Origin of the sequence: Ruminococcus sp. AF20-12LB (genome assembly GCF_003478985.1) — a bacterium.
In the GTDB taxonomy this organism is placed as follows: domain Bacteria; phylum Bacillota; class Clostridia; order Lachnospirales; family Lachnospiraceae; genus Blautia_A.
In genome coordinates, this window is the sequence record NZ_QUGH01000004.1 from 1 (window position 1) to 56489 (window position 56489).

The 56489-nt window shown below is 43.0% G+C and carries 60 protein-coding genes, 5 tRNA genes and 2 pseudogenes (1 of these 67 running past the window's edge); 51 read left to right on the plus strand and 16 right to left on the minus strand.

The window, feature by feature from the left end:
- Nucleotides 1-282: 282 nt before the first annotated feature.
- The 3 genes from DWX61_RS06040 to DWX61_RS06050 form a co-directional block, all read right to left on the minus strand.
- Nucleotides 283-795: a DUF5605 domain-containing protein gene (locus DWX61_RS06040; RefSeq protein ID WP_118624290.1), complete on the minus strand. Its 513-nt coding sequence runs from the start codon at nt 793-795 to the stop codon at nt 283-285.
- Nucleotides 764-1315 (minus strand): apiosidase-like domain-containing protein, encoded by a 552-nt coding sequence (locus DWX61_RS06045; protein WP_118624292.1) that lies wholly within the window; start codon nt 1313-1315, stop codon nt 764-766. Before DWX61_RS06045 ends, DWX61_RS06040 begins: the two co-directional genes overlap by 32 nt.
- 63 nt (nt 1316-1378) lie before the next feature.
- On the minus strand, nt 1379-1564 hold the full coding sequence (locus DWX61_RS06050; RefSeq protein WP_118624294.1) for a DUF5060 domain-containing protein: 186 nt from the start codon (nt 1562-1564) through the stop codon (nt 1379-1381).
- Between the two features lie 336 nt (nt 1565-1900).
- On the opposite strand from DWX61_RS06050, the gene DWX61_RS06055 reads away from it, so the two are divergent.
- The 10 genes from DWX61_RS06055 to DWX61_RS06100 all read left to right on the plus strand — a co-directional run bounded on the left by DWX61_RS06055 (nt 1901) and on the right by DWX61_RS06100 (nt 15779).
- On the plus strand, nt 1901-2512 hold the full coding sequence (locus tag DWX61_RS06055) for an ECF transporter S component (RefSeq protein WP_118514791.1): 612 nt from the start codon (nt 1901-1903) through the stop codon (nt 2510-2512).
- 379 nt (nt 2513-2891) lie between these two features.
- Nucleotides 2892-3311 (plus strand): MarR family winged helix-turn-helix transcriptional regulator, encoded by a 420-nt coding sequence (locus tag DWX61_RS06060; RefSeq protein ID WP_118514789.1) that lies wholly within the window; start codon nt 2892-2894, stop codon nt 3309-3311.
- Nucleotides 3312-3339: 28 nt separating this feature from the next.
- Nucleotides 3340-4638: a cytidylate kinase family protein gene (locus DWX61_RS06065; RefSeq protein WP_118624296.1), complete on the plus strand. Its 1299-nt coding sequence runs from the start codon at nt 3340-3342 to the stop codon at nt 4636-4638.
- 143 nt (nt 4639-4781) lie between these two features.
- Complete coding sequence (locus DWX61_RS06070) at nt 4782-5969, plus strand: helix-turn-helix transcriptional regulator (RefSeq protein WP_147419610.1); 1188 nt, start codon at nt 4782-4784, stop codon at nt 5967-5969.
- Between the two features lie 137 nt (nt 5970-6106).
- Nucleotides 6107-7528, plus strand: a complete 1422-nt coding sequence (locus DWX61_RS06075) for an MFS transporter (protein WP_118624300.1) — start codon at nt 6107-6109, stop codon at nt 7526-7528.
- Between the two features lie 259 nt (nt 7529-7787).
- The gene (locus DWX61_RS06080) at nt 7788-10553 is read left to right on the plus strand and encodes an alpha-L-rhamnosidase (protein WP_118624302.1); all 2766 of its coding nucleotides are present in this window, start codon (nt 7788-7790) and stop codon (nt 10551-10553) included.
- 1 nt (nt 10554) lies between these two features.
- Entirely contained in the window at nt 10555-11409 is an 855-nt protein-coding gene (locus tag DWX61_RS06085) for an MBL fold metallo-hydrolase (protein ID WP_118624304.1), read from the plus strand.
- Nucleotides 11406-12395 carry an ROK family protein gene (locus DWX61_RS06090; protein WP_118624306.1) on the plus strand — a complete coding sequence of 330 codons (990 nt, stop codon included), beginning with the start codon at nt 11406-11408 and terminating at the stop codon, nt 12393-12395. Before DWX61_RS06085 ends, DWX61_RS06090 begins: the two co-directional genes overlap by 4 nt.
- A 12-nt stretch (nt 12396-12407) precedes the next feature.
- The gene (locus DWX61_RS06095; protein WP_118624308.1) at nt 12408-14354 is read left to right on the plus strand and encodes an oxidoreductase; all 1947 of its coding nucleotides are present in this window, start codon (nt 12408-12410) and stop codon (nt 14352-14354) included.
- Between the two features lie 24 nt (nt 14355-14378).
- Nucleotides 14379-15779, plus strand: coding sequence for a glycoside hydrolase family 1 protein (locus DWX61_RS06100; protein ID WP_118624310.1), 1401 nt, complete (start codon nt 14379-14381; stop codon nt 15777-15779).
- Between the two features lie 103 nt (nt 15780-15882).
- Here DWX61_RS06100 and DWX61_RS06105 read toward each other — a convergent pair whose 3' ends face one another.
- A complete protein-coding gene (locus DWX61_RS06105; protein ID WP_118624312.1) occupies nt 15883-16740 on the minus strand; it encodes an AraC family transcriptional regulator in 858 nt (285 codons plus the stop codon).
- A gap of 150 nt (nt 16741-16890) precedes the next feature.
- Between DWX61_RS06105 and DWX61_RS06110 the strand changes: the two genes are divergently transcribed.
- From DWX61_RS06110 to DWX61_RS06125, 4 genes are all read left to right on the plus strand, one after another.
- Nucleotides 16891-18261 carry an MFS transporter gene (locus tag DWX61_RS06110; protein ID WP_118624314.1) on the plus strand — a complete coding sequence of 457 codons (1371 nt, stop codon included), beginning with the start codon at nt 16891-16893 and terminating at the stop codon, nt 18259-18261.
- A 16-nt stretch (nt 18262-18277) separates the two neighbouring features.
- Nucleotides 18278-19456 carry a glycoside hydrolase family 5 protein gene (locus DWX61_RS06115; protein WP_118624316.1) on the plus strand — a complete coding sequence of 393 codons (1179 nt, stop codon included), beginning with the start codon at nt 18278-18280 and terminating at the stop codon, nt 19454-19456.
- A gap of 1 nt (nt 19457) precedes the next feature.
- Nucleotides 19458-21104 (plus strand): glycoside hydrolase family 43 protein, encoded by a 1647-nt coding sequence (locus DWX61_RS06120; RefSeq protein ID WP_118624318.1) that lies wholly within the window; start codon nt 19458-19460, stop codon nt 21102-21104.
- Nucleotides 21105-21277: 173 nt separating this feature from the next.
- Nucleotides 21278-22684 (plus strand): MATE family efflux transporter, encoded by a 1407-nt coding sequence (locus tag DWX61_RS06125; RefSeq protein ID WP_118514777.1) that lies wholly within the window; start codon nt 21278-21280, stop codon nt 22682-22684.
- On the opposite strand, the gene DWX61_RS06130 is transcribed toward DWX61_RS06125, so the two are convergent.
- From DWX61_RS06130 to DWX61_RS06140, 3 genes are all read right to left on the minus strand, one after another.
- Nucleotides 22666-23784 (minus strand): RluA family pseudouridine synthase, encoded by a 1119-nt coding sequence (locus DWX61_RS06130; protein ID WP_118624320.1) that lies wholly within the window; start codon nt 23782-23784, stop codon nt 22666-22668. The genes DWX61_RS06125 and DWX61_RS06130 overlap by 19 nt on opposite strands.
- Before the next feature lie 103 nt (nt 23785-23887).
- Nucleotides 23888-24508: a response regulator gene (locus tag DWX61_RS06135; RefSeq protein ID WP_118514773.1), complete on the minus strand. Its 621-nt coding sequence runs from the start codon at nt 24506-24508 to the stop codon at nt 23888-23890.
- Nucleotides 24509-24641: 133 nt separating this feature from the next.
- Nucleotides 24642-25820, minus strand: a complete 1179-nt coding sequence (locus DWX61_RS06140) for a sensor histidine kinase (protein ID WP_118624322.1) — start codon at nt 25818-25820, stop codon at nt 24642-24644.
- A gap of 333 nt (nt 25821-26153) precedes the next feature.
- Here DWX61_RS06140 and DWX61_RS06145 point away from each other — a divergent pair, with 333 nt between their 5' ends.
- From DWX61_RS06145 to DWX61_RS06155, 3 genes are read left to right on the plus strand one after another with little or no spacing between them, the layout of a single operon-like run.
- Nucleotides 26154-27095, plus strand: a complete 942-nt coding sequence (locus tag DWX61_RS06145) for an ABC transporter ATP-binding protein (protein ID WP_330674904.1) — start codon at nt 26154-26156, stop codon at nt 27093-27095.
- A gap of 12 nt (nt 27096-27107) precedes the next feature.
- Nucleotides 27108-28232 (plus strand): ABC transporter permease, encoded by a 1125-nt coding sequence (locus DWX61_RS06150; RefSeq protein WP_118624324.1) that lies wholly within the window; start codon nt 27108-27110, stop codon nt 28230-28232.
- Nucleotides 28219-29364, plus strand: a complete 1146-nt coding sequence (locus tag DWX61_RS06155) for an ABC transporter permease (protein WP_118624326.1) — start codon at nt 28219-28221, stop codon at nt 29362-29364. Before DWX61_RS06150 ends, DWX61_RS06155 begins: the two co-directional genes overlap by 14 nt.
- Before the next feature lie 20 nt (nt 29365-29384).
- Here the strand turns inward: DWX61_RS06155 and DWX61_RS06160 are convergent, their stop codons facing one another.
- Entirely contained in the window at nt 29385-30050 is a 666-nt protein-coding gene (locus DWX61_RS06160) for a Gfo/Idh/MocA family protein (protein WP_207664985.1), read from the minus strand.
- 331 nt (nt 30051-30381) lie between these two features.
- Between DWX61_RS06160 and DWX61_RS06170 the strand changes: the two genes are divergently transcribed.
- The 10 genes and pseudogenes from DWX61_RS06170 to DWX61_RS06215 all read left to right on the plus strand — a co-directional run.
- Complete coding sequence (locus tag DWX61_RS06170; protein WP_118624330.1) at nt 30382-31527, plus strand: aldo/keto reductase; 1146 nt, start codon at nt 30382-30384, stop codon at nt 31525-31527.
- 24 nt (nt 31528-31551) lie between these two features.
- Nucleotides 31552-31785 carry a DUF3791 domain-containing protein gene (locus DWX61_RS06175; RefSeq protein ID WP_118624332.1) on the plus strand — a complete coding sequence of 78 codons (234 nt, stop codon included), beginning with the start codon at nt 31552-31554 and terminating at the stop codon, nt 31783-31785.
- Complete coding sequence (locus DWX61_RS06180; RefSeq protein ID WP_118514761.1) at nt 31763-31942, plus strand: hypothetical protein; 180 nt, start codon at nt 31763-31765, stop codon at nt 31940-31942. Before DWX61_RS06175 ends, DWX61_RS06180 begins: the two co-directional genes overlap by 23 nt.
- 73 nt (nt 31943-32015) lie before the next feature.
- Nucleotides 32016-32492 (plus strand): pyridoxamine 5'-phosphate oxidase family protein, encoded by a 477-nt coding sequence (locus tag DWX61_RS06185; protein WP_118624334.1) that lies wholly within the window; start codon nt 32016-32018, stop codon nt 32490-32492.
- 25 nt (nt 32493-32517) lie between these two features.
- The gene (locus tag DWX61_RS06190; protein WP_173754409.1) at nt 32518-33501 is read left to right on the plus strand and encodes a D-2-hydroxyacid dehydrogenase; all 984 of its coding nucleotides are present in this window, start codon (nt 32518-32520) and stop codon (nt 33499-33501) included.
- 21 nt (nt 33502-33522) lie between these two features.
- A complete protein-coding gene (locus DWX61_RS06195) occupies nt 33523-34707 on the plus strand; it encodes an MFS transporter (protein WP_118624336.1) in 1185 nt (394 codons plus the stop codon).
- A pseudogene (locus DWX61_RS06200) lies at nt 34706-34927 on the plus strand (GNAT family N-acetyltransferase); the annotation flags it as partial. The gene DWX61_RS06195 and the pseudogene DWX61_RS06200, both read left to right, overlap by 2 nt.
- Nucleotides 34928-35023: 96 nt before the next feature.
- The gene (locus tag DWX61_RS06205; protein WP_118514751.1) at nt 35024-35608 is read left to right on the plus strand and encodes an NUDIX hydrolase; all 585 of its coding nucleotides are present in this window, start codon (nt 35024-35026) and stop codon (nt 35606-35608) included.
- Complete coding sequence (locus DWX61_RS06210; protein ID WP_118514749.1) at nt 35605-35853, plus strand: nitrilase-related carbon-nitrogen hydrolase; 249 nt, start codon at nt 35605-35607, stop codon at nt 35851-35853. Before DWX61_RS06205 ends, DWX61_RS06210 begins: the two co-directional genes overlap by 4 nt.
- A 147-nt stretch (nt 35854-36000) precedes the next feature.
- Nucleotides 36001-36129, plus strand: a pseudogene (locus tag DWX61_RS06215) (thymidine kinase); the annotation flags it as partial.
- A 49-nt stretch (nt 36130-36178) separates the two neighbouring features.
- On the opposite strand, the gene DWX61_RS06220 reads toward DWX61_RS06215, so the two are convergent.
- Nucleotides 36179-36808 (minus strand): MATE family efflux transporter, encoded by a 630-nt coding sequence (locus DWX61_RS06220; protein ID WP_118624338.1) that lies wholly within the window; start codon nt 36806-36808, stop codon nt 36179-36181.
- A 94-nt stretch (nt 36809-36902) separates the two neighbouring features.
- On the opposite strand from DWX61_RS06220, the gene DWX61_RS06225 reads away from it, so the two are divergent.
- The 4 genes from DWX61_RS06225 to DWX61_RS06240 all read left to right on the plus strand — a co-directional run bounded on the left by DWX61_RS06225 (nt 36903) and on the right by DWX61_RS06240 (nt 38966).
- The gene (locus tag DWX61_RS06225; RefSeq protein ID WP_118514745.1) at nt 36903-37391 is read left to right on the plus strand and encodes a hypothetical protein; all 489 of its coding nucleotides are present in this window, start codon (nt 36903-36905) and stop codon (nt 37389-37391) included.
- 31 nt (nt 37392-37422) lie between these two features.
- Nucleotides 37423-37782 carry a DUF2500 domain-containing protein gene (locus DWX61_RS06230; protein ID WP_118624340.1) on the plus strand — a complete coding sequence of 120 codons (360 nt, stop codon included), beginning with the start codon at nt 37423-37425 and terminating at the stop codon, nt 37780-37782.
- A 4-nt stretch (nt 37783-37786) separates the two neighbouring features.
- A complete protein-coding gene (locus DWX61_RS19195) occupies nt 37787-37975 on the plus strand; it encodes a hypothetical protein (RefSeq protein ID WP_244790007.1) in 189 nt (62 codons plus the stop codon).
- 142 nt (nt 37976-38117) lie between these two features.
- Nucleotides 38118-38966, plus strand: a complete 849-nt coding sequence (locus tag DWX61_RS06240; RefSeq protein WP_118624342.1) for an alpha/beta fold hydrolase — start codon at nt 38118-38120, stop codon at nt 38964-38966.
- Nucleotide 38967: 1 nt separating this feature from the next.
- Here DWX61_RS06240 and DWX61_RS06245 read toward each other — a convergent pair whose 3' ends face one another.
- Entirely contained in the window at nt 38968-39603 is a 636-nt protein-coding gene (locus DWX61_RS06245) for a class I SAM-dependent methyltransferase (protein ID WP_118514739.1), read from the minus strand.
- Between the two features lie 192 nt (nt 39604-39795).
- On the opposite strand from DWX61_RS06245, the gene DWX61_RS06250 reads away from it, so the two are divergent.
- The 11 genes from DWX61_RS06250 (at nt 39796) to DWX61_RS06300 (ending at nt 46626) form a co-directional block, all read left to right on the plus strand.
- Nucleotides 39796-40413, plus strand: a complete 618-nt coding sequence (locus DWX61_RS06250; protein WP_118624344.1) for a helix-turn-helix domain-containing protein — start codon at nt 39796-39798, stop codon at nt 40411-40413.
- Nucleotides 40414-40418: 5 nt separating this feature from the next.
- Nucleotides 40419-41240: a HipA domain-containing protein gene (locus DWX61_RS06255; RefSeq protein WP_118624573.1), complete on the plus strand. Its 822-nt coding sequence runs from the start codon at nt 40419-40421 to the stop codon at nt 41238-41240.
- Between the two features lie 34 nt (nt 41241-41274).
- Nucleotides 41275-42009, plus strand: coding sequence for a sensor histidine kinase (locus tag DWX61_RS18905; protein ID WP_182433956.1), 735 nt, complete (start codon nt 41275-41277; stop codon nt 42007-42009).
- A 290-nt stretch (nt 42010-42299) separates the two neighbouring features.
- The gene (locus DWX61_RS06265; protein WP_243119095.1) at nt 42300-42956 is read left to right on the plus strand and encodes a DUF8462 domain-containing protein; all 657 of its coding nucleotides are present in this window, start codon (nt 42300-42302) and stop codon (nt 42954-42956) included.
- A complete protein-coding gene (locus DWX61_RS06270; protein WP_182433964.1) occupies nt 42946-43191 on the plus strand; it encodes a hypothetical protein in 246 nt (81 codons plus the stop codon). The genes DWX61_RS06265 and DWX61_RS06270 overlap by 11 nt, the downstream gene beginning before the upstream one ends.
- A gap of 222 nt (nt 43192-43413) precedes the next feature.
- Complete coding sequence (locus DWX61_RS06275; RefSeq protein WP_243101169.1) at nt 43414-43677, plus strand: hypothetical protein; 264 nt, start codon at nt 43414-43416, stop codon at nt 43675-43677.
- A gap of 197 nt (nt 43678-43874) precedes the next feature.
- On the plus strand, nt 43875-44381 hold the full coding sequence (locus DWX61_RS06280; RefSeq protein ID WP_118624348.1) for a PF20097 family protein: 507 nt from the start codon (nt 43875-43877) through the stop codon (nt 44379-44381).
- Nucleotides 44382-44411: 30 nt separating this feature from the next.
- Complete coding sequence (locus tag DWX61_RS06285; protein ID WP_118624350.1) at nt 44412-44774, plus strand: hypothetical protein; 363 nt, start codon at nt 44412-44414, stop codon at nt 44772-44774.
- 25 nt (nt 44775-44799) lie between these two features.
- Nucleotides 44800-45267, plus strand: a complete 468-nt coding sequence (locus DWX61_RS06290; protein WP_118514727.1) for a YbaK/EbsC family protein — start codon at nt 44800-44802, stop codon at nt 45265-45267.
- Between the two features lie 105 nt (nt 45268-45372).
- A complete protein-coding gene (udp, locus tag DWX61_RS06295) occupies nt 45373-46161 on the plus strand; it encodes a uridine phosphorylase (RefSeq protein WP_118514725.1) in 789 nt (262 codons plus the stop codon).
- Nucleotides 46162-46203: 42 nt separating this feature from the next.
- Entirely contained in the window at nt 46204-46626 is a 423-nt protein-coding gene (locus DWX61_RS06300; RefSeq protein ID WP_118514723.1) for a cytidine deaminase, read from the plus strand.
- A 168-nt stretch (nt 46627-46794) separates the two neighbouring features.
- On the opposite strand, the gene DWX61_RS06305 is transcribed toward DWX61_RS06300, so the two are convergent.
- Together DWX61_RS06305 and DWX61_RS06310 are read right to left on the minus strand one after the other, a co-directional pair.
- A tRNA-Trp gene (locus tag DWX61_RS06305) sits at nt 46795-46865 on the minus strand.
- Nucleotides 46866-46994: 129 nt separating this feature from the next.
- Nucleotides 46995-47082: transfer RNA gene (locus DWX61_RS06310), tRNA-Ser, on the minus strand.
- Between the two features lie 184 nt (nt 47083-47266).
- Here DWX61_RS06310 and epsC point away from each other — a divergent pair.
- From epsC to DWX61_RS06335, 4 genes are all read left to right on the plus strand, one after another.
- A complete protein-coding gene (gene epsC, locus DWX61_RS06315; protein ID WP_118624352.1) occupies nt 47267-48187 on the plus strand; it encodes a serine O-acetyltransferase EpsC in 921 nt (306 codons plus the stop codon).
- Between the two features lie 125 nt (nt 48188-48312).
- Nucleotides 48313-48383: transfer RNA gene (locus DWX61_RS06320), tRNA-Gly, on the plus strand.
- A 3-nt stretch (nt 48384-48386) separates the two neighbouring features.
- A tRNA-Gly gene (locus DWX61_RS06325) sits at nt 48387-48459 on the plus strand.
- A gap of 109 nt (nt 48460-48568) precedes the next feature.
- Nucleotides 48569-48641 (plus strand) — tRNA-Gly (locus DWX61_RS06335).
- Nucleotides 48642-48746: 105 nt separating this feature from the next.
- On the opposite strand, the gene DWX61_RS06340 is transcribed toward DWX61_RS06335, so the two are convergent.
- Nucleotides 48747-48962: a DUF378 domain-containing protein gene (locus DWX61_RS06340; protein WP_015524323.1), complete on the minus strand. Its 216-nt coding sequence runs from the start codon at nt 48960-48962 to the stop codon at nt 48747-48749.
- 212 nt (nt 48963-49174) lie between these two features.
- Nucleotides 49175-50338: a DUF5067 domain-containing protein gene (locus DWX61_RS06345; RefSeq protein ID WP_243101168.1), complete on the minus strand. Its 1164-nt coding sequence runs from the start codon at nt 50336-50338 to the stop codon at nt 49175-49177.
- A 290-nt stretch (nt 50339-50628) separates the two neighbouring features.
- On the opposite strand from DWX61_RS06345, the gene DWX61_RS06350 reads away from it, so the two are divergent.
- The 3 genes from DWX61_RS06350 (at nt 50629) to DWX61_RS06360 (ending at nt 53675) form a co-directional block, all read left to right on the plus strand.
- The gene (locus tag DWX61_RS06350; RefSeq protein ID WP_118514721.1) at nt 50629-51567 is read left to right on the plus strand and encodes an alpha/beta fold hydrolase; all 939 of its coding nucleotides are present in this window, start codon (nt 50629-50631) and stop codon (nt 51565-51567) included.
- A 97-nt stretch (nt 51568-51664) separates the two neighbouring features.
- The gene (malQ, locus tag DWX61_RS06355) at nt 51665-53209 is read left to right on the plus strand and encodes a 4-alpha-glucanotransferase (RefSeq protein WP_118624354.1); all 1545 of its coding nucleotides are present in this window, start codon (nt 51665-51667) and stop codon (nt 53207-53209) included.
- 37 nt (nt 53210-53246) lie between these two features.
- The gene (locus tag DWX61_RS06360) at nt 53247-53675 is read left to right on the plus strand and encodes a hypothetical protein (RefSeq protein WP_118624356.1); all 429 of its coding nucleotides are present in this window, start codon (nt 53247-53249) and stop codon (nt 53673-53675) included.
- A 129-nt stretch (nt 53676-53804) separates the two neighbouring features.
- On the opposite strand, the gene DWX61_RS06365 is transcribed toward DWX61_RS06360, so the two are convergent.
- A complete protein-coding gene (locus DWX61_RS06365; RefSeq protein ID WP_118624358.1) occupies nt 53805-54335 on the minus strand; it encodes a VanZ family protein in 531 nt (176 codons plus the stop codon).
- A 226-nt stretch (nt 54336-54561) separates the two neighbouring features.
- Between DWX61_RS06365 and thyA the strand changes: the two genes are divergently transcribed.
- Together thyA and DWX61_RS06375 are read left to right on the plus strand one after the other, a co-directional pair.
- Complete coding sequence (gene thyA / locus DWX61_RS06370) at nt 54562-55410, plus strand: thymidylate synthase (RefSeq protein ID WP_015524333.1); 849 nt, start codon at nt 54562-54564, stop codon at nt 55408-55410.
- A gap of 23 nt (nt 55411-55433) precedes the next feature.
- Nucleotides 55434-55928 carry a dihydrofolate reductase gene (locus DWX61_RS06375; RefSeq protein ID WP_118624360.1) on the plus strand — a complete coding sequence of 165 codons (495 nt, stop codon included), beginning with the start codon at nt 55434-55436 and terminating at the stop codon, nt 55926-55928.
- A 114-nt stretch (nt 55929-56042) separates the two neighbouring features.
- Here DWX61_RS06375 and DWX61_RS06380 read toward each other — a convergent pair whose 3' ends face one another.
- A protein-coding gene (locus tag DWX61_RS06380; protein WP_021651824.1) for a branched-chain amino acid aminotransferase crosses the window boundary here: on the minus strand, nt 56043-56489 show its 3' portion. Its footprint extends 579 nt past the window's final position; the window shows 447 of its 1026 coding nt (coding positions 580-1026); its start codon lies beyond the right edge, outside the window — the gene reads right to left on this strand; it ends in the stop codon at nt 56043-56045.

Here is a 56489-nt window from a genome sequence, read left to right on the forward strand (position 1 = left end):
GGTGGAAGTGTGGTAACACATGGAGCTGACTGTTACTAATCGGGTGAGGGCTTGACCAAAAAGCAGGTCGTAATTGATTCAAGTGATTAACCATCAACAAAGCATGTATGTAGTTTTGAGAGTATAAAAATTAAGCAATATTTAAACTGTTTGGTTTAGATATTGCTTTTTTTGATGTAATTAAAAACAAATATTATGCATGGCAATTAAAAAATAAAAACGGAAAGTTCATTTCTCAAAATAAACAGAGAAGAACTTTCCGTCTTTTATTTTATCACGATATTATTCTTCCACAGCAAGAAGTGCAATACCTTCTTTTGCTTCGCCAAGATCAAGCCATGTGATTCCGCTGGCGCCAGTCATGATGGTTTTTCTTGTCATGTTCCAGGTGTCAATGACATCAATTTTGTATTTATGGTCTTCTGGAAGGATGAAGAAAGGGTTTCTTGGGCAGTGTTTTCCAAGGTATTTGATGTAAACCTGATCACCGCATCTTCCGGAAAAGATTTTATCTTTCAGCGCACCTGCATCATCTTCTGGTTCAGTAAGGCTGGTAACGAGAGAGATGATCGGATGATCCGGGCCGGCTTTATATCCGAGAAATTCATCTCCGAATGTTACAGATTCCGGCTCGTACCAAGGTTCAATGGCAGAAGGAAGGCTTTCCATGAGTTCGCGGAGAAAAGCGATTCTTTCCGGGCTTTTGCCTTTCAGTTTTCCGCCTTTTGCCCACCAGAGTACATCGTCATCGGAAAGATAGGTTTCACCGATTGCTGAGAAGATGGTCGTAAACATCTTCCTCTTTTATGATTTCTTCGATTTTGTACCATTCCTCTTTTGATTTGGCAAAACATAAGTCATATTCGTTTGCCATGCTCCACCAGATACCTGGGAATGCAGATAAACGGCGGACAAGGTAGCGAAGATAAGTTTCATTCTGTTCTGGTGCTAATTTTGAGAAGCCCCATCTGTCGTAAGGATGGAATAAGATAAGATCTGATTCAATATCCATTTCCTGAAGCTGGGAGATCACTTCTTCCAGATGATTCCAGAATTTGTAGTTTGGATGATCTACATCCCAGTTTCCTTCTGCATCTTTGCAAAATGCGAATTCCCGAGGTTCATTTTCGTTAAATTCATAGGATTTTGGGAAAACGCAGAAACGAATCTTATTAAAAGGAGACGTCTGCAGTGTCTGCAGAGTTTCTTTTTCCAGGGCGTCATCCTGATGGATCAGCGCATATACGGTAGTTCCAAAAGGAATGTAGGAGTCTCCGTTTTCGTAGACAAAATGGCAGCCCTGTGTGTGCACCATTCCGTGCTGCGTGGATGCAGTACATTCTTCCTGTCCTTCTGCTTCTACGGCACCTGTGACTTTTCAGGAGTAGACTCCGGCTTCGCGCGGAAGAAAACGTACTTTATAGGTTCCGTTTCCATCATAAAATCCTTTAACCGACTGAGAGGAATTGCCGTTTGTGAATACAGCTTTGATATCGGCAAGTGCTTCTGAGCTGTCTGGTTTTTCTCCCTGGAAAACCAGTTCAAACATTTTGTTCTGAATCATATTTTTATCTCCTTTGATTGTTTTTAGCACATTTTTTATAAAAAATTTCAAATCATGTTAAACGAATTATGACAACTATATTTTAACAACAAATCAGTGTTACATATATCTTAATTTTGATGTTTATATCTTTATTTTGATGTTTGTATCTTTATTTTGCACTGTTTGCGATTTGAGTGTTATTTTACTAACTTACAAAACTGTACCCTAAAAAAGAATAAAAATTGTCACTTGTCATATATCCACTCATAAAGTATCATAACATCTGTGTTATTACACTGACACGCTAAAACAATCATACACAAAAGTAATAACAGAACGAGAGGGGACATTATTATGAACACACAGAACAACACAGTAGTCAAGCTTGCAGAAACTGCATTACTTGCAGCGTTATGCTACGTATCCTTTACATTTTTGCAGATCAAGATCCCAGTGCCGGGTGGAGATGCAACATCGATCCATATCGGAAATGCTTTCTGCGTGCTGGCGGCATTACTTCTTGGCGGCGTATATGGAGGACTTGCAGGTGCGATCGGAATGGGAATCGCGGATGTGATGGATCCGGTTTATATTACAGGTGCGCCGAAAACTTTTATCCTGAAATTCTGTATCGGTCTGATCGTAGGTCTTGTGGCACATAAGATCGCGAAGATCAATGAGAGCACAGATAAGAAATATGTTTTTAAATGGAGTGTGATCGCATCCATCGCAGGACTTGCATTTAATGTAATCGCTGATCCGATCGTGGGATATTTTTACAAGCAGTATATTTTAGGGCAGCCACAGAAGCTTGCAGAGGCACTGGCAAAAATGAGCGCGGCGGCAACCTTTGTCAATGCGGTTGTATCAGTGATCCTGGTAGCAATCATCTATAATGCGGTTCGTCCGGTATTGATCAAGAGTCATCTGCTCACAGTTACTAAGAAAAAAGAACAGACAGCATAATTTATTGAATTGCTATAAGTAAGTTTTCAGCGTGGTTGTGGAGAGCAATAAGCAGAGTGCTTTGTCCAAATCCAAATTCATAAAGAAGTATATAAATAACAGTTTTCAACAGTTATTCTTACGAACATTTTACAGATGTGAAAGTAAGAATAGCTGTTATTTTTTTACACTAATACGCTGTAACATACATATATTGTGTGCTTTTCATAAAAATAAGAAAGATAAATTGTGCAATATTCCAGACAAAATATAAAAAACATATTGACACAGCAAAATAAAATAGTTATAATTCTAAACGTTTGAATTATAACTATTAACATGATTAAATCGAATGCTTTTATCCGTTTGATTAGATAAAGGAGAGGAAGTGAACATACAAATGCAGGATTCATTTCACTATCTGGCCATGGTAAATCAGATGATGATCCAGAAAAAGCTCATGGAGCAGCTGAAAACCACAGGTCTTACGCTGGGACAGCCGAAAGTTCTGGATTATCTGAAGGATCATGATGGTGCCAGCCAGAAGGAAATTGCGGCAGGATGCCTGATCGAAGCAGGATCACTGACCTCCATACTGAACCGCATGGAGGAGAAAGGCCTGATCGAGAGAAAAATGCTCAACGGAAACCGTCGGACTTTTCATATTTTTATGACAGAATCCGGTAAGAAAAATCAGAAGCTTGTGGAAGCTGCTTTTGAAAAAATAGAAGAAACAGCATTTTCCGGTATTTCAGAAGAAGAACAGAAAAGATTTATGCAGACATTTGAAAAGATTTATAAAAATCTTAATGCTAAATAAATGAAACAAAAAGAGAGGGGAATAAATAATGGACAAACTGAAACGATATCTGATTTTTCTGGTAGGACTGTTTGTGAACTCGCTGGGAGTCAGTCTTATCACCAAGGCGAACCTGGGAACGTCGCCAATCTCATCGATCCCGTATGTATTAAGCCTTAACTTCCCGTTTACGCTCGGAAACTTTACCATCTTTTTCAGCATTTTTCTGATCGTACTGCAGCTGATAATCCTGAGAAAGAATTTTAAACTGGAGCATATTTTACAGATTCCGGTATCCATTGTATTCGGATATTTTATCGATCTTACCATGCTTCTTTTTTACTGGGTAAACCCGGAGATGTATGTGATGAAGATCGTTTATCTTCTCATCGGATGCCTGATCCTCGGTTTTGGTGTGTACATGGAGGTTCTGGCCGATGTAGTTATGCTTCCGGGAGAATCTTTTGTCCGCGCGATCGTCCTTACCTGGAAAACAAATTTCGGAACTACCAAGATCTGCTTTGATGTTTCCATGGCTGTGATCGCCGCAGTACTGTCATTTGTTTTTGCAGGCAGACTGGACGGTGTGCGTGAAGGCACTGTAATTGCCGCACTGCTGGTTGGATTTATCGCGAGACTTTTCGGAAAGAAGCTTGCTTTTGTAAAAACAATGCTGTTTCCGGAGGCTGTTCAGGAAGAACAGCAGAGAGAACAGCAGAGAGAACAGGCGGCTCAGACACAGCATGGCATTCAGGGAAAAAATGTCATCGCTATAGGAAGACAGTTTGGAAGTGGCGGCCACGATATCGGCAAGGTACTTGCAGAGAAGCTTGGCTATGATTTCTATGATGCAGAGATCATTCAGATGGCAGCAGGAACAACAGGCTATACACCGGAATTTATTAAAAAGAATGAGGAGATCATGACAAACAGCCTCCTCTATGATCTTGTCAATCAAATGTATTTAAACAGTAATTCTCAGGATGAGGCACCGAAGGATAAGATTTTTGCGGCGGAGTCAAAGGTAGTACGTGAGCTTGCAGAAAAAGGAAACTGCGTGATCGTGGGCCGGTGTGCAGATTATGTTCTCCGAAATTCAGAAAACTGTCTGAAGGTATTCTTCTCAGCACCTCTTGAGAGCAGAATCAAAAGAGTTTCCAAAAGACAGAATATCTCTGAAAAAGAGGCAAAGACAGTCGTACAGAAAAATGAAAAGCTCCGTGCAGACAACTACCGTTATTACACAAGAAGAATGTGGGGAGCAGCAGACAATTTTGATCTCAGCTTGAACACTGATCTTGGCGAAGATTATATCGAAATCTGTATCCGCGGAGCGATGAAACTGTAATTACGGAGTATTCCGTACCCGGCAAAATCCTATACAATTTGCAAAGAGTCTGTGTTATGATGAATAGCAGATAGACACGATACATGGATTTTACAGCATCACTGATTTTGTGAATTGCTATAGGAGAGTTGGGGAAATTGCTTATGGGGGATCATAAAAAATACATATTAAACAGATTGGCTGAACTGACAGGCGTTGATATTTTTTGTCAGGCAGACGAAACGTTGTCAAGCTATCAGAGAAATTCAGAACTGAATCCGATTTTCAGGAACAGCCAGCTGAGAGAACGATTAATGAAAGAGGCGGCCGCTCAGAAGCTGCCTCTTCTTCATAAAGAGGAAGACAGTATTTATTTTATCTGTGTAAGATCAGAGGGACAGTACTATTTTGCAGGTCCGCTCAGTCTGGGCGCGCTGAATAAGGTGGAGCTGCATAAATACTATAAGCGTTATGGGATTCACACAGATAAAGAGAAAATCTTGAAAAGATTTCAGTTTTCGGAAGTGATGGACATTGCACAGATCATGGATGCAGTTTTAAATGAAAATACAACAGAGGATATGGAGCTTGCCAAGGTAAATCATCTGGCTGCAGGCGCAGAAGAGCTAGAAGCGCAGGAAAAGATCATTTACGAAATAAAAAAAGACGAAGAAAATGCCTATCACCATACGTATCAGGAGGAACGTCAGCTTCTGGACTGTGTGCGGGAAGGACGCGTGGAGGACGCACTTCATTTTACCCGGACAATGGATGGAGATATCGGAAAATTATCCGGAAAAGTACTGAACCAGTGGAGAAACACGGCGATTGTAGGAATCACTCTTTGTACCCGGGCCGCGATCGAGGGCGGAATCTCGCCGGCCGCAGCGTATCAGCTGAGTGATTTTTACATCAGTAAGTGTGACAGCTGTCAGGACATTGCACAGATGATCCGATACCGGAATTCTGCAGTTGAGAAACTGGCATCCGAGGTAAAACGGAAGCTGGAGCAGAAGCACACCTCAAGCTATGTGGAGCAGTGCAGGGATTATGTACAGAAGCATTACAGGGAAAAAATTTATCTCGATGATATCGCAGATACTCTTGGAGTAAGTGCCAGCTATCTGTCACGGCTGTTCAGTAAAGAGACCGGTGAGCGGCTGCAGGATTACATTACCCGTGTGCGGATAGAACGTGCAGCCAATCTTCTGACGTATTCCAATGAATCTTTGTCCAAGATCGCAGAATATGTGAATTTTCCGTCACAGAGCTATTTTGGAAAGGTATTCCGCGAGCAGAAGCAGCTGTCTCCGAGAAAGTACAGAGAGGTACATAAGCCAAAAGAATTCTAAATTATACTGATATTGATAAAATATAGATAAGATAACGACAAAAACAACAAAATAAAGATATATAAAAAGCGCGGCGGGGGTTATAGTAAGTTCATCGAAAGAAAAAACCGAAAAGGAAAGGGAAAAAAGGAGGAGATATGTTCAGTTTAGCAAGTAAACATGATGACCCCAACGCCAAGCTGGCATGGAGCGAACGTATCGGCTATGGTACAGGAGGATTTGCCTTTAACATGATTAATGGTATCATCGGATCATTCCTGACCATCTATTTTACCAGTACAGTAGGACTTAATGCTGGTATCATCGCAACGATCTTTGCAGTATCAAAGGTATTTGACGGAATTTCAGATGTAATTGTAGGACGTATGGTTGACCGTACAAAATCAAAGCTCGGAAAAGGACGTTCCTGGCTGCTGAGAATGTGTATCCCATTTGCAGTTACAACAATGCTGTTGTTCTTTGTTCCGCAGAACTTCCCGGAAATGGCACAGTATGTGTATATTTTCCTGATGTATAACATTGTAAATGCAATATGTCTTACCGGTATGCTGGTGCCGTATTATTCCATGATCTCACTGTTGACAGCAAATCCGTATGAGAGAGGATTCATTGGAAATCTTCAGCAGATCTTCCAGACACTGGGAAATGTAGTTATCAATTCAACATTCGTTACCTTACTTGGAATCTTTACAGACAGCACTGAGACGATCTACACACAGAGAGCATTCACGATCACAATGCTGATCTACTGTATCGCAATGGTTGTTATCACATTTTTCTGTGTTTTCTCAACAAAAGAGAGAGTACATTCAACAGATGATGAGAATGCAAATGATCAGAAAGCAGAGAATGCAGGAAGAGAAGCCGGTACATGGGAAACTGTAAAGGCGCTTCTTCAGAACAAATACTGGGTGATCGTAACAATTGCAAGCTTTGTAGTATTCTTCGTAGTTATCATGTATGCAATGGGAAATGTTTATTACTGTCAGTATGTTCTTTATGATATGGGACAGTACGGATGGGTATCCAACTCTATTTCCATCGCACAGTTCGCGATCATGTTTGTAACACCGGCCTTTATGAAGAAGTTTGGAAAAACAGCAGTTTATGAAGCTGGTATGGTAGTTATGGGACTTGGTTTCCTTGGATTTGCAGTACTTGGCGGTTCCAGCACGATCGTAATGATCGTATGTAACGTACTGAAAGGCTGTGGTGTTGGTATGGCCGGTGGTATGGCACTTGGTATGGTTGCTGATACCATTACATACGGAACAAAGAAAACAGGTATTGATACCGTAGGTCTTGGAAATGCCGGCGTTTCTGCAGCGCAGAAGATCGGTCTTGGTCTTGGTACAGCAGTATTCGGATGGGTTCTGAACGGAGCCGGATATGACGGATCCCTGGATGCCAAAGGTATTGCACAGCCGGAGAGCGTTTCCACAGCAATCAATTTCATGTACAACTGGCTGCCATTTATCATGGTAATTGCTATGTTTGTTATCATGTTTATCATGTATCACTGTGAAAGAGATTTAAAGAAAATGGAAGCTGCCGAATAAGAAACTTTCGAAATAAAAACAGATAAATAAAGTTTTCCGCCCATGTAGATCAGCTGTGAAGCTATGACAGCTGATCTGTGTGGGCGCTTTTTATGTCGTGGAGAACAGGAAAATATAAAAAAAGGTAAAAATATTTATAAATACATCAAAATAAAAATATAAAATACAGAAACCTCATGCTATGATAACGTCAGAGTAAAAAAGAAAGATACCAGAAAAAACAGAGCGTAATCATATAAAAAGGCAAGGAGAGGGATACATGAGAATTAAAAATGTAAGAATAAACGGCATGGAAAATCCAACAGGCTTTGATTTTGGAACTGTATGTGTATCATGGAAGGTTCGTGAAGCTTCCGGAAAAGAGCAGCAGAATGTAAAAATCGAAGTGTCATTGACAGAAAGCTTCGAAGAAGTTCTTTGTGTAAAAGAAGGAAAAGAACTGAACAGTGCAGCAGAAAAACTGGAGTTTCAGCAGAACGCACACACAAGATATTATGTGAGAGTTACCGTTACAGATGATAAGGGCGAAACTGCTGTTTCAGAACCGGCATATTTTGAGACCGGAAAAATGGAAGAGCCGTGGGTTGGAAAATGGATCACAACAGAGAAAGAAGATACTTTCCATCCACTGTTTGTGAAGAGCTTTGAAGCGAAGAAGGGTCTGGCTTCTGCAAGACTTTATATCTGTGGACTTGGACTTTTTACAGCAGAATTAAACGGAAAAAAAGTCGGAGATGAAGTTCTTACACCATATTACAGCAATTATCATGATGAAGAGCAGTACATTACTTTTGATATTACAGAAAATGTGAAAGAACAGAACAGACTCACAGTATCTCTTGGAAATGGCTGGTTCAAAGGAAAATTCGGACTGAATAACCAGAGCAACAATTTCGGAGATGAATTTAAACTGATCGCAGAACTTCGTCTTGTATATGAGGATGGAGAGGTTCAGGTGATCGGAACGGATGAGACATGGGAGTACATTGGCTCTGATGTGGAAGATGACGGAATCTACGATGGAGAGATCATCAACCATCTTTTATGGAAGGAGAAAGAAAACTTACCGAAAAAGGCAGTTCTCACAGAGGCAGAAGGAAAGTTGGTTGCAAGATACAGCCTTCCTGTAATGGAGATGGAGGATATGCAGGTAAAAGAAGTGATCTATACACCGCTTGGCGAAACAGTACTGGATTTCGGACAGAATTTTGCAGGATATGTAACATTTCGAAACCATCTGCCGGAAGGAACAAGAATTGTATTTGATCATGGCGAGATTCTTCAGGATGGCAATTTTTATAATGAAAATTACCGTTCTGCAAAATCACAGTTTGTATATGTATCCGATGGCAGAGACGAGCTGGTTCGTCCTTCTTTCACATACTTCGGATTCCGTTATGTACGTGTAACAGGATGGCCGGGAGAGGCAAAGGAAGAAGATTTTACAGGAAAAGCCCTTTACTCAAAGATGGACAGAACCGGATACATTGAGACCGGACATCAGGGCGTGAACAGACTGTTCCTGAATGCACTGTGGGGTCAGAAATCAAACTTTATAGATTTTCCGACAGACTGCCCGCAGAGAGATGAAAGACTGGGATGGACCGGAGATGCACAGGTGTTCTCAGGAACTGCCAGCTTCAATATGGATACCACTGCTTTTTATCATAAATTCCTGCATGATTTAAGAAACGAGCAGGTAAAATATGATGGAATTCTTCCTGGCGTAATTCCGGTGCTGGATCCAAACGGACCGATCTTTTCCAGCGTGTGGGGAGACATTGCGACAATCCTGCCGATGGTGGTTTATGAGCATTCCGGAAATGTGGAAACTCTGAGAGAAAATTACCCGATGATGAAAGACTGGGTAGACAAGATCACGAAAGAAGACAAGGCAAGAGGACAGAAATATCTTTATGATTTCGGAAACCAGCTTGGTGACTGGCTGGCTCTTGACGGAAGAACAGAGCAGAGTATGGAAGGTGGAACAGATGCCTACTATATCGGCTCTAACTATTATGCAATGTCTGTACAGAAAACTGCAACGGCAGCAGAGATTCTGGGATATAAAGAGGATGAAGCTTACTATAAAGATCTCTATGAGAAGATCAAAGCTGCGATCATCCGTGAGTATTTTACAGAAACAGGACGTTTGGCTATTGATTCACAGACCGGATATATTGTAGCTCTGTATTCCGGAATCTACAGAGATAAAGAGGCTGTTGTGGCCGGCCTGAAAGCAAGATTTTATAAAGACTGCTATAAATTAAAAGGCGGATTTACCGGTGCACCGATCCTTTGCAGAGTTCTGGCAGAAAACGGATTCGAGGAGGATGCGTTCTACTTCCTGATGCAGGAGGAGTATCCGGGATGGATGCACTGTATTAATCTTGGTGCAACAACCATCTGGGAAAGATGGAACTCTGTTCTGGATGACGGACACTTAAGCGGTACCATGATGAATTCCCTGAATCATTACTCCTACGGTGCGATCGTAGAATATCTTTACAGAGACGTGGCAGGACTGAAGGCACTGGAGCCTGGATTTAAGAAAGCACTGATCACACCGTTAATGAACGGAAAACTGAAATATATGAACATGACCTACGATTCTGCATACGGAGAATACAAGGTATCCTGGAAGGTTCTCAAAGATGGAAATGTAAGTGTAGACATTCAGGTACCGTTTGGATGCAGCGCAGTGATCGGCCTTCCGTTCTATGAGGGAGAGGTTACAGAAGTGGCAGCAGGAAGCTATCATTATGAGTATCGTCCTATAGAAGACCTGCGCCAGCGTTATAATCACAAAACCATGTTCAAGGATATGATGCACGATCCGGAAGCAATGAAGGTGATCGAGAGAGTATCCCCGATGCTGATGTACTTCCTTTCCACCGGAAATCAGGATTATTTTTATGAAAGCCTTCAGAGTCTGGAAAAGCTGTCCTATATGGGCTTCACCAGAGAGATCGTAGATAACTTAAGTGCGGAATTATCCAAGCTGATGGATATGGAGGAGAAATAAGATGGCAGATTTTTACAGAGCAGAAAAATTGAATGACAGAATGACAGCAGTCATCAGTCTTACCGGTGAGATCATGTATCTTATAAGCGGAGAAAAAAAATCCGTTCTCATTGATACGTGCGTAGGTGCCGGAAATCTTCGTGCGTTCGTGGAAACGCTTACCGATAAGCCACTTACCGTACTGCTTACACATGGTCATATCGATCATGCCATGGGTGCACCGGAATTTGCAGATGGCTGTGAGATTTATATGAATCATGCAGATGCAGAACTGTATCTGAGAATGAATGACGTAGAAGGCCGTAAGGGTTATGTTATGGCAGGCCTTGGAGGAAAAATGCCGGAAGGACTTGAGGATACATTTCTTCCTCCGACAGAGGTAGACTTTAAAGATCTGAAAGATGGAGACAGCTTTGACCTGGGTGGAACAACTGTGGAAGTGTATGCACTTCCCGGACATACACCAGGAAGCATGGTCATGCTGGTACCGGAAGAAAGAATCCTGATCCTTGGAGATGCCTGCAATAATGCAACCTTTCTCTTTGACGGAGATTCCCTTACTGTTGAGGAATACAGAGAGAATCTTATCGAGGTACAGAACAGGCTGGAAGGACGTTTTGACAGCACCTGTCTCTGCCATCATGTGATAAAGGCATCAAAAGACATGATCAACAGCGCGATAAATGTCTGCGATGACATCATGAAGGGAAACACCGATGATGTAACGTTTGATTTCATGGGCCAGCAGGCTTTTGTGGCGAAGAAGGCAAGTGAATGCTTTGTGCGTCTGGACGGTGGAGAGGGAAACATCATCTACAATAAAGAAAAAATCCACAAAAAAGAGGTGACACGATGAATTATCTGGCAATCGATGTAGGAGGAACTTTTATCAAATATGCAGTGATCACAGAGAACTGTTCCATCCTTGAAAAAGACAAGACTCCTACAAGGCAGGAATCTTTGGAAGTATTTATCCAGTCTCTGGAAGAAATCTGCCGGAAGATCAGAGAGCACTATACGATCGAAGGAATCGCGCTCAGTATGCCGGGAATCATTGATTCCAAAAAGGGCTTTATGTATACTGGAGGAAGTCTTTTCTGCATCAGTAACGTAAATATCGTAGAGATTCTGGAGCAGAGAGTGGGAATCCCGGTCACTGTGGAAAATGACGCCAAATGTGCGGCCCTGGCAGAAATCTGGCAGGGTTCTCTGAAGGAATGCCAGAATGCAGTCGTGGTAGTCTGCGGTACAGCAGTAGGCGGAGCTGTGATCTGTAACCGTGAGATCGTCAGCGGAAAAAATTTCATGGCCGGGGAATTCAGTTATGTGATCACGGACAGCAAGGACGAGTACAAAATGGCAAACTGCCTTGCAGAAACAGCCGGTGCAAAAGCACTTATTCAGAGTGTGTCAGATAAAACAGGCATTCCGGTAGAGGAATTAAACGGAGAAAAAGCGTTTTCACTTGCCAATCAGGGGAATGAAAAGGCAATTGCCGGAATCCGTGAGCATGCGAAGAAGCTGGCCATTCACATTCACAACTGTCAGTATATGTTTGACCCGGAAAGGATCGCAGTGGGCGGCGGGATCAGTGAACAGCCGCTGCTTCTTCAGCTGATCCGTGAGGAAATTGCGAAGATCAATGATATGTTCCCGTGGACACTTCCGGTTCCGGAGGTAACAAGCTGCCGTTTTTATAATGATGCGAACCTGATCGGGGCAGTCTATGTACATATGAAAGCAAGAGAGAAAAAGATCAGCCTGGATAAAGTCAACGAGCTGATGGAATTACTGGAAAACAGAAGAGAAGGAGAGTACTTAAGAGCTCTTCTCACAGAGTAACAGGAGGTAAATATGAAGAGAAAATATCCTAATTTATGCAAACCGATACAGATTGGACGTGTAACATTCAGAAACCGTATGTTTTCTGCTCCTATGGGTGGAACAGACATTACAAATGACGGATGTATCGGCCCGAAATCTACCGCTTTTTATGAGCTGAGAGGAAAAGGCGGTGCAGGTGCGGTAACAGTCAGCGAGTGTATGGTACATCCGAAAACAGATGGTTCTCATGCATATCATCTGGACACTTCCATCCTGAATTCCCTTGCATCCGCAACCTATACAGCCGATGCGATCCGCCGTCACGGAGCAATCGCAAGCGTTGAGCTTTCTCATTCCGGTATGTATGCAGGAACTTATATGACGGATAAATCCAGACAGAAATCCATGCATCAGTGGGGACCGTCTGATACAGTCCGTCCGGATGGTGTTGAGGTAAAAGCTCTCACAAAAGAGCTCATTGATGAGATCGTTGCCTCCTATAAAGAGACAGCATCTCTGGCAAAAAGAGCTGGTTTTGAGATGATCATGGTTCATGGCGGGCATGGATGGCTGATCAATCAGTTCCTTTCCCCGTACTTTAACAAGCGTACAGATGAGTATGGCGGAAGTCTTGAAAACCGCTGCCGTTTTGCAATGGAAGTTCTGAAGGCTGTACGTGAGGGTGTAGGACCTGGATTCCCAATCGAATTCCGTATGAGCGGATCCGAGCTCTTTGAAGGTGGCTATACACTGGAAGATGGCGTGGAGATCGCAAAATTCCTGGAGCCGTATATTGACCTGCTTCATGTTTCCGCAGGAACATATCAGAGAGGCTTTGGAGATACCCATCCGTCTATGTTTAAGGAGCATGGATGCAATGTTTATCTTGCTGCTGAGATCAAGAAGCACGTGTCCATTCCGGTTGCAACCATCGGAGGTCTGAACGATCCGGCACAGATGGAGCAGATCATTGCAGAGGGAAAAGCAGATATCGTTTACATGGCAAGAGCACTTCTTGCAGATCCGTTCCTTCCGAGAAAAGTTATGGAGAACAGAGATCAGGAGATCGTGAAATGCTTAAGATGCTTTACCTGTATGGCAGAGAGAGCAGCAACTTCAACAAGAAGATGTACGGTAAATCCTCTGATCGGACGTGAGATCGAAGGCGACGAGATCCAGCTGGCACCGGTTAAGAAAAAAGTTCTTGTAGCAGGTGGCGGCCCTGGCGGACTGTATGCTGCCTATACAGCTGCAAGGAGAGGACATCAGGTTATCCTCTGTGAAAAAGAAGAGGAGTTGGGAGGAATTCTGAAAAGTGAGCAGGCTCTGCCGTTTAAGCATGAGATGTATGAGCTTGCAGGAACCTATGAGTTTCTGGCAAGGCAGGCTGGTGTGGAGATCCGTACTTCCACAGCAGTAACAAAAGAGTATGCAGAAAAAGAAAACGCAGATGCGCTGATTATTGCAGCAGGCTCCCGACCGCTTGTTCCGCCGATCCCGGGACTGAACGGGGAAAATGTTGTGATCGTAAATAATTATTATAAAGAAAAAGAAAAAGTCGGAGATGAGGTTGTTGTCTTTGGTGGCGGTCTTGCAGGCTGTGAGTGTGCGATCCATCTTGGGATGGAGGGAAAGAAAGTCCGTCTTGTTGAGATGAGAGACGTTCTTGCTCCGGATGCAAACGTAAGACACAGACCACTTCTTCTGAAAGAGATCGACAAATACGCAGAAGTATATACAGGCTATAAAGGCCTTGAGGTAACTGCAGAAGGTGTATGGTGCGAAAACAAAGAGGGCGAAAAAGTTCTTGTTCCGGGAAGCACTGTGATCTGTGCACTGGGTCAGCGTTCCAGAACAGACATTGTGGATGAGCTTCGTGACTGCGCTCCTTATGTGGCTGTGATCGGTGATGCAAGCAAGGTTTCCACGATTACCAATGCGGTATACTGGGGATACCACGCAGCACTTGACATCTAAGCATCAATAAGAAAGGGTGAAAAAATGTTTCCTGAGAATTTTTTATGGGGTGGCGCGGTAGCTGCCAATCAGTGCGAAGGTGCATATAACGAGGATGGGAAAGGTCTTTCCATCCAGGATGTTCTTCCTCATGGAGTCAAAGGTCCGAGAACAGAAAAGCCGACAGAAGATAATATGAAGCTGGTAGGAATTGATTTTTACCATCATTATAAAGAAGATATCAAGCTGTTTGCTGAGATGGGCTTTAAGGTTTTCCGTATTTCCATCGCATGGAGCAGGATTTTCCCGAAGGGAGATGAGGAGACACCTAACGAGGCAGGACTTAAATTCTACGATGATCTGTTTGATGAGTGCAGAAAATATGGCATTGAGCCACTGGTAACCCTGTCCCATTATGAGACTCCGCTGTATCTGGCAGAGCATTATGATGGCTGGGTAAACCGTGATCTGATCGGCTTTTACAAACGCTACGTTACGACAGTGTTTAACCACTATAAGGATAAAGTAAAATACTGGCTGACATTTAATGAGATCAATTCCATTCTGGAATCTCCGTTCATGAGCGGCGGAATCAATACTCCGAAGGAAGAACTTTCCCAGAGTGATCTGTATCAGGCTGTGCATCATGAGCTGGTGGCCAGTGCCTGGGCAACAAAGATCGGCCATGAGATCAATCAGGATTTCAAGATCGGATGTATGATCTTAAGCATGCCGGTATATCCTCTGACTGCAGAGCCGTCCGATGTGCTTGCAGCAATGGAGCAGGATCATAAAAATATGATGTTCGCAGACATTCATGTTCGTGGCTATTATCCGGGATATGCAAAACGTTATATGCGGGAGAATGGTATCAGCATTTCTGTTACAGATGAGGATATGGAAATCCTGAAAAACACGGTAGATTTCGTTTCTTTCAGCTATTATGTGAGTGTATGTGCCACAGCAGATCCAAAGAAAAATGTCCGCGGTGAGGGCAATCTTCTTGGTGGTGTGCCGAACCCGTATCTGAAAGCCAGTGACTGGATATGGCAGATCGACCCGAAGGGACTGCGCTATGTACTGAACACTCTGTGGAATCGTTATCAGAAGCCGCTTTTCATCGTGGAAAACGGCCTTGGTGCTATGGACAAGCTGGTGCAGGGTGAAGATGGTGAGATGACTGTAGAGGACGATTATCGTATTGAATATCTCCGTGATCATATCCGCCAGATGGAAGAGGCTGTCATGGATGGCGTAGATCTGATGGGATATACTACATGGGGATGCATCGACCTTGTCAGTGCATCGACAGCAGAGCTTCGCAAGCGTTACGGATTCATTTATGTAGACCGTAATGATGACGGAAGCGGAACATTGAAGCGTTATAAGAAAAAGAGTTTTCATTGGTATAAAAAGGTTATTGAGACCGATGGACGGGAATTATAAGATACTGAGAAATTTAGAATATTAAGACAAAAAATCTTCCGGGAGTCTGTGAGATACGCTTCCGGAAGATTTTTTGTTAAACGAAAATAAGAACGCTGGTTTGTCAGTCCTTGGCGTTCTGAGTGTTTTTCCGGACTTTGGTAGGCGTACATCCAAAATGTTCCTGAAACATCCGGCGAAACAGCTTGTAGTTGGTGAAACCATGCCGTTCCAGTATTATGTGAACAGGGTCTTTAGTGTTTATAAGATCCTTGTAAATAAAAGAAAGCCGGTATTCGTTCTGATATTCCAGAAAGGTAACTCCCATTTTTTTCTTGAAAAATCTGCAGAAATAGCCGGTCTGCAGGTAAGCGACACCGGCAATCTCGTCCAGAGATATGGGACGCTGATAATTTTCGGCAATGTAATTCAGAACAAAGTTCAGCCGGTCAAGATCTTTTTTCTGCTGGCTTAGATCACTGTGAAAGATCCGGACGCGGAAATTGTGATACAGCTGAAAAAGAAGCTCAAAGATCAGACTGTTAAAACGCAGGATAAAACCATCTGGCCGGATATCGTCAATGATCTGAAGCTGCTCCAGAGTCGTTTTCAGCATTTCCAGTTTTGTTCTTTTTACGGGATCTTTTGTATGATGATCCCAGATAAACATAAACTGCTGAACATTCGGAATATATTTTTCCATAAAATCCACAGGAATCTGGAGAACGATCGCTTTATTTGGAACTGTGCATTTGGTGGAATGAATTACATTGACATTGATCAGGATGCAGTTTCCCGGGTGGATGGTAAAGCTGGTATTTTCTATGGTGACATCAAGAGCGCCTTCCTGCATATAAAGGATCTCAACAGCCCTGTGCCAGTGCGACGGAATGTAGCTTCCGTTGTCTGTAGAAGTGTAAAATTTAACGTTGGTGACACCCGAATAATCTATGATCTCATAGGAAATTTCTTTTTTATCCATAAAACCCTCCTGCAAAAAGAGAATATTGACCTATATATTGGAGCTTTTTTGACCTAATAGATACAGAATCGTTATGATAGTATAATACCATAAAACAAAGCTCCATGGCCATGGAAATGTGAAATAAAACAAAGGGAGAGGTAAAAAAATATGAATCAAAAGAGTAAATTGACCTTTGGAAAAATTTTGGAACGTTTTTCCTATGGATGTGGTGATTTCGGATGTAACATTATTTATACAGCAATGTCAGCGTTTCTGCTGTTCTATTATACGGACTATGCCAATGTCAGTGCGATAGCAGTGGGAACCATTATGATGGTTTCGCGTATTTTTGATGGAATCAGTGATATTATCATGGGTGTGATCGTTGACCGTACAAAATCCAAGTATGGAAAAGCAAGGCCATGGATCCTTCGTATGTGTATTCCGTTTGCAATATCCGGAATCCTTCTGTTTTCCGTTCCGGCTTCCTGGGCATCAACACCGAAGCTGGTGTATGTATTTATCACATATAATCTGGTATCTACAGTGATTTATACAGCGATCAATGTACCGTATTCTGCACTGAACGCACTGATGACACAGGATCCGTATGAGCGTTCTGTTTTAAGTATTTTCCGAAATCTTCTGGCAACAGCCGGAACACTTACGATCAATACATTTACACTTCCGCTGGTGGAGCACTTCGGAAACAATGCAGCAGCATGGACTAAAACATTTATAGTATTTGGCTTTGTGGCAATCGTAGCATTTTTATTTACTTTCTTTGGAACAAAGGAACGTGTACGTGCATCTGAGAACAGCGGAGAGACAAAGGCAGAGGATGTGCCTTTTGTAACAGGTATCAAAGCACTTTTCAAAAACAAATACTGGATCATGATGACAGGTATGCTTGCCCTTTTCTTCCTTATGTATTCTGTTAACGGTGGTGCGACTGTATATTATGCAAAAGATATTCTCGGCGACAAAAATCTGGTAGGTACGATCAACGGTATTTTTAATATTGTACAGATCTGCGGAATGTTCTTTATTGCCATGATGGTTAAGAAACTTGGAAAGAGAAATGTATTTTCTATTGGTCTTATCCTGGATATCATTGGAATGCTGGTACTGAATTTTTCCGGTGGTTCCATGGCGATCATTGTGATTTCCAGTGTGATCCGTGGTGTTGGTAATGCCTGTGGCGGTGCAACTATGTGGGCAATGGTTTCCGACACGATCGATTATGGTGAGTGGAAAACAGGCTGCCGTACAGAGGGCCTTGTAAACAGTGCCTGCAGCTTTGGATATAAGATCGGAAATGGAATAGGATCTGCACTTCTCGGACTGATTCTGGAAATCGGCGGCTATGTGGGAACTGCAGCTGTACAGACAGAATCTGCACTGACTTCTATTAAAATCTGCTTTGTATGGATTCCGATTGCAGTTTATGTATGCGGACTTGTGATCATGAAATTTTATCATCTGGACAAGGAATTTGCCGGAATCATCGAAGATCTGAAAAAGCGTACACAGAAGTAAAAGGAGAGTACCGGATATGAATATAAAAGGCGTAAATCTTGGAAATTGGCTGGTTCTGGAGAAATGGATGAACCCGGCCCTGTTTGAGGGAACAACAGCGGAAGATGAGTATTATCTTCCAACGCAGCTTTCACCGGAGGTATATGAAGCAAGGATAAAAATCCATCGTTCGGAGTACATCACAGAAAGAGATTTTGTAACCATAAAAAGAATGGGAATGGATTCTGTCCGTATTCCGGTACCATATTTTATATTTAGGGACAGAAAGCCATTTATCGGCTGCATTGAAGAACTGGATAAAGCATTTAACTGGGCGGAAAAGTACGGACTTACCATTCTGATCGATCTTCACACTGTACCGTTAAGCCAGAATGGTTTTGATAACGGTGGAATCAGCGGCGTGTGTAAATGGGCACAGAATCCGGATGAGGTAGAATTTGTTCTTGGAGTTCTGGAACGTCTGGCAAAACGATACGGTCATAGAAAAGGTCTGTTTGGCATACAGCCGTTGAATGAACCTGTAACTGAGAATATGTGGGGGACTATGGATGTGCAGAACCGTTATGCACCGGCAGATCCGGAGCTGGCAAAAGGCTCAGCCCCGATCACCATGGAATTCTTAAGAAAATTTTATCTGGAAGCATACGATCGGATCAGTACTTACATGCCAAAGGAAAAATACGTTGTGCTCCACGACGGCTTTGAGCTGATGGCGTGGAAGGACTTTATGCAGGAAGAAAAATATTCCAATGTGATTCTGGATACTCATCAGTATCTGATGGTGGCAGAGGCAAGAGGCTGCAGTCAGACGATCGAGGGATATCTGAAATATGTGCGTGAGGAGCTGGAACCACAGATTACGGAGATGGAAAAATATTTCCCGGTGATCTGCGGTGAATGGTGTCTCTTCAATTCCCTTGCATGCGGCTGTGATACAAAAGGCGGACAGAGTGTGCTCAACGGAGTGGAAGGAAGCGAACGGGAAAGTCTTTCCACAGAAGAGAAAAAAGAAATCTATGCGACTTTGGCGAAGGCACAGCTGGAGCTTTGGGATAAATGCAGCGGATATTTTTACTGGAGCTATAAACTGCTTACAGATACCGTGAATACTCCGGGCTGGATCGGCTGGGACAGCTGGGATCTGGGACGGTGCGTTGATTTTGGCTGGTTTCCGGCCGGAAAAGGAGAAAAATAATATGATTATAAATCCAATACTTCCGGGTTTCAATCCGGATCCGTGCATCTGCAGGAAAGGTGATGATTACTATATGGCAGTTTCTACTTTTGAATGGTTTCCGGGAATTCCGGTTTATCATTCAAAAGATCTGAAAAACTGGGAACTGTATACACATGTTATTACAGATGACGAAAAAGTAGATCTCAAGAAACTTCCAAGCGCAAAGGGAATCTGGGCTCCGTGCCTGACCTACTGTGAGGAAGAGGATATGTTCTATGTTGTTTACGGAGTAATGAATTCCATGAACGCCAGATATTTTGATGTGGATAATTTCCTGATCTGTGCAAAAGATATCCGCGGACCGTGGAGTGAGCCGGTTTATCTTCATTCTTCCGGCTTTGATGCTTCTCTGTTTCACGATACCAACGGAAAAAAATATGTGGTATCTCTGGAGTGGGAGACAAGAGAAGGCTATGAGAAGCCAGGCGCTATCTGTATGGTAGAGTATTCACCTGAGAAAAAAGAGATTATCGGTTATCCGAAGAGAATCTGGCGAGGTGGTACAGACCGGGGATGCATTGAGGCACCGCATCTTACAAAACGTGGGGAATATTATTACATTATGTGTGCAGAAGGCGGTACAGGTTATAATCACTGCGTGACAATGGGACGGTCCAAAAATGTATGGGGACCATATGAAAAAGATCCAAAGAACCCGATTGTTACCAGCGTTCCAGGAGAATCCTATGAGCGCCAGGATCCGGATCATCTGAAACCAAAGTACTATAACCCGGACTCTGTTCTTCAGAAATCCGGACACGGAAGCTATGTGGAGCTTCCTACCGGAGAAGTGTATCTGGTACATCTCTGTGCAAGACCGTTTGTACCGGAGCTTCGCTGTACACTTGGAAGAGAGACAGCTATCCAGAAAATGATGTGGACTGAGGATAACTGGCTTCGCATGGCAGATGGAAGCAATCTGGCGAAGATTGAGGTGCCGGAAACATCTCTTCCGGAATATCTGGTGGAAAAAACTCCGGATTTTGATGATTTTGATGAGGATGAACTTGGAAACTTTTATTATTCTCCAAGGATTATGCCTCAGCGTTTTGCAGATATGAAAGCAAGAAAAGGCTATGTGCGTCTTCGTGGACAGGAATCCAGAACATCTCTCAACAAAGTAAGTATCCTGGCCAGAAAGCTTACAAGTGTATATGCGCGGATCACCACAAAGATGGAATTCACACCGGAAGTACATCAGCACAGCGCAGGCCTGATTCTGTATTACGACAACATGAATTATATCAATCTCCGGAAATATTACAGTGAAACCCTGGGACAGAGTGCGTTGTCCATCATCCATCTGGAAAACGGAGAAAAAACAGAGTTTCTGAACACCAGAATTCCGGTAGAAGATAAACCAGTTTATCTGAGACTTTATATAGAGGGAAGAAAATCTTGGTTTGAGTGGAGCTATGACGGAGAAACTTATGAAAAGATCGGACGTATCTTTGACACCACAAGATTTTCTGATGAGTACTGTAAGTACGGAGAATTTACAGGAACCATGGTTGGAATCACCTGTGCAGACCGCATTCTCCACAAAAAATGTGCGGACTTTGACTTCTTCGAATATATTGCAGATGAGAGTCATATGGTGGAGTAAAAAGATACAAAAAAACGGGGATTTATCGTTATAAAGACTATTGAAAATAAAAGAAGTTTGTAGTAAGGTAGTAGCTACAACGCTTACGAAAAGGAAGACTGTTTCGGGTGGGCAGTCTTCTTTTTGTGGAGAATTTTGGATGAAGGAAAACGAAAAACAAGGAGGAAGAATTTATGGAGAAGGTAAAAGAGAAATCTTCTTTTTTCCGAAAGTTCGTAGGAGATAAGAGATTTTATCTAATGGTCCTGTCTATTGCGGTACCGATCATGGTACAGAACGGGATCACAAATTTTGTCAGTCTTCTGGACAATATTATGATCGGTCGTATCGGTACAGAACAGATGTCAGGAGCAGCGATCGTCAATCAGCTGATCTTTGTATATAATCTATGCATTTTCGGCGGGGTGTCCGGAGCGGGAATTTTTACAGCACAGTATTTCGGACAGAAGGATCATGAGGGTGTCCGCCAGACACTTCGTTATAAACTGTGGATGGCAGTGATTCTGACAGCGATCACCATTATACTGTTTCTGACAGCAGGGGGTTCACTGATCAGCATGTATTTAAAAGGTGACGGAACCGCACAGGAAATCAGGGATACTCTTATTTATGGGAAACAGTATTTATGGATCATGCTTCTGGGACTTCCGCCATTTATGATGGTGCAGGTCTATGCAAGTACCTTACGTGAATGCGGTGAGACTGTACTTCCAATGAAGGCCGGGATCGTGGCAGTGCTGATCAATCTGATATTTAATTATCTTCTGATCTATGGAAAATTCGGCTTCCCAGAAATGGGAGTAAGAGGTGCGGCTGTTGCCACAGTGCTCTCCAGATATGTGGAAGCCTGCATTGTCCTGAGCTGGACACATAAGCATACTGAAAAGAATATTTTTGCACAGGGGCTGTATTCAACATTAAAGGTTCCGGCGAACCTGACAAAGAAGATACTTATTAAGGGAACCCCGCTGCTTTTGAATGAGACCTTATGGGCAGCCGGAGTGGCCATGCTGACACAGTGTTATTCAGTCCGTGGACTGAACGTGGTTGCGGGATTAAATATTTCCAATACCATCAACAATGTATTTAATATCGTATTTATCGCACTTGGAGATTCGGTAGCCATTGTTGTAGGACAGCTTCTGGGGGCAGGTAAGATGAAGGAAGCCAGAGATACGGACAACAAGATGATCGCATTCTCTGTGTTCTGCTGTACCTGCGTGGCAGCCGTGATGTTTGTGATGGCACCACTGTTTCCAAGGCTTTACAATACCAATGCTGAGGCACGTACTCTGGCGAAATATTTTATTATGATCACAGCATTTTTCATGCCGCAGAATGCATTCCTGCATGCAACGTATTTTACCTTGCGTTCCGGCGGAAAGACCATTGTTACATTTCTGTTTGACAGTGTGTTTATCTGGGTGGTAAGTGTGACGATCGCATTTACCTTGAGCCGTTTTACAGGTTTGCCTGTACTTGTGATCTACGCAATGGTCCAGGCTGCGGATATGATGAAATGTGTCATTGGATTTATCCTTGTAAAAAAAGGCGTATGGCTTCAGAATATCGTTTCATAGAATTTTTTGAAATCTTCCGGGAGGGGCGCTTCCAGGGAGATTTCTTTTTTTGCATTTTTGTCATGATACATGGAAGACGGGGTGTCGGAAGCAATTTCATCAATTGGAAATGGAAGTTGAAATTTAAGCTTCCACGCGTGGAGTGCAGCTCGGGAAAAATGGTTCGACATGTCCGATAAACAGTACAGAGAATCACCCAGAAGAGGATGCCCGAGAGATGCCATGTGCACACGGATCTGATGGGTACGGCCGGTTTTCAGACGGAGCATTACAAGGGAAGCCGGAGCTGCTGCGTCAGGGCCGGTAGATTTCAGGACAGAATAAAGGGTTTCTGCATGTTTGCTTCCGGGAAGCGTGCCATCTGTGGATACGACCATTTTCAGACGGTTATCCGGGTCAGGTGCAAGGGGAATTGAGATCCTGTGAAAAGATCCATATTCATCCACAGGCATGAAACCGGAAACTGCAGCCAGATAGGTTTTCTCTGAAAGCCCCTCCGCACGCTGATTTTGTAATCTGGCTGCAGCAGTCTGGTTCTTGGCAAAAAGCAGGATACCGGAAGTTTCTTTATCCAATCGTCCGATAGACCGGACCTTGGTAGGCTCTTCCTTGGACCGGAAATAGGAAGCCACCTGGTTGGAGATACTGTCACTGTAGTGAGAACCGGAAGGATGAGTGACTATTCCAGCCGGTTTGTATATGGCAAGAATATCCTGGTCTTCGTAGAGGATTTCCAGTTCAGGAAAAAAATGTGAAGTTGAAGCTGATAAACAGCAGGAATCAGAATTAGAATATGAACAGAAGGTTAAGTCTGTAGAATGATGGAAACAGGATTTGTGACGGTCTGAATTGACAGTGAAAGTCGCAGATTCCAGCTGGGCAGAATCCACATCGTCCGTTTCCAGGCATACTGTGATCTGATCCCCGGGATAAGCTGTTTCCGTTACCCGGCACTGCTGTCCGTTTTTCCGGATACCACCGGGACGGAACTTTGCCTGGCTGATCTGCTTTTTTGTAAGACCAGCCTGAGTGCGAAGAAAGCGGGAGATAGGCATTGGAACAGCTGCTTCCGGGATATGGATAGTAAGATAGCGGTTCATTGTGAGAAATCCTCCGATTATAAATTATAGTAAAACATTGAAAAGACATCTATATTCTGTAATATAGGACAGTTGCAGGTGCGGCGGTGGATGTAATCGGATTTTATTTATGCTGATAATAAAACACAGCAACCTGTGTCCGATCCCTCAGCTGCAGTTTATCCAGAATGGAACTGAGATAATTTCGTACAGTTCCCTCACTGAGAAACAGTTCTGCGGCAATCTCCTTATTGCTGTATCCGTTGGCAATCAGCCGGATAATATCCAGTTCCCGTTCATTGATCTCCCGGGAAGTATAATCAAATCCACCGGAAGACTGCAGAAGCTCCGGGATCTTGGACATGATCTCCGTGCCGAATACAGTCTGTCCGGAATAGACTGCCTGCAAAGCTGGAAAAATGCTGGTATAATCCTGCTTCAGAAGATAACCCTTTGTGCCAAGGCGGAGGGCTTTTACAATATATTCATCATCGGAAAAAGTAGTCAGAAGAAGAATTTTAGCCTCCGGAAATTCATCCAGTATCTTTCTGGAAGCTTCCAGTCCGTCCATTCCTTTCATACGGATATCCATCAGAAGAATATCCGGAAGATATTCTCTGTACAGAGTACAGGCTTCTTCACCATCAGAGCCGGTGGCAGTCACTTCGATATCCGGGTTTGACTCAAGAATGGTTTTTAATGCACCTGCAACCAGGCAATCATCGTCTACGATTATAATTTTCATGTCAAAATCTCCTGTTTATGAGTTATAAAAAATAAATTTACAGATCAGAAAAAACGGACGAATCCAATATGCCGGGAAAGTACTTTGATCAAACAGGGAAGGTTTCCGGCAGAGTGAGAAATATCTGTCTGCTTCAATTAGAAACAGATTTCGGGATCGTCACAAAGATCCGAAAACCATTCTCCTGCGTAATCTGGACTGTACCGCCCAGCGCCTTTGCACGGTCCCGGATATTGGATAGCCCCATACCACCGGAAGTGCTTTTTTCCTTATTGATGTCTGCTTCAGTTTGAATATCCGGGATTCCATTTCCCGGTGTCCCATTATCCTCAATGCACAACTGATAAAGTGCAGGATGCTCCCGCAGAAGAATATTTACGGAATCTGCATTACTATGCCGCATCACATTGGAAAGCCCTTCCTTTGTAATACTGATCAGACTGTATTTCACCTCTCTTGGAATCTGCCTGGACATATCATAAGTAAGCTTCACCGGGCAGAAGGTGAAATCCTTTACAAGTCCTTTTATGGCATCTTCCAGATCTACCGCATCGTCATGAAGATCATGGACACTGGAACGGATGCTGTTCATGGCACCATTCAGAGATTCTTCCAGATTTCCGAGCAGAGGATCAAGAGCATCATTTTTGTTGATGGTTTTGCAGGCAGCAGTCATAAGGATAGAACGGGATAGTACATGTCCCACATTATCATGGATCTCTCTGGCAATTCTGTTACGCTCACGCAATGTAGCTGCATAGATCTCGTAATCCTGTTTTTCCAGAAGTGCCTTGTTTTTTTCAGAAAGAAGAAGCGCATGTTCCTCACTGTCATCCCGGATCTGATGGAAATCCTGGTAAAGAGTCTGATATTTTTCTGCATAGAGCCAGAGAAAAAATGAGAGAATGAATCCAAAAATCCCAAGCAGACAAAGAACTGCCGGAAATCTGTTGATCTGAAAAACCAGAAATCCCCAAAGTGGAAGCTCAGCCACTGCCAGAGGAAAAAGTTCGGCAGATAAAGTCTGATACAGAAGCAGCGGGAAAAACAGAAGAAGATCCGAAAACCACAGGGAACATAATCCAAAGATCACAAAACTTCCGGCAAGAACCGGAATGATATTTCCGGAGCGCTTTAACACTGGCAAAGAATTGCGTGAACAGGATGTTCTACATATCCTGCACAGATAAGTAATGCAGCAAAGGATCACCGCAAAAAGAAGGGCAAACACAAGAGACTGATCTGCAGGCACATAAAAAAACGTCAAAGTACTGTATAAAAACAATAGGATGGAATCTGTAAAATAACGCATAAAAAATATACCCTTTCTACTACAGAATTACAGCATTTTCCGAAAGTCATGCAGATAACCGGCTAAAATTATCGCATCCTGTTCCGGGAGAACCCCTTTCGCCGCACAAATTTCTGAAATCAATGTGTCTATATTATAATATACCGGTTCCTTCCCTGCAAAGAAAAATCTGAGCTCTTGCGAAAGACATGACATTTGTCATTCGCAGATAATGACATCCAACACTTGGAGCAGACAGAAGAAAAAGATATAATAGATCATAGAAGAAATATGAATTTCTGCAGTAAAAAAGGAAAGACCTGTTTAACGGACAGGAAAAGGGGAGGAAAACATATGCCACAGAGTATGGTCCACATAGAAAATCTGGTAAAACGATACGGTGATCTGACCGCACTGAATCATCTGGATCTGGACATCCGGGAAGGTGAGATCTTCGGATTACTTGGCCCTAACGGCTCGGGAAAGACAACGGCCATCAACTGCATTTTGTCACTTCTGAAATATGACAGAGGTGAAATAAAAATATTCGGAGAAGAGATGAAGCCGGACAGCTATAAGCTCAAGGAACAGATCGGGATCGTTCTTCAGAATGTAGCCGTTTTTGATGAGCTGACAGTGCAGGAAAATATAGATTACTTCTGCGGCCTTTACATACGAGACAGGAAACGGAGAAAAGAGCTGGTGGAGGATGCCATTGAATTTACAGGTCTTGAAGATTTCTGCAAAATGTACCCGAAGAAGCTTTCCGGAGGCCTTTTGCGCAGATTGAACATTGCCTGCGGGATTGCCCACAAGCCAAGACTGATCATCATGGATGAGCCGACGGTAGCTGTAGACCCACAGAGCAGAAACAAGATTCTGGAAGGAATCCAGACGCTGAACCACCAAGGCTCCACCATTATCTACACATCTCATTACATGGAAGAAGTGGAGCAGATCTGTACCAGGATCGCCATCATGGATCACGGAAGAGTCATCGCTCAGGGAACAAAAGAAGAATTGAAGCAGATGATCAAAACAGGAGAGACCATCACCGTAGAAGCCATTGCTCTGGAAGAAAAAAATCTCCGGGATATCCGCACACTGGAGCATGTGTTTGATGTGCAGTATGAAAAAGAGGTGCTGGTCGTGCGCTGTACCGATGCGAAGCATAACCTGATCCGTCTTCTTAATTATCTGCAAAGTCAGGATATTTCTTTTGGAAGAGTCTTTTCCGAGCTGCCCACATTAAATGATGTCTTTCTGGAGATCACCGGAAAACAGCTGAGAGATTAGGAGGAATGGGAGATGTTGCATTTACTGAAATACAGTTTTCTTTCCAAGATCCGGAATTTTAACATTGTATTCTGGCCGCTGATCTTTCCGCTTGTGCTTGGAACCTTTTTCTACTTTGCATTCGGAAATATCAATGAAGCAGATTTTCAGACGGTTCCTGTGGCAGTGGTGAAGAAAGCTTCGGCAGATACGTTTTTTATGACCTATCTGGATGAAGTGGAAAAAAGCAGTCCGGATCTTTTAAAGGCAGAAGAAATGCCGGAAAAAGAAGCTTTGGAAGCATTACAGGATAAAAAAATAAAAGGGATTTATTACGTGGGAAAAGAGCCTTCCCTTACAGTAGCAGGAACCGGAATGGAAGAAAGCATCCTCCAGACTGTTCTCGACAGCTGTGAAAACACCAGAACGACCATCACCAACATCATGAAAAAAAATCCGGAGATGGACATAGAAACCATAACAAACCTGTTAAGCACTGACAGTCTGGTAAAGGAGGTCTCTCTTGGTGGTCGGACCATTGACGGAAATATGCAGTTCTTTTACGCACTGATCGCTATGGCTTGCTTGTACGGAGGTTTCATTGGCTTTGGCTCTGCAATCGGGATTCAGGCCAATATCACACCTCTGGCAGCCAGACGGTGTGTAACGCCGACCCACAAGCTGAAGCTGATCCTTACAGACCAGCTGACATCTTTTGCTCTGGGCTATATGGACGTGATCATTTTGATCCTGTATCTCCGGTATATTCTTAATCTGGATTTTCAGGGACAGATGGGAAAAATGCTGGTGATATCTTTTTTCGGAAGTCTCATCGGTGTATCTATGGGAATGTTTATAGGCAGCTTCGGAAAAATGCAGGAAGGTGCCAAAATCGGGATCATACTGGGAATTTCCATGGTAAGCAGTTTCCTTGCAGGACTGATGAACGGAAATATGAAGGATATCGTGGAAAAAAGTGTTCCGATTGTGAACCGGATCAATCCTGCATCACTGATTTCAGATGCGTTTTACTGTATTAATGTGTATGATGATATGATCAGATATTATAGAAATCTGATCACACTGGCGGTAATGTGTGTGGTGCTGGCGCTGGCATCCTTTTTCATGGTCAGGAGGGAACGTTATGACAGTATTTAAAGGCTATATGAGGATCATGAAAAAAAATACAGGTCTGATCCTCCTGTATCTGGGCATTTTTTTCGGAGTGACAATGGCACTTCAGGCAGCGGCCGGTAAGGAAACTTATACCAGCTATGAAAGCGAAAAAATAAAGATCGGAGTGGTGGATAAAGACAACGGACCACTTGCAGAAGGACTGGTAAAATGGCTTGAAGGTACGCATCACGTGACCATGCTGGAGGATAACAGGGAGAAGCTTCAGGAAGAGCTTTTTTACAGAAATGTAGAGTACATCGTGGTGATCCCTGAGGATTTTTATGAGAACTGTATGGTAAACGGAGAGAGCATTTCTGTGACAAAGGTGCCCGGATCTTACTCGGCATATTATGTGGATCAGCAACTGGAGAGCTGCCTGAATACAATGCGGACATATCTGAAAGCCGGTTTTTCCCAGAAGGAAGCGGCAACAGCGATCCTGGATGAAAAAAGAGGAGAAGTCACCATGCTGGATACAGATGAAAACAGTGGTACGTCTGGATGGCTCTATTATTTCCGATATATTCCATATCTGTTTCTTGCATTACTCTGCTATGTGATGGGCTACGTGTTGATGGCTTTCAAAAAAGACGATATACCAAAAAGAATGCAGGCATCTGCGGTTTCTGCAAGACGGCAGAGTCTGGAAGGGCTTCTGGCCATGTTTATCATGGGCGGGGGCTTATGGGGAATCGGTATGGCTGGAGCCATCCTTATGTATGGAAAAACATTTCTCAGTTCAGAAAATTTCGGATACTATGTACTGAACACTCTGGTGATGATGGCAGTGGCACTTTCGCTTTCTTATCTGATCGGTCTTTTTGTAAAAAACAGCAACATGTTAAGCGGGATCGCAAATATTCTGTCTCTTGGAATGTGCTTTCTGTGTGGTGTGTTTGTTCCCATGAATATTATGGACAGAAACGTCCTGAAGGTGTCTCAGTTTCTTCCTGTGTACTGGTATGAAACCGTAAATGAGACGCTTGGAAGTTACAGCCACCTCACGAGGGAGGCAGCTGTATCGGTCTGGAAAGGCATCGGCCTGGAAGCCATGTTTGCCATTGTTTTTGTCTGCATGATCCTGGCAGTGACCAGGTATCAGAGGCAGAAATAAACAGAAGTAACCGAAGAAGATCAGTCCCAGTTTTCATCCGGATATTTCATGTTCCACTCTTTACGGAGATAAGTCATGATATCCATAACATCTTTTGTATAATTCAGATATAAACCGGAGGTATCATGTGTAAGAACTGCATGTTCCATATCCTCCATCTCATAAAGCAGTGCATCGGAAGTGTCACCGCAGGAAATCTCAGTTTTTTCTCCTGTCTCTGCATCTACGATCACTGCTTTATCTGCACGTGGATATTCCATGATCTCGATATAACCTTTTTCACAGCTGATCATGGCACGTTTCGGCTGTTTGGAATGCATGGAAAGTGCGACAGTTGCCATCTGGCCGGAATGATTTTTAAGAAGGATGGTAGCCTGTTCATCAGAACCGGTAGGAGAAGGTTTCCACTGGCTTAAGATCTCATCCGGCTTTTCATCCATAAAGCTCCGGACAATGGAGAGCGCGTAAACACCGATATCTAGCATGGCACCGCCTGCCAGGTTCATATTGAAGAAACGGTTGTTCATATTGTGTTCTTTGAAACTTCCGAAATTCATGGTGATCATCTGGACTTTTCCAAGAGAACCGCTGCGGACAGTTTCCCAGAGCTTTTTGTAGATCGGCATATGCCAGATGGTCATGGCCTCAGCAAGGATGAGATTTTTTTCCTCAGCCAGAACGAACATTTTTCTAAGCACCGCACAAAAAGCGTACAGGAATTTCGTTTTGAATTAAGTCAAGGCATTCGCAGTCAGATATTTTTTGCCACTTTCGTGAAAAATGTTGAAATACATATAAAATCAAATGATATGACAAAGGCTTTAAAATAGCTGATTCATCAGCAAGTCTACCATTTATAAAGTTGTAAACTGGTGTATTGTATGTACATTATTCATATAAATGAAGTATACATCCAAACAGAAGGAATGGCAAATACCTATTAACTATGATAGTATATAGCTAACAGGCATGATGAGGATGTCGAAGAGGAGAAGGTTATCAGAAGGGAGAACAGCTATGAAAACAAGAAGATTAGGAAAAACAGAGCTTCAGGTCAGCGAGATCGGTTTTGGAGGAGAGTGGCTGGAACGCCATCCGGAGGAAGAAAGTATTGAGTTGATCCATTATGCATCTGCACAGGGGATCAATATCCTGGACTGCTGGATGCCGGACCCGAAATCCAGAAATATCATTGGGGAGGGAATCAGGGAGAACCGTGACAAATGGTTTATTCAGGGACATATCGGATCAACATGGAAGGACGAGCAGTATTACCGTACCAGAGAGATGGAATATGTGCGTCCTGCATTTGAGGATCTTTTAAAAAGGCTCCAGACGGATTATATTGATTTTGGCATGATCCATTATGTGGACTCTGAGGAGGAATGGGAAAATCTCCAGCATTCGGAATATATGGATTACGTGATGGAACTGAAGAGAACCGGCGTGATCCGTCACATCGGCATGAGTTCCCACAACCCGAAAGTAGCGAAAAAAGCAGCGGAATCCGGATATGTGGAAATGATCCTTTTCAGTATCAATCCGGCTTTTGATATGCTTCCTGCAAGTGAAAATATTGATACCATGTTTGCGGAAGAATTTGACAGCAGCTTAAAAGGAATCGATGCAGACCGTGCCCGCCTGTACAAAGCCTGCGAAGAAAATGATGTGGGTATCACAGTTATGAAAGGTTTTGCAGGGGGAAGACTTTTTGATGAAAAACGTTCTCCTTTCGGTGCAAGCCTGACACCGGTACAGTGCATCCATTACGCACTTACAAGACCTGCAGTCTGTTCCATCATGTGCGGCTATGACACAAAAGAGCAGGTCAATGATGCCGTAGCATATGAAACAGCAACGGAGGAAGAAAAAGATTACGCATCAGTGATCGCCAATGCCCCGTTCCATTCCTATAAAGGAGAGTGCACTTACTGCGGACACTGCAAGCCATGTGCGGCAGAGCTGGATATTGCCATGATCAATAAGTTCTACGATCTTGCCACCATGCAGCCGGAAGTCCCGGCAACTATAAAATCCCACTACGAACTTCTGGAGCACAAAGCTTCCGAATGCATCGGCTGCCAGGAATGCGAAACCCGTTGCCCGTTCGGCGTGCCGATCGCAGAAAGGATGGAGAAAACTGCGAAGTTGTTTGGGTGCTGATATCTGATACAGGAGGCCTTGGGAATGATGAAACAAAATATAGAAAAGTCAAGAGAACTGGAATTTGCGATATTTTGTATTGAAAATGTAGCAGCAAAACTGGGTGTAAGTGCAGAAAAGGTATATAATGCTCTGGCAGAAAAAAGTGATATTTTGAATGATTACATCATTCCGGAGGGATTTGTTTCTCTGTGTCCGGTGCTTAGGATCAATGCAGAGATTCAGGATAATAAAAATGGCTATCTGGAATTTTACTGAAAATGATGCCCATGGTGTCAGCATCGGTAAAACCCTTCCAGCCTACTCGGAAGAACAAAAAACAATATATTCCAGAGAAGCCTTTACAGCAGAAAATGCAGCAAAAATCCCATGCAGACAGGGGCTGGGAACATATAAAGTTATTTTTGAAAGATAAAGTAAAGATAACAGAAAAACAGTCATAGAAGCAAGAAAACAGATTAGATACAGAGCAAGGGGAGGACCAGTTTATGTTTCGAAAAATGAGAAGATTCAAACAGGAATTAACCAAAGAAGAATGTATCGAAATCCTGAAAAAAGAACCGCGAGGCGTACTTTCTGTGCAGGGAGAGGAAGGCTATCCTTATGGAATGCCGATGACCCACTGGTATAATGAGAAAGATGGAAAAATCTATTTCCACGGAGCGAAATCCGGTCATAAGATCGATGCCATCAGAAACTGTGATAAAGTTTCATTCTGTGTTATGGACAAGGGATACCGGAATGAGGGCGAATGGGCATTAAATATCCGAAGCGTCATTGTATTTGGACGCCTTCACACAGTGGAAGAACCGGAAAAAGTAACAGAAATATGCACAAATTTATGCAAAAAGTTCACGGATGATGAGACATATGTGGAATACGAACTGGAACATTTCGGCTCCCAGGTTCTCTGTCTGGAGCTGGAACCGGAACATATAACCGGGAAACTGGTAAATGAGTCCTGAAAAATTGCCTGTGGAGAAGAATATCATGGGAAATACAGAGAAGAAAATAAAAGTCCTGGTAAAGCCACAGTGTGACGCGGAAATCCGGGACAGGTTTATAACAAAATTTGGAGAGAAATGTGAGTTTGTTTTTGAGGAAAATGAAACCAGGGATTCTATCACAACAGCGGAAGTGGTGATCGGAGAACCGGAAGAATCGGAACTTCAGAAAGCCGGAAACTTCCGCTGGGTTCAACTGACATGGGCCGGTGCGGATAAGTATACAAAAATGAAAACATTTCCGACAGGAGTTACATTGACTAATGCTTCCGGAGCATTCGGAAAAATCATATCGGAATATGTGATCGGGAACATCATTGCCCTGTACCGAGGATTTCCTGTTTACTGGAAAAACGAGAAGGAACATCTCTGGGTACAGAATAAATTATCAGACACTATATACGGAAAAAATGTTCTTATCCTGGGAACCGGCGACATTGGAAAAAATATCGCTCACAGAATGAAAGCATTTGAAACCCGTGTGACTGGAATAAAAAGAACTGCAGTCTCAGAACATTCAGACCAGCTGAAAGATTTTGACCAGATATACGATCTGACAGCATTGGATCAGCAGCTTCAAAAAGCAGATATCGTAATCGGCTGTCTCCCTGGAACGCCGGAAACAAAAGGACTTCTGAATTACGACCGGCTGCATTCCATGAAAAAAGAAGCAATTCTGGTCAACATAGGACGGGGAAGTCTCATTCCAACAGAAGATCTGATCCGAGCATTACAGGAGGGGCATTTAAAAGGCGTAGTCCTGGATGTATTTGAGACAGAACCCCTGCCGGAGACATCACCTCTCTGGAATATGGAAAACATCCTCATCACCCCACACATCGCAGGTCCAAGTTTCGGAGGAAACGCAGAAGTCCAGGACATGATCTGGAACATCTGTATGGAAAATCTGGAACGATATGTGAATGGAAAAGAATTAAAGAATATTGTCCGGTTAAAGGACGGGTATTAAATAACATTGGAGGATGTTTAAATGAAAGACAAATACCGGAAAACGGTATACGCCTGTTTTGCGGGTTACATCGTACAGGCGATCGTAAATAACTTTGTGCCGCTGCTTTTTCTGACATTCGAAAAAAGTTACCACATTCCACTGAGCCAGATCACAATGCTGATCACATTCAATTTCGGGATTCAGCTGCTGATCGATCTTCTGTCAGCAAAATTTGTAGACCGGATCGGTTACCGGATTTCCATTGTTCTGGCACATGTATTTTCGGCAGCAGGACTGATCTGTCTGGTGATCCTGCCGGATCTTTTGCCCAACGCATTTGCGGGATTATTTATTTCCGTAGTGATCTATGCCGTAGGCGGAGGACTGATTGAAGTGCTGATCAGCCCCATTGTAGAAAGCTGCCCAAGCGACAACAAAGAAAAGGCAATGAGCCTTCTCCACTCTTTTTACTGCTGGGGTCATGTGGCAGTGGTTCTGCTTTCCACGATTTTCTTCCGGATATTTGGAATTGAAAACTGGAAGATCATGGCACTGATCTGGGCGATCATTCCGGTTGTAAATGGTATTGCATTTACAAAAGTTCCTATCGCAACGCTTATCGAAGAGGGTGAGACAGGAATGACCATAAAAGAATTATGCAGAAATAAAACATTCTGGATCCTGATGTTAATGATGCTGTGTGCAGGCGCCAGCGAGCAGGGCGTCAGCCAGTGGGCGTCCACATTTGCGGAGATGGGACTTGGTGTAAGTAAGACCATCGGTGATCTTGCAGGCCCTATGGCATTTGCAATCCTGATGGGAAGTTCCAGAGCCTTTTATGGAAAATTCGGAGACCGGATTGATCTGGACAAATTTATGATCGGCAGCAGCATTCTCTGTATTATTTCCTATCTGTGTATTTCCCTTGCACCATCTGCATTTGTGTCACTGATCGGCTGTTCCATCTGCGGATTTTCTGTAGGAATCATGTGGCCGGGAAGTTTCAGCAAGTCGTCCATGGCACTGCGAAGAGGCGGAACATCCCTGTTTGCACTTCTGGCACTGGCTGGAGATGTAGGATGTTCCGGAGGCCCGACGTTAGTTGGCTTTGTGTCCGGGATATTATCGGATAACCTGAAAAGGGGAATTCTGGCAGGGGTTATTTTCCCTGTATTTTTGCTGGTGGGAATTCTGCTTCTGAAAAACAGACAGAGTGCAGACTGAGCTGCTCTGCCTTTCTCCGGAGGCCAGAGGGAACGGGCTTGGAAAGCAGCTGCTTCAGTACGGTATCGAAATTTATAACATTCAAGAACTCACCGTAAACGAACAGAATCCCCGGGCAGCCGACTTTTATGAGCACATGGGATTTCAGACATATAAAAGAACGGATCATGATGAGAAAGGGAATCCGTATCCGCTTCTGTATATGAGGCTATCCAAATAAGCAAAAGGGTTATTTGTCTGTGAACAGGTACAGGATGCGTGGTTTACCAGTGCTATATTGACACTGTGTTGATAAAGTCGAAAGGAAAGGATAACAATGAACTGTCAGAAACTGATCGATCAGATAGAAAAATACAAGCCCTACAATGAACAGGAAGAAAAAGATAAGATCTTAATTTTGGACTGGATCAGAAACAATAAGAATGCTTTTTTGAGAGAGAATACAGTAGCCCATATGACAGCTTCCGCCTGGGTTGTGAACAAGGAACGAAACAGAGTTCTTATGGTATATCACAATATTTACAACTCCTGGTCTTGGCTTGGAGGACATGCGGATGGGGAGACGGATCTTCTGTCTGTTGCAGTCCGGGAGGTAAAGGAAGAAGCCGGAATTTCCAATGTTCATCCGGTGTCCGAGGAGATTTTTTCCATGGAATCTCTGACTGTAGATGGTCATGTGAAAAAAGGAAAATATGTATCCAGCCATCTGCATTTTAATATCACATATCTCCTTGAGGCAGACCCGGAAGAAGCGGTTTCCATAAAAGCAGATGAAAACAGCGGCGTAGCCTGGTTTTCACCAGAAGAAGCATTGGAGAAATCTACAGAACCGTGGTTTGTGGAGCATGTTTACAGCAAACTTCTGGAAAAAATGAATGATGTGAAGGGGAACGGTAAATGAAAATTGCACTTGTACAGATGAGTATGGGAAAAGAAATATCTGAGAACCTTGATAAAAGCCTGAAATACTGTGATATGGCAGAAAACTGTGATCTGGTCTTTTTTCCGGAAATACAGCTGACACCGTTTTTTCCGCAGTATCACAAGGTATGTGTGGACCATTACTGTATAGATATGGATAATGATGCACTGGTAAGATTGTGCCGGAAAGCATCCGTACCTGTGCAAGAAAAGGTGCAGACCTGATCATAGTCCCGACTGCAAATACAAAAGCAGATGACAGAGAGCAGTATGATCGATAAAGGAGAAACAAAAAAATGGCAAAACTATATTTCAGATACGGGGCGATGGGAAGCTTGAAGTCTGCCAATATTCTGATGGTGCGGGAAACGTGCACAGTGCAATACACGATATTCCAACGGAAAAATCGTGCGGGAAGGCGCACAGATCATGCTGGGTTCCAATGAAAGTTATGTGGCACTTTGCAGAAAACACTATAAAGAAGGGAAATTGTGGAAGTGAGATAACATCCGGAAGCAGGGAAGAATATGATGCTCCAAAGCCAGATAAGTCAAAACAACTTATCTGGCTTTTTTGCAATAAATCCGATCGCAATAAGGAGTATCGTCAACACCCATGAGATCGGAAATGCATAATACGGAATGTTTAACGGATGGTAATGTCTGAAAACCGTGCATATCCATGCAATGCGAAAACAACAGGTCCCGCTAATGGTGGCAACAGCCGGGTACAGGGAATGTTCGGTGCCTCTTAATACGCCTGCCGGAATTTCGTACAGGTTGCACAGCGGTTCGAAAAAAAGAATGCACAGGATACGAAGACAGGTATTCTGTATAACGATTTGATCTGCAGAAAAAATTCCTGCAAAAAAATTCCGGAATATGACAAAGGGTTCAATAAGGACCAGACTGCTTAAGACAGAGAAAATCATACATATCCGCAGGATTTTTCTGCATCGGTGATCCTGACCGGCAGAATGGTTCTGGCTGGTAAAGGTGGTCGCTGTCTGGCCGAAGGCAGTGATCACATAATAGGTAAAATATTCAAAGTTCATGGCAATGGTACTGCCTGCAATTGCAGAAGAGCCGAAGCCATTCACAGAGGCCTGTACAAAAATATTGGCAAAGCAGAAAACAGCACCCTGAATGGCAGAGGGGATTCCGACTTTAAGAACCGCCATCACAGATCCGTAAAATCTGATTTGAAGTTAGAACAGGAATTTGATAAAATAAAAGTAAATCAAGACTAACACGGAACGAAGGAGGAAAAAGAATATGATAGCACAGGTGCTGCTGGAGGGTTTGATACTTGGGATTTTGCTGATGGGGATCTGCGCCGTCGGGATTCGAAAGGGCGCAGTGGGAATGTTGCATCTCTATCATCAGGATGTAAAAGATCGCTGTGTGGAACTGGGATTGACAACCCATGAGAAAATCAGCAAAAACAGTAAGATGTTTAAGATCATTTGTATTCCGGGATACATACTGTATATTCTCGTATGTGTATATGCTATAAATGGCGCAGAGGATTTCCTGTCCGGTTTCTGGCAGATGTTTGTCATTTTATCAGTGATGAATGTGATAGACCGTTTTCTTGTGGATGACTGGTGGGTAGGTCATACAAAAGCATGGATCATTCCGGGAACAGAAGACTTAAGGCCGTACATCACCAGCGAAGATAAACGCAAAAAATGGATTGCAGGAACTGTTGGAATGGCAGTGATCTCAGCGGTGCTGGCAGTGATTGGTGTGTTAGTAATGTAGTAAAAATAGGCAGATAAAGGGGAAAGAAATTATGTTTTATGGATTTGACCAGGTATTTAATATTTTATTTGCAATTATATTTTTCTGCGTTTTGGGAACGATGGTTTATATTTTTGCCAAAAATATCAGTACATGGAATAAAAATAACAATTCTCCCAGGTTAACGGTCACAGCAGAGATTGTTGCAAAGCGAACGAAGGTTTTCCATAATCAGCAGTCTGACGGTTTTAGCACCACTACATCTACCAGTTACTATGTGACTTTTGAAGTGAAGAGCGGCGATCGAATGGAACTTGCTGTCACAGGAAAGGAATATGGTCAGATGGCAGAGGGAGATGTTGGTGAATTAAGTTTTCAGGGAACGAGATTTCTTGGATTTGAGAGAAACTGAAAAAATGGCGGAACATGTGGGAATTGGAGGTAAAAAACATGAAAGAAAAACAAATTATGGAAACTGGATACCGGAGAAAATGCTGTATCTGATATTTGGGCTTGCAGCAGGAGCGGTTGTCACCAAAGATGTACCTGCCAATAAAGTTGTGGCAGGAGTGCCGGCAAAAGTGATAAGAGATGTAAAAAAATAGATCAGAATACAGAGAAAGGAACAAAAGGCTTATGGCCAATGGAATAACCGTGTGAACTGAAAGAAGTTTGCACGGTTTTTTGAAAAAAATATGTTAGAAGAAACTAATTTATAATGAAAATTAAACTTACGGAGGGAAAAAGATGTCATATTCAGAAGAACTGAGAGCATTTGCAGCAACCCATACATATAAGGATATAAAAGTCGACGGAAGTACTTTTCATTATGTATTGAGTGGGAAAAAAGATGGAAAGACGCTGATACTGTTAAATGGAGGAATGAATACACTGGAAATGTGGATGCGATATGTAGATGCGCTGTCTGATACGTATCAGGTACTGCTTTTTAATTATCCCCAGGAGATTCGGACCAACCAGGAACTGGTAAAAGGGATGCATGTTTTTTTCGAAAGGCTGGGGATTAAAGAGCCGGTCTTTATAGGTGCAAGTGATGGCGGCATGGTTGCCCAGATCTATACGCAGGCGTATCCGGGGAAAGCTGGGGGGCTTATTCTGATCTCAACAGGCGGTATGGATGCGGAGACGATAAAAAGTCTCAGGAAGAAATATTTTTTGGCACCGCTGATGCTATTTTATATGAAACATTGTAATTATGAGAAACTGAAACCGAAACTGATCAAAGTCGGAATGGGACACAGCCGGAACGAGAGTAAAGAAGAACTTGCATATGCCAAAGATATGTTTGAAACTATTTTCAAAGATTATACCCAGGAAAAAGATGTGCATATTTCCGGCCTGCTGGCTGATCTGATGAAGCAGACGCCGGTTACGGAAGCTGATTTTAGAATGCTTAAGGGAAAAATACTTCTGATACTTCCGAAGCAGGATTTCTTTTCCGAAAAGATGCAGAAAGACCTGATACAGCTGATGCATGATCCTGCAATCCAGTATGTTTCGGGTGGACATCTTTCTACGATTTTGAAAGCGGATGATTATGTAAAAGTGATCCGGGATTTTCTGGGAAACATATAAATCATTTCCGCGCAACAAGATGTGCGCGGAAGCCTTTCTGCTTTTCCATAGTCAGTACTGTGAATCCGGCTTTTTCTGCCATGGTGATGAATTCTGCAGGTTTGTGTATCTTTACGTCGCCGTGTCCGAACAGATTAGCCAAGGGCATCTCCAGATGATTCATAAGCCAGACAACGAAGTTGGAGGAAGTATAGTCGCGCAGGATCAGGCGACCGCCTTTACGCAGGACACGGTAGGTACTGTTAAAAAAGTCCTGGGGATTTGGATAATGATGAAAACTGTTTGCACAGATAACGGCATCAAAAGAATCATCCTCAAAGGGCAGATTTTCACTGTCACCTACAAGAAATTCCGTGTTGGAGAGATTCTTGGCCTGGGCCACATGGATCATCTCAGGAGTAAGATCCAGACCGGTGTAGTGTTTCTCCGGATATTTTTCATGAAGAAGTTCGATCATCGGGCCAGTTCCACATCCACAGTCCAGAACATCGCAGAAAGGCTCTTTTTCCAGTTCAGCCAGGATCGGCGGATAATCGTCCTTGCACATTTCATAAATGCCGGCGTGTCCACTGTCATAGATCTTGGCTGCCTGTGTAAATTCTTTGACAGAAAGTTTTTTATATTCTTCAGGGGTCATAGCAACGTCTCCTTGATATTGATTTACTGTTAGATTCCACTAACTAACGGTATCATAAATTTCAGGAAAAGTCAAAAGGAATATGGTTGATAAAACCTGACAGAGCTAATATTTGCGTAAGAAAGAAGTGTCAAGAAATAAAAACTTGACACTTCTTTCTTTTACATGTTATAGTCAGACTGAGGTGGTTATATGAAAGAAAAAGAACCAGACTTAACGGAACAAATCAGAGCGATTTTTGGTACAACAGATGTTAAAGAGTTAAGGCAGATCGCAGAAGATGCAGCATGCTACAGAAAAAAAGGAAATTCTGTAAACAGGAATCCGGCCGGCAGAAAAAATTCTTTTACAGATCCACAGCTTGCGAATATCCTTGCGTTGCAGAAACAGGGTGTGAAGATTACAGAAATTGCAAAAAAATACCATGTATCCAGACAGACGATCTACAGTCAGATAAAACGTGTGCATAATTTCAGTGAAGATCCAGATGTAAAAATGAGGATGTATTTTATGAACAGGGATTATCTGTGCACGATGATAGATATAGATTTTTTACACGAAAAAATTTATATTAAAAATTATACGGATCAGATACCATTAAGGGCATTTGGAGTTGTGGATAATCCAAGCTGGAATGATTTTGAGTATTTTCTGGAGGACAGATGTTTTCCCAGGACACGTGATCATGCAAAAGAAATCCTGAGAGATATAGGAATTCCTTTTTATGATCCACTTCTGATTATTGAAAAAACAGATGGATATATGGAAGGGGATCACCAATGGATCATGATGGTAAAAAAGGAGAGATGATTTTTATGGATAAAGTTGAACTTGATAAATATTCTCCTTTGCATAAGACAGGGCATACATCAAAAGGTGATCAACGTAAATGGAAGATTGAGAACCTGTGGTACAAGGCGGATTATATGGGATATGAGAGCCTGGCAGAGGTACTTGTTTCGAAGCTTCTGGACAGAAGTGAATTGAGCTATCCGTTTGTAAGATATGAACCGGTTCAGATCGAATATAAAGAGCAGGTTATATCTGGTTGTGTTAGTGAGGATTTTTTAAAAAAGAATGAAATTCTGATTCCAGTTGAGAAATTGTATCGCCAATATATGGGGGAAAGCCTGGCTATAAGGCTGACTGATTTTGAAGAAGTTACGGAAAGAATTCAGTATATGGTAGAACAGGTTGAACGTATAACTGAGATTGAAGGTTTTGGCAAGTATATTACGGCAATGTTGGAGATTGATGCTTTTTTTGTAAATGAGGACAGACATACCAATAATATTGCTGTGATCTATAATGAAAAAACACAGAGATATTCGCTCAGCCCTTTATTTGACCAGGGACTTTGCATATTTGCAGATACCAGTGTGGACTATCCACTAGAATTATCCTACGAGGCTTGCCTGGAAAAAATAGAATCAAAACCTTTTAGCATGGATTTTGACATTCAGCTTGAGGCAGCAGAAGAATTATATGGAACCCAGATAGATTTTAATTTTAACATTGAGGATGTAAATGCCATTCTGGATTCCGTTGATGGGATGTATTCTGAAGAAATCTGTAATCGAATCAGGGAATTGTTGCGTTATCAGATTCGAAAATATTCTTATCTGATAAAAAAATAATCAACATCATCAGGTAGCGGAGGCAAAGAAAGATGTGGCCCTGAAATCCAGATTTCTGTCTAATATGAGCCACGATATCCGTACGCCGGTAAATGGGATCATGGGTATGATCGAGCTGGAGTTTGAGGAATTTTCCGATCAGGAACTTTCATTTGATCTGGCGGATCTTCTGAGCAGAGCCAACACCGGTAAACAGATCCTTGCAGAGGAAAAGAATGTTGAGTTTGTAGTAGACTGGGAAAAATCTGATATGAGGCATACTGGTCTGAAAGGAAATCCGGTTTATCTGGAAAGAATTCTGACAGCAGTTGCGGACAATGCAGTGAAATTTACGGAACCAGGTGGCTGTGTGCAGGTGTGGTGTGTGGAAAAAGAAGCAGATCATGACCATGTGGTATATGAATTTACCTGTTCTGATAATGGGATTGGCATGAGTGAAGCTTTTATTCCTCATGTATTTGAGATGTTTTCCCAGGAAAATGAAACCTGCAGATCCAGATATGAAGAAACAGGCCTTGGCCCTGCCATCGCCAGAAAGATGGCAGACAGGCTGGGATGCGGCACGCAAGATCCGTTCCATGAGAAGAAGGGATACCGGTACAATTCCAATCATTGCCATGAGTGCCAATGCATTTGCGGAAGACATCATCAACAGCCGTATTTCCGGTATGGATCGGCATCTTACCAAGCCGCTGGAAGAGAAAAAACTTCTGGCTGCATTCCGGGAGTGTATGGGAAGAAATATGGGATAAGATATAGGTACTTATAGGGATTTTTCTGCGATATGATGCGGTGGAATGTTGAATAAAACCTCTGGATGCAGTAAAATAGGAATAAGATAATTTCTGGTATGATCAGTTAAACGTGGAGGTGTTTATATGTTTAAGATAAATCCATACAGACCTGGTGCCGGGTTAATGCCTGTTTATATTGCAGGACAGAGATTTATATCTTTCAAATAACTTAACGCAGAGTCTGACGGATGTTTTTACAACAATTGGAGAGACTGCTCAGAAAACAGAAACGCCGATATGTTTTTTTATTGATGAAATTCAGTATATGAAACAGAATCAGCTGGGATCGTTGATCGCAGCATTACACAGGACCAATCAGCTGGGGTATCCGGTAATGATCGTGGGAGCTGGACTGCCTAAAATTTATAAAATGCTTTCTGATGAGAAATCTTATTCAGAGAGACTGTTTGTGTATAAACAGGTTGATTCTCTGACATATGAGCAGTCAAAAAAAGCAATTGAGGAACCTGTCAGGAAATTCCATGTATCTTATACAGAAAATGCGATAAAAAAGATCGTGGAGATAACAAAGGGGTATCCATTTTTTATTCAGCAGCTCTGTCAGATCGTTTATAAAAGAACGGATTCAAGTGTCATAGAGTATTCTGACGTAGATCAGGGAATTGATGAATTTCTGAAAATGCTGGATGACGGATTTTTCAGATCCAGGTATGAAAGATGTGCGGAAAGTGACAAAAAATTTATATTCGCAATGGTAAAATGTGGAGAGCTGCCCTGTACGATATCAAATGTAGCAAAAAATCTTCACAAAAGTGTCAGTTCCATATCTACGACCAGAGCACAGCTGATCAGTAAGGGGATTATTTATCCGGTAAGATATAAAGAACTGGATTTCACGGTTCCGGAATTTTCCGGATTTATCCAGCGGTTGGATGAGTATAAGCAGTGGGATGAAAATTAATCAATATCTGGTAAAAATCCATTTCCATACAAATGAACCGTGGAAGATACTGGAATATTGTAATTCTGTTTGGATAGATTTGCGACAACTGGAGAATAAAGATGAAGATGATGAGGACTGTAATAGTTTTTATCTTGAAAATGAAAGTGGGGTAGGGAATATTACCCTGTATCAGGTATTTCCCGGAATTGAATTGGTTTACAACGACATGCATCTGGCATATTGCAGCAAGTGATTCCACAGATGAAAAAACAGAAACTTCCACAGAAGAAACCCAGAAGACAGAGGAAGAGAATCAGGCAGATGCCGAACAGCTTATGAAAGACCTTACAGGTTCTTATCAGGAACTGTGTCCGGTAATCCTTGATGACCAGTATAAACAGCTGTGGCTTGAAAACTGCAAGGATATGATGAAGATAAAAAAGAGCTGTTTTCCCATACATACTACTATGCAGGAATGGAAGAGACACGTGGCCTGTATGAGTATGAGAGCGATGATAAAGATTCCGGTGAGTTTACTTATTTCTACATTGCACCGGATACAAATGATACCACCTATCACATTGAGTTACGTTATGACAGCGATCTTGATGCTCTGGGACAGTATGATAAAGGGGACTATGCTTACTGGCTTGGCTCCGGAATTTCTACAGAGTATGACCAGGAGATGGTTGAGAACTGTATTAAACTTTTCTGCAAGGAGAATCTTTCTGAGCAGTAAGAAGTAAATTCCGGTATGTGAATATTTGATTTATAATAAAAAAGATTTCAGGGGCTGTTCGTCATGGACGGCCCCTGAAATTTTATAGAGGAGTTATGAAAGATTGTTGTCGTGGAGAAAATGAATCTATGTTATAATGGATGCAATAAAAGAAGATTGGCAGTTGCTGATCGCATACAGAAAGGTGGCAGGATTATATGAGTACGAAGAATATCAGCAGTTTTTTCAAGCGGAATCATGAAGCGGTACCGAAAGACACCGGGGAATCAAAGAGTGAATGTACAAAAGTTTACAATGCACAGAATATCATTGAAGCAGAGCAGATCGTAGAACTGCTGAAAGAAAATCATATTCCTGCTTTTTCCCAGGAAGCAGGCGGCAATCCTACGATGTACGGTTCTCCGGGATTTGGAATATACGGTGTGGATGTGCTGGTGAGAAGTGATGAGGCAGAACAGGCGCTTAAGATCATCGCGGAGATGGAGAACGTAGACGCAGAAGAAATGAAGGTGAAATGCCCCTATTGCGGAAGAGAGATGAGTGAGGGACAGATCCATTCATTTAACTCGGGAATGGAATGGAGAACCAGGGGTGAGTCCATACGGTTAAACACAGAAAAAGGCCTGTCGAAAATGATCTATGGTGACCGGATCGATGCTTATCGTTGTGAGCATTGTAAGAAGATCATTATATTTTATGAATAAACTGGACTATAATGTAAGGAAGAATGAACGATGTTATTTAAGAAGGTAAACCTGGAAGATTTCTACAGGATCAGACAGTTTTACTGGGATCTTATTGATGAGATGAGTGATCAGAATGATAAGATTGGATGGAAGAAAGGGATTTATCCTACAGATTCTTTTTTACAGGAAAGTCTTGACAGAGGAGAACTTTTTGTGCTGGAAGAGGAAGGGCAGCTTTGTGCAAGCGTGATCCTGAACAGTGTCTGTAATGAAGGATATGCAGGTGTACCGTGGAATATTGAATGTGATGTGGATGAGATTTTGTCCAGGCAAAAGACATGTTTTATGAGGACACTGGCTGGACGGAATACAAAATGTATGAACGGGTCTTGCAAGGGATTTTTGACATAAAATAGATATTTTGGAGGTACAGGAAATGTCACTGGAAAAAGCAGAAGAATATCTGAAAAACAAAGGAATGCTGGATCATGTGATCCGGCTGGAAGATTCTACGGCGACCGTCGTGGAGGCAGCTCAGGCCCTGGGTGTGGAACCGGAGATGATCGCAAAGACCATGTCGTTTCTTCGGGATGACCAGCCGGTACTGATACTGACGGAGGGAACCGCAAAGATCGACAACCGGAAATATAAGGATGCCTTTCACGTAAAAGCAAAGATGATTCCGTTTGAGCAGGTAGAAACCTGTATCGGACATGCACCTGGAGGCGTCTGCCCGTTCGGAATCAACGAAGGCGTGAATGTATATCTGGATGAGAGCCTGCGGCAGTTTGACATCGTTTATCCGGCAGCAGGAGATGACCACAGCGCAGTGAAGCTTTCCATCGAAGAACTGGAACAGATATCCGGAGCTGAAGGCTGGGTTGATGTGTGTAAGGAAAGCTGAAATAAAAGAATAAGGGACTGGATTGTATGAAAGTGCAGTCCTTTTTTTGTCCGGAAGAGACAGAAAAACGGGGAAAATCATTAGCTGGAAAAGGAGGAAACGGATATGAAAAATTATTCAGAAGATGCAAGCAGACAGTATCACATTCAGGTGGCAAAAGGAGAAGTAGGACGTTACGTTATCCTGCCGGGAGATCCGAAACGCTGTAAAAAGATCGCACAGTATTTTGACGATCCGGTTCTTGTAGCAGATAACCGGGAATATGTAACATATACCGGAACACTGGATGGAGTGAAGGTAAGTGTGACATCCACCGGAATCGGCGGACCGTCCGCTTCGATCGCAATGGAAGAACTTTATCGATGCGGAACGGATACATTTGTCAGGATCGGAACCTGCGGTGGAATGCAGCCGGAAGTAAAGAGCGGAGACATTGTTGTTGCAACCGGTGCGATCCGTATGGAAGGTACCAGCAAAGAGTATGCACCTATCGAGTTTCCTGCTGTGGCAAATCTGGAAGTGATCAATGCACTTGTGGAAGGAGCCAAAAAAGAAGGCTGTGAATTCCACACAGGTGTGGTACAGTGTAAAGATGCATTCTACGGTCAGCATGAGCCGGAAACGAAACCTGTCAGCTATGAACTGGTGAATAAATGGGAAGCATGGAAGCGCCTTGGATGCCTTGCTTCAGAAATGGAATCGGCTGCTCTCTTTGTAGTGGCGAGTTATTTAAAAGTGCGAGTGGGTTCCTGCTTTTTGGTAATGGCGAATCAGGAAAGAGAAAAACTTGGGCTGGAAAATCCGGTAGTACATGATACCGATAAGGCAATCCATGTTGCATTGCAGGCAATCCGGCAACTGATCCGTGCAGACTACCAGACACAGAAAAAGTAAGAATAACGGTTATGCACCTGATTCAGGAAAGGTGGGAAAATCATGGAAAAGAAACAGATTGAAGAAATGATCGATCTGGCGATCAGACAGATGGACTATTCATATGCGCCATACTCACATTTTCATGTAGGGGCTGTGCTTCTTGCCAAAAATGGCATCTATTATACCGGGTGCAACATAGAAAATGCTGCCTATACGCCAACAAACTGTGCAGAAAGAACTGCTTTTTTCAAAGCGGTCAGTGAAGGCGTGAGAGACTTTCAGGCAATCTGTATCGTTGGCGGCAAGGATGGTGTTCCTACAGAGTATGCAGCACCCTGCGGAGTATGCAGACAGGTTATGATGGAGTTCTGTGATCCGGAAACCTTTCAGATCATACTGGCAGTCAGCAGAGATAAATATGATATCTTCACATTAAAGGAACTATTGCCATTTGGATTTGGACCGGATAATCTGGAGAAATAAGCGCAGGTAGATACGTGCAGAGATTTTCACGATATGAAGTAGTGAGAAGTAAAATATTGAAAAGTGATCACCCAGATGTTGAATATCACAGGCCGGGCGGTCACTTTTTCTGTCATACAACAAAAAACGCTGAAAACCTTAATTAAGGCTTTTCAGCGTTCCTAAGAGCAGGGGATGAGAGAATCGAACTCCCACCAAAGGTTTTGGAGACCCCTATCATACCATTTGACCAATCCCCTATATTAAATTGTGTTTTCATCACTGTTGCAATTATACATATAAAATATACAATTGTCAAGAGATGAGAGTGCTTTTTTGTATAATAAAATATAAATAAAAATTCTTCCTGTCATAAATCGGCAGAAAAACGGAGATGGAGGGATTTGAACCCTCGCGCCGGTTGCCCGACCTACCGCATTTCGAGTGCGGACCCTTCAGCCACTTGGGTACATCTCCGGATGTTTTCAGAGCTTTTCAGCAGCTTTCGTGAAAACCTTTATTATTATATAAGGTATCCGGAGAAAGGTCAATCTTTTTTAAAATTTTTCTTTTTTGTATTATTGACGAATCTTCCGGACTATAATATGATAATGAGATAAAGTGTACAGACAGAAGTGGATGTGCAGAAATGGAGGGAATTATGAGCGATAAGAAATCAGCGATTCTCAGAGCAGCGAAGGGGCTTACTGAGAATTATGCTTCAGAAGAACTTTTTATGCCGAAGAGCGGCAGACGGCTGCCGAATCGTTCGGTGATCATTGATATAGTAAGAGATCTGAAATCAATTGTATTTCCGGGATATTTCAGTACGGATACCAGTGCTACCGTATTTCCGGAATATTATGTGGGACACAGACTGAATGACATTTATGACAGATTGAAGAATCAGATCGAGATTGCGCTTCTTTATCACGGAGAGGAACCGGAAGAGGCAGCAGCTCGTGCAGACAGAACCACATGTGGATTTTTTGAGCAGCTTCCTGAGATCCAGAGACTGCTTCTGACAGATGTGCAGGCTGGTTTTGACGGAGACCCTGCAGCCAAGAGTAAGGAAGAAATTATTTTTTCCTATCCGGGACTGTTTGCAATCTATGTATATCGTCTGGCTCATATTCTTTATAAAGAAGAAATTCCGTTTATCCCACGTGTGATGTCAGAATATGCACACGGCCGTACAGGAATTGATATCAACCCGGGAGCGACCATCGGAGAGTATTTCTTTATCGATCATGGTACCGGTGTGGTTGTAGGTGAGACTACAGAGATCGGAAATAATGTAAAGCTGTATCAGGGAGTGACACTGGGAGCGCTTTCCACAAGAAAGGGACAGCAGCTTGCCAATGTAAAACGTCATCCGACGATCCGTGATAATGTAACGATCTATTCTAATTCCACAGTGCTCGGTGGTGAGACGGTTGTAGGAGAGAATACGATTATAGGTGGTAATACCTTTATCACAGAATCCATTCCTGCAAATACCAAGGTCAGTGCAAAAAGTCCGGAGCTTGTGATCAAGAAACCGAAGGCCCAGGTTTCTGCCACAAATGTATGGGAGTATTGATAAAAATCCAATAAATAAAAAAGTTTAAAAAAATTGCAAAAAACTGTTGACAAATAAAACAGCTTGCTATATACTAATCATCGTTGCAGCGGTCAAGCAGTCGGTAATCACCGAAGCGACGGTGCGCGGGTGTAGTTCAATGGTAGAACACCAGCCTTCCAAGCTGGATACGTGGGTTCGATTCCCATCACCCGCTTATGCGATAGTGGCGTAGTTGGTAACGCGCGACCTTGCCAAGGTCGAGACCGCGGGTTCGAGCCCCGTCTATCGCTCTCATCGAAAGATGAAGATTTATAATCTCATAACTGCTGGTCTAGTTCAATGGTAGAACACCAGGATTCCAAGCTGGATACGTGGGTTCGATTCCCATCACCCGCTTGTGCGATAGTGGCGTAGTTGGTAACGCGCGACCTTGCCAAGGTCGAGACCGCGGGTTCGAGCCCCGTCTATCGCTCTTCGGAACTCTGAGGTTGATCAGAGTTCTTTTTTGTTGCGAAAAAATCCTCTGCTTTATTTTTATGCAGCAGAGGATTTTTCGTGTTATGTGTTACTGCGTAGCTTATTCAGTTGTTTCACCCTGGTCGATCAGAGTATAGAAGGTCAGAAGATAAAGCCCGCATAAGCCTACAAGTCCGTAGATGATCCGGGAGAGCCAGCTCATGCTTCCGAACAGAAATGCTACCAGATTAAAATTAAAGAAGCCGATCAGACCCCAGTTTATGGCACCGACCACAGCAATGGTCAGGGTGAAGTACTGCAGACATTTATTTGACATAAGTCACCATCCTTTCGTTATACAGGAAATAGTTTTTCATAGAATCAAAAAAAATATACACAGGAATGAGAAAAAGAAAAACGGAAATTTCTGCCAGCCATGAAAAAATCATGGAGGAGAAATTTCCGTTTTTCTTTCATATGCAAGATAAAATGTAAATTTCCGGTTTATCGAATTTGGATCGTAAATATCCGCCCGGCAATTCAGATATCTTACTTCAGCTTCAGAACCTGAGAGGTTGTCTGTCCACCGCTTACATTCAGAGTTTCTTTGCCCTGAAGCGTTACATCACTGGTAGTATCCTTCAGAAGAAATACCTGGCATACAGTGACGGTCTTTCCGGGATCAATGGTGCTCATGTAGTTATCTACAGCATCATCGCTGGCTTCCGGATAAGTTCCTTCCAGAGCTTCCCCGTTCTGAGAAGCCTGCAGGGTGAAGTCTACAAATGCACTGGACTGGGAATCACCGGAGTTTGTATAGTCGTAGTAGATCATCAGACAGGGATTTCCGCCGTAGTCTTTTGAAATCGCAAACTGTTTGAAACGGACGGAGAATTTGTCAGTTGTAATATCAATGGATGCACTTGTGCCTTCAGCAGAGGCCGTGTTGCCTGGGGTGGAAGAATCCTCAGTAGCGGCAGAACTGCTATCTGTGCTGTCATCCGTAAGCTGGGATGATATCTCGTCTTTTACGCTTTTGAAGTTTGCGCACATAACTTTGACTGTGGTGTCATCCAGAGAAACGATCTTCCAGTCACTGCCGATTTTGATCAGAGGATAGGTGATATCGATCTCACTGTATTTCTCATCAGCTGTGGAAGCATTTTCGGCAAGAAGTGCAGCGAGCATTTCCTGGATATCATCCTGTGTCATTTCTTTTCCGGCATAGGCTGCGACAGCAATCTTACGGGTGTATTCCTGAATGGTTGCTGCATAGATATTGGTTCCGTCAATATATTTCATGTGAACCGTTATCCTGGCAGTTCCGTTCTGGATGTCAAATTTGTTTTTGGTGATCTTGTAGGTCATTTTTTTGTTGACGGTAGTGAAGAAATCTGTGTAAGCAGAATCCCGGATATCTGCATCATCCAGAGCACTGAGATCATGACTCTGGAGAAGGTTCTCCATTGTGGTAAAATCCATGTTCTGCATGCCTGTGAGAAATTCTTCTGTGGCTTCTACCGGTTTATGGCGCTGCATCATATACCAGGCGGTTCCGCCGGCTGCGGCAGCGATCAGAAGGATGATCAGACAGATCACGAGAGGCTTTTTGCTTTTTTTCTTTCTGTGGGGAGTGTCGTCTTCAAAATCATTGGAGATCAATGATCTGGAGAGCTCGTCGTCATAAAAATCATTATTGTCTTCTGTATTCATTATTCCTCCTTACGATAAGTCATTCTGGTTTTCGGGTGGGTAAGTCAGAGACTATCTGTTTGCATTTGCGGGCAAACAGCATCACTCTGTGTTACCGTAACGATTATATCATAGGTTTACTGTTTGAGAAACCCCCTGTGTTATGATATACTAAAAGTGTTAATGTTCACTCCGTGAGGAATATTACCGGTGAATAGTAACCTGAAAGACATAGAAAAGTGGTTGAGTACAGGTGACAAAGCGGAATGCGAATGCTCGCTTTATGCAGCAGAATAGGTGAGGTGAAATATATGTTACGGACAATTCAGTATTCATTTCCTTCAAAAGCAGACGGATTGGAAATTTCCTGCTTGGCAGTAGTGCCGGATCTGGAACGTAATGAGAAATACCGTGGGATCATACAGATCGTTCACGGAATGAGTGAGTACAAGGAACGCTACATTCCTTTTATGGAATATATGGCAGAGCGAAAATATATAAGTGTGATACATGATCACCGTGGCCATGGGAAAAGCGTACGCAGTAAAGAGGATCTTGGGTATATGTACGGTGGCGGGGCGGATGCCATGCTGCAGGATATCCATACGGTGAACTGCTTGATCAAGGATCATTTCCCGGGTATTCCGCTGATTCTTTTCGGACACAGTATGGGATCCCTGGCAGTCCGTGCCTATGCAGCTCATCATGACAGCTGTATGGATATGCTGATCGTCTGCGGTTCACCCAGCTATAATGCATTTCGTCCGGTTGGAGTAGCTCTGGCAAAGGCGGGAAAAACTGTTTTCGGGCCTAAACACAGTGCGGGTCTGATCGAGATGATGTCTTTTGGAAGCTATGCAATGCGCTTCAAAAAAGAAAAAAACCGTTTTTCCTGGATCTGTTCTGATCCGCAGGTTGTGCAGGATTATTCGGATTCAGAATACTGTGGATTTACCTTCACGGATGATGCATATCTGGCACTTTTTGACCTGATGAAAAGAGCCTATGATGTGAAGCACTGGAAGTGTACAAAGCCGGAAATGCCGGTGCTGTTTGTCAGTGGTGCGGAGGATCCCTGCATGGGAAATGTGAGACAGTTTGCGAAGGCTGTCCGTGCCATGCGTTGTGCAGGATACCGGGATGTCCGGGGAAAATTATATCCGGGAATGCGCCACGAGATCCTGAATGAGAAAGACAGGGAAAAGGTTTATCATGATATATTTACATATATCTGCAAAAAAGGACTTTGAACGCTCTGTGACAGAGTGATATAATATAAACCTGAGTGCTCCTGCAGACATCTGTGAGAGGGCGCAACTACTGAGAAAACAGGAGGATTCGTAAATTATGAGAGCAAGTGGGATTTTACTTCCGGTATCCAGTCTTCCATCGAAATATGGGATCGGATGCTTTTCTGAGGAAGCATATGAGTTTGTAGACCAGCTGGCAAGAGCAGGACAGAAATACTGGCAGATCCTTCCTCTCGGACCTACTGGATATGGAGATTCACCATACCAGTCTTTTTCTACCTTTGCGGGAAATCCGTATTTTATTGATCTGGAGGCTTTTGTAAAAGAGGGATATCTGGATAAAAGTGATTGTGAGGACTGTGACTGGGGTACAAACGAGAGCTATGTGGATTATGAGAAGATTTATAATTCCAGATTTCGGCTTTTGAGAAAAGCCTTTGAAAATTATGACTGTGAGACAGATCAGGAGTACCGGAAGTTTGTAAAAGAAAATGCTGCCTGGCTGGAAGATTACAGCCTGTATATGGCAATCAAGGACAGTCTGAATGGGATCAGCTGGATCGAATGGCCTGCGGAACTCAAAAACAGAGAAAAAGCTGCATTGGCTGAAGAAAGAGAGAAGCTTGCAAAAGAAGTGGGATTTTACTGTTTCCAGCAGTTCTGCTTTTTTAAACAGTGGACAGCACTGAAAGCTTATGCAAATGACAAGGGAGTGGAGATGATCGGAGACATCCCGATCTACGTTGCGTTTGACAGTGCGGATGCCTGGGCACAGCCGGAATTGTTCCAGTTTGATGAGGAAAATGTTCCGATCGGTGTTGCCGGATGCCCGCCGGATGCTTTTTCCGCAACGGGGCAGCTCTGGGGAAATCCGCTTTATGACTGGGAATATCACAAGAAAACAGGTTATGCATGGTGGACACGCCGAATGGCAAATTGTATGAAGCTTTATGATGTGGTAAGGATTGACCATTTCAGAGGCTTTGATGAGTATTATTCCATTCCGTACGGAGATAAAACTGCGGAGTTTGGTCACTGGGAAAAGGGACCGGGAATGGATCTGTTCCGTGCGCTTGAAAAGAATCTTGGAAAGCTGGATGTGATCGCAGAGGATCTTGGTCTCCTTACAGACAGTGTGATCGAGATGGTGGAAGAATCCGGATTCCCGGGAATGAAGGTATTGCAGTTTGCTTTTGACGAGAATGAGGACAGTCCGTATCTGACGCACAGATATGAGAGGAATTGCATTGTTTACACAGGTACTCATGACAATGAGACAACGAAAGGATGGTTCCGCAATCTGAGCCAGCATGACCGGAATTTTGCCAGGGCCTATATTGGCTGTGAGGGCAAGCATGAGACTGCGGCAGTGTGGAGTATGATACGTGCGGCGATGTCCAGTGTTGCAGATCGCTGTGTGATCCCGGTACAGGATTATCTCTGCCTTGGAAATGAGGCAAGGATCAATGAACCGTCAACTCTTGGTGACAACTGGAAGTGGCGTATGAAAAAAGGCCAGCTCAATGAAACAATTATTCAGAAGATTTATAAAATGACAAAGCTTTATGGAAGGCTTGTAAAAGAAGAAACGGAAGAGAAGGAAAAAACAGAAGCTGACAGAGAAAAGATATCTGACAAATAGAGAAATATAAGGATATCAGAAAGGACAGAAATACATCATGGAAGAACAGAAAAGTGAAAATAAGGAAGAGCTGCAACAGGAAACTGCTGAGGAAAAGAATTCCGGACAGGGAAATCCTTCCACAAGAAGCAGTCTTCTGTGGATCTTTGCCGGAGGCTATCTTGTGTATACAGGATATCGTCTCTGTGCCAGTGTCATAAGCGGAGCAGAAGATTCTGGTGTGGTATTTCTGGCAGCGGGAGGTATTTTTGTTGTGATCGGAGCAGTGCTTCTGATCATGGCAATCCGTAATCTTGCAAAGGCTGGCGCACAGAAACATGAGCTGGAAGAAGCAGCAGCGAAAAAAGCGTCGGAGAATGCTGCTCAAAATCCGGAAATATCGGAAAAGAAAAAAATGTCAATTGCGGAGCGGGCGCATCTCACGGAAAATCTGGATGATGCACCGGATGAAAAAGACGAAAAATAAAACCGGATGCAGGTGAGAGTAAAATGCCTGCTGAGATATGACAATTAGTAATAGCAAAAACGGAACATCATAAGGCGAAAAAATCCTTATGTATGTTCCGTTTTTTTGATCAGGCAGATCGCAAAACAGTTATCTGCGTCTCTGCGTGTTTCTGCGTTTTTTTCGAGATTTTTTTCTACTGGGGGTATGTAAGGTAGACCAACAGAATGCCTGCACCAGCAAAATTCCGATCATTGCTCCGCAGCTGTCGATTCCTACATCCCTTACGGAAGGTCCGCGGGCGTCTACAAAAGACTGGTGGTATTCATCCAGTCCGGCAAATCCCACACATACAAATCCGGCAAGGAGCATCAGCCAGACTCCCCGAACTCCGTATACATAGAGAGGGAATGAAATAGATATGGCCAGCAGGCAGTATTCTGTCATGTGAGCAGCCTTACGGACATAAAATTCGATACCGGCAGCTTCCTGGGAAAGCTGTTCCGGGACTTTGTCGGAAGCTAATATTTCGTTTCTGGTTTCTACGATCTGATAGCTGACCTTGTAGCTCAGGGCACCGGAAACATCTCCGGTCTGTGCGGAAAAAGAGTAGATCACGTACATCATCAGGATCGCAGGTGCAAAAGAAAAAGGTTTTAATAATGTAATCAGTATTTTCATGGCTCTTAATATAGCACTCCCGCATGGAAAAGTCCAGAAAAATACAGAAAAAGGACAGGGAAAAGGAAAAACAGTAACAAAACAGTAACAATGGGACAGGAGGTTAAAGGGGAAGTGGACAGTAAGGGCTGAAATGTGTTAGAATATGAAATAAATTTCAGGGGCATTTTTAAGAAAAAAGCGGCCCGGGATCGAACAGAAGAAAATTACAGGAGGAAATCAACAAATGAGTCTTGCAGATAATATATTCATTGACATGTGCAAAGATGTCATAGAAAACGGAACCAGCACAGAGGGTGAGAAGGTACGTCCTGTGTGGGAGGATGGAACTCCGGCTTATACCATCAAGAGATTTGGTGTTGTGAACCGTTATGATCTCCGGAAGGAATTTCCGGCACTGACTTTAAGAAAAACAGCGTTAAAGAGTGCCATGGATGAGATTCTATGGATCTGGCAGCAGAAATCCAATAATATCCATGATCTTCACAGCCACATCTGGGACAGCTGGGCAGATGAGAACGGCTCCATCGGAAAAGCCTACGGCTATCAGTTAGGTGTGAAGCATCAGTATAAAGAGGGAATGATGGATCAGGTAGACAGAGTTCTTTTTGATCTTAAGAACAATCCGTACAGCAGAAGGATCATGACCAATATTTATGTACATCAGGATCTCCATGAGATGAATCTTTACCCATGTGCCTATTCCATGACTTTCAATGTAACCAAGGAACCCGGAAAAGACAAGCTGGTCCTCAATGCGGTGCTGAACCAGAGATCTCAGGATATCCTGGCTGCAAACAACTGGAATGTGTGTCAGTATTCTCTTCTTCTCATGATGATCGCACAGGCCTGCGATATGGAAGCCGGAGAGCTTGTTCATGTGATCGCAGACTGCCATATTTATGATCGTCATATTCCGGTAATTAAAGAACTGATCTCCAGAAAACCGTATCCTGCACCGACAGTAAAACTGAATCCGGAGATAAAGGATTTTTATAAATTCACCACCGATGATCTGATCGTGGAGAATTATGAGACATGGCCACAGATCAAAAATATTCCCATTGCAGTATAATTGCATAAAGAAAGGAAGAAAGAATGAATATTATTGTTGCAGCAGATAAAAACTGGGGAATCGGAAGAAATAATGAACTTCTGGTAAGTATTCCGGCAGATATGAAGATGTTCCGTGAGGAAACTACAGGAAAAGTGGTTGTTATGGGAAGAAAAACACTGGAGTCTTTTCCAAACGGACTTCCTCTGAAAAACAGAACCAACATTGTGATCTCCGGCAACAGGGATTATCAGGTAAAAGGTGCTGTGGTCGTTCACAGTATTGAGGAGGCGCTGAGGGAAGTGGAGAAATATCCGGCAGAGGATGTGTACTGTATCGGCGGAGACAGTATTTACAAACAGATGCTTCCGTATTGTGATGTAGCTCATGTGACAAAAATCGATTTTGCATATGAAGCGGATGCGTATTTCCCGAACCTGGATGAGGACCCGGATTGGGAGATTACAGCAGAGAGTGAAGAACAGACATACTTTGATCTGGAATATGCGTTTGTGAAATACGAGAGAAAAGATAGATAATGTGAGCGCAGATCATAAAGCAGAATGAAAAATAATAAAAAACAGACCACTGATAAAAATACGGCGGTCTGTTTTTTGTATTTAATGTTATGTATAATGACGAAAATCCGGCAATTACTCGATTACGTGGATCCATCCTTTCGGTGCTTCGATGCGTCCCATCTGGATACCTGTCAGTGTGTCATACAGCTTCTGGATGACCGGACCCATTTTTTCCATTCCGCTTGGGAAGCAGATTTCTTTGCCGTGATCATTGATCTTTCCGACAGGAGAGATAACTGCAGCAGTACCGCAAAGACCACACTCTGCAAAATCTTTAACCTCATCGAAGTAGACCTCACGCTCTTCAGCTTCCAGTCCAAGATACTCCTTTGCAACGTAGATCAGAGAACGACGTGTGATGGAAGGAAGGATGCTGTCAGACTTCGGTGTTACAACCTTGCCGTCTTTAGTAACGAAGATGAAGTTTGCTCCGCCTGTCTCCTCAACTTTTGTACGAGTCTTGGGATCAAGGTACATGTTCTCATCAAATCCCTGTTTGTGAGCATCTACGATAGCGTG

Excerpts from the sequence above, each read along its gene's own strand:
- DWX61_RS06175 (WP_118624332.1), top strand. The coding sequence starts at position 31,552 with ATGATGAAACAAAATATAGAAAAGTCAAGAGAACTGGAATTTGCGATA.
- DWX61_RS06140 (WP_118624322.1), bottom strand. The coding sequence starts at position 25,820 with ATGCGTTATTTTACAGATTCCATCCTATTGTTTTTATACAGTACTTTG.
- DWX61_RS06255 (WP_118624573.1), top strand. The coding sequence starts at position 40,419 with ATGGATAAAGTTGAACTTGATAAATATTCTCCTTTGCATAAGACAGGG.
- DWX61_RS06160 (WP_207664985.1), bottom strand. The coding sequence starts at position 30,050 with ATGTTCGTTCTGGCTGAGGAAAAAAATCTCATCCTTGCTGAGGCCATG.
- DWX61_RS06230 (WP_118624340.1), top strand. The coding sequence starts at position 37,423 with ATGTTTTATGGATTTGACCAGGTATTTAATATTTTATTTGCAATTATA.
- DWX61_RS06270 (WP_182433964.1), top strand. The coding sequence starts at position 42,946 with ATGAAAATTAATCAATATCTGGTAAAAATCCATTTCCATACAAATGAA.
- DWX61_RS06085 (WP_118624304.1), top strand. The coding sequence starts at position 10,555 with ATGGCAGATTTTTACAGAGCAGAAAAATTGAATGACAGAATGACAGCA.
- DWX61_RS06360 (WP_118624356.1), top strand. The coding sequence starts at position 53,247 with ATGGAAGAACAGAAAAGTGAAAATAAGGAAGAGCTGCAACAGGAAACT.
- DWX61_RS06105 (WP_118624312.1), bottom strand. The coding sequence starts at position 16,740 with ATGGATAAAAAAGAAATTTCCTATGAGATCATAGATTATTCGGGTGTC.
- DWX61_RS06275 (WP_243101169.1), top strand. The coding sequence starts at position 43,414 with ATGGAAGAGACACGTGGCCTGTATGAGTATGAGAGCGATGATAAAGAT.
- DWX61_RS06220 (WP_118624338.1), bottom strand. The coding sequence starts at position 36,808 with ATGGCGGTTCTTAAAGTCGGAATCCCCTCTGCCATTCAGGGTGCTGTT.
- malQ (WP_118624354.1), top strand. The coding sequence starts at position 51,665 with ATGAGAGCAAGTGGGATTTTACTTCCGGTATCCAGTCTTCCATCGAAA.
- DWX61_RS06250 (WP_118624344.1), top strand. The coding sequence starts at position 39,796 with ATGAAAGAAAAAGAACCAGACTTAACGGAACAAATCAGAGCGATTTTT.
- DWX61_RS06210 (WP_118514749.1), top strand. The coding sequence starts at position 35,605 with ATGAAAATTGCACTTGTACAGATGAGTATGGGAAAAGAAATATCTGAG.
- DWX61_RS06225 (WP_118514745.1), top strand. The coding sequence starts at position 36,903 with ATGATAGCACAGGTGCTGCTGGAGGGTTTGATACTTGGGATTTTGCTG.
- DWX61_RS06190 (WP_173754409.1), top strand. The coding sequence starts at position 32,518 with ATGGGAAATACAGAGAAGAAAATAAAAGTCCTGGTAAAGCCACAGTGT.
- DWX61_RS06120 (WP_118624318.1), top strand. The coding sequence starts at position 19,458 with ATGATTATAAATCCAATACTTCCGGGTTTCAATCCGGATCCGTGCATC.
- DWX61_RS06110 (WP_118624314.1), top strand. The coding sequence starts at position 16,891 with ATGAATCAAAAGAGTAAATTGACCTTTGGAAAAATTTTGGAACGTTTT.
- DWX61_RS06040 (WP_118624290.1), bottom strand. The coding sequence starts at position 795 with ATGTTTACGACCATCTTCTCAGCAATCGGTGAAACCTATCTTTCCGAT.
- DWX61_RS06180 (WP_118514761.1), top strand. The coding sequence starts at position 31,763 with ATGGCTATCTGGAATTTTACTGAAAATGATGCCCATGGTGTCAGCATC.
- DWX61_RS06125 (WP_118514777.1), top strand. The coding sequence starts at position 21,278 with ATGGAGAAGGTAAAAGAGAAATCTTCTTTTTTCCGAAAGTTCGTAGGA.
- DWX61_RS06375 (WP_118624360.1), top strand. The coding sequence starts at position 55,434 with ATGAATATTATTGTTGCAGCAGATAAAAACTGGGGAATCGGAAGAAAT.
- DWX61_RS06070 (WP_147419610.1), top strand. The coding sequence starts at position 4,782 with ATGGGGGATCATAAAAAATACATATTAAACAGATTGGCTGAACTGACA.
- DWX61_RS06285 (WP_118624350.1), top strand. The coding sequence starts at position 44,412 with ATGTTATTTAAGAAGGTAAACCTGGAAGATTTCTACAGGATCAGACAG.
- DWX61_RS06185 (WP_118624334.1), top strand. The coding sequence starts at position 32,016 with ATGTTTCGAAAAATGAGAAGATTCAAACAGGAATTAACCAAAGAAGAA.
- DWX61_RS06150 (WP_118624324.1), top strand. The coding sequence starts at position 27,108 with ATGTTGCATTTACTGAAATACAGTTTTCTTTCCAAGATCCGGAATTTT.
- DWX61_RS06365 (WP_118624358.1), bottom strand. The coding sequence starts at position 54,335 with ATGAAAATACTGATTACATTATTAAAACCTTTTTCTTTTGCACCTGCG.
- DWX61_RS06045 (WP_118624292.1), bottom strand. The coding sequence starts at position 1,315 with ATGGTGCACACACAGGGCTGCCATTTTGTCTACGAAAACGGAGACTCC.
- DWX61_RS06345 (WP_243101168.1), bottom strand. The coding sequence starts at position 50,338 with ATGAATACAGAAGACAATAATGATTTTTATGACGACGAGCTCTCCAGA.
- DWX61_RS06205 (WP_118514751.1), top strand. The coding sequence starts at position 35,024 with ATGAACTGTCAGAAACTGATCGATCAGATAGAAAAATACAAGCCCTAC.
- DWX61_RS06245 (WP_118514739.1), bottom strand. The coding sequence starts at position 39,603 with ATGACCCCTGAAGAATATAAAAAACTTTCTGTCAAAGAATTTACACAG.
- DWX61_RS06095 (WP_118624308.1), top strand. The coding sequence starts at position 12,408 with ATGAAGAGAAAATATCCTAATTTATGCAAACCGATACAGATTGGACGT.
- DWX61_RS19195 (WP_244790007.1), top strand. The coding sequence starts at position 37,787 with ATGGCGGAACATGTGGGAATTGGAGGTAAAAAACATGAAAGAAAAACA.
- DWX61_RS06080 (WP_118624302.1), top strand. The coding sequence starts at position 7,788 with ATGAGAATTAAAAATGTAAGAATAAACGGCATGGAAAATCCAACAGGC.
- DWX61_RS06060 (WP_118514789.1), top strand. The coding sequence starts at position 2,892 with ATGCAGGATTCATTTCACTATCTGGCCATGGTAAATCAGATGATGATC.
- DWX61_RS06265 (WP_243119095.1), top strand. The coding sequence starts at position 42,300 with ATGAAACAGAATCAGCTGGGATCGTTGATCGCAGCATTACACAGGACC.
- udp (WP_118514725.1), top strand. The coding sequence starts at position 45,373 with ATGAAAAATTATTCAGAAGATGCAAGCAGACAGTATCACATTCAGGTG.
- DWX61_RS06195 (WP_118624336.1), top strand. The coding sequence starts at position 33,523 with ATGAAAGACAAATACCGGAAAACGGTATACGCCTGTTTTGCGGGTTAC.
- DWX61_RS06350 (WP_118514721.1), top strand. The coding sequence starts at position 50,629 with ATGTTACGGACAATTCAGTATTCATTTCCTTCAAAAGCAGACGGATTG.
- DWX61_RS06055 (WP_118514791.1), top strand. The coding sequence starts at position 1,901 with ATGAACACACAGAACAACACAGTAGTCAAGCTTGCAGAAACTGCATTA.
- DWX61_RS06145 (WP_330674904.1), top strand. The coding sequence starts at position 26,154 with ATGCCACAGAGTATGGTCCACATAGAAAATCTGGTAAAACGATACGGT.
- DWX61_RS06100 (WP_118624310.1), top strand. The coding sequence starts at position 14,379 with ATGTTTCCTGAGAATTTTTTATGGGGTGGCGCGGTAGCTGCCAATCAG.
- DWX61_RS06290 (WP_118514727.1), top strand. The coding sequence starts at position 44,800 with ATGTCACTGGAAAAAGCAGAAGAATATCTGAAAAACAAAGGAATGCTG.
- DWX61_RS06280 (WP_118624348.1), top strand. The coding sequence starts at position 43,875 with ATGAGTACGAAGAATATCAGCAGTTTTTTCAAGCGGAATCATGAAGCG.
- DWX61_RS06065 (WP_118624296.1), top strand. The coding sequence starts at position 3,340 with ATGGACAAACTGAAACGATATCTGATTTTTCTGGTAGGACTGTTTGTG.
- DWX61_RS06170 (WP_118624330.1), top strand. The coding sequence starts at position 30,382 with ATGAAAACAAGAAGATTAGGAAAAACAGAGCTTCAGGTCAGCGAGATC.
- DWX61_RS06155 (WP_118624326.1), top strand. The coding sequence starts at position 28,219 with ATGACAGTATTTAAAGGCTATATGAGGATCATGAAAAAAAATACAGGT.
- DWX61_RS06300 (WP_118514723.1), top strand. The coding sequence starts at position 46,204 with ATGGAAAAGAAACAGATTGAAGAAATGATCGATCTGGCGATCAGACAG.
- thyA (WP_015524333.1), top strand. The coding sequence starts at position 54,562 with ATGAGTCTTGCAGATAATATATTCATTGACATGTGCAAAGATGTCATA.
- DWX61_RS06075 (WP_118624300.1), top strand. The coding sequence starts at position 6,107 with ATGTTCAGTTTAGCAAGTAAACATGATGACCCCAACGCCAAGCTGGCA.
- DWX61_RS06240 (WP_118624342.1), top strand. The coding sequence starts at position 38,118 with ATGTCATATTCAGAAGAACTGAGAGCATTTGCAGCAACCCATACATAT.
- DWX61_RS06340 (WP_015524323.1), bottom strand. The coding sequence starts at position 48,962 with ATGTCAAATAAATGTCTGCAGTACTTCACCCTGACCATTGCTGTGGTC.
- DWX61_RS06050 (WP_118624294.1), bottom strand. The coding sequence starts at position 1,564 with ATGATTCAGAACAAAATGTTTGAACTGGTTTTCCAGGGAGAAAAACCA.
- DWX61_RS06090 (WP_118624306.1), top strand. The coding sequence starts at position 11,406 with ATGAATTATCTGGCAATCGATGTAGGAGGAACTTTTATCAAATATGCA.
- DWX61_RS06135 (WP_118514773.1), bottom strand. The coding sequence starts at position 24,508 with ATGAAAATTATAATCGTAGACGATGATTGCCTGGTTGCAGGTGCATTA.
- epsC (WP_118624352.1), top strand. The coding sequence starts at position 47,267 with ATGAGCGATAAGAAATCAGCGATTCTCAGAGCAGCGAAGGGGCTTACT.
- DWX61_RS06115 (WP_118624316.1), top strand. The coding sequence starts at position 18,278 with ATGAATATAAAAGGCGTAAATCTTGGAAATTGGCTGGTTCTGGAGAAA.
- DWX61_RS06130 (WP_118624320.1), bottom strand. The coding sequence starts at position 23,784 with ATGAACCGCTATCTTACTATCCATATCCCGGAAGCAGCTGTTCCAATG.